Annotated in this window: 51 protein-coding genes and 2 pseudogenes (2 of these 53 cut by a window edge); 24 read left to right on the top strand and 29 right to left on the bottom strand. The window is 32.6% G+C overall.

The genetic code is table 11. The features are described 5' to 3' along the window. From ACN0WI_RS09135 to ACN0WI_RS09100, 8 genes are all read left to right on the top strand, one after another. On the top strand, positions 1 to 711 hold the 3' portion of the coding sequence (locus ACN0WI_RS09135; protein WP_417886410.1) for a hypothetical protein. 111 nt of this gene lie to the left of the window's left edge; only the last 711 of its 822 coding nucleotides appear in the window; the start codon falls outside the window, past its left edge; its stop codon occupies positions 709 to 711. Positions 712 to 827: 116 nt separating this feature from the next. Further along, positions 828 to 1,652 carry a hypothetical protein gene (locus tag ACN0WI_RS09130; protein WP_417886409.1) on the top strand — a complete coding sequence of 275 codons (825 nt, stop codon included), beginning with the start codon at positions 828 to 830 and terminating at the stop codon, positions 1,650 to 1,652. 4 nt (positions 1,653 to 1,656) lie between these two features. Then, complete coding sequence (locus ACN0WI_RS09125) at positions 1,657 to 2,403, top strand: hypothetical protein (protein ID WP_417886408.1); 747 nt, start codon at positions 1,657 to 1,659, stop codon at positions 2,401 to 2,403. A 136-nt stretch (positions 2,404 to 2,539) separates the two neighbouring features. After that, the gene (locus tag ACN0WI_RS09120; protein ID WP_417886407.1) at positions 2,540 to 3,214 is read left to right on the top strand and encodes a hypothetical protein; all 675 of its coding nucleotides are present in this window, start codon (positions 2,540 to 2,542) and stop codon (positions 3,212 to 3,214) included. 64 nt (positions 3,215 to 3,278) lie between these two features. Continuing rightward, complete coding sequence (locus ACN0WI_RS09115; protein ID WP_417886406.1) at positions 3,279 to 3,785, top strand: DUF6702 family protein; 507 nt, start codon at positions 3,279 to 3,281, stop codon at positions 3,783 to 3,785. A gap of 57 nt (positions 3,786 to 3,842) precedes the next feature. Continuing rightward, the gene (locus ACN0WI_RS09110; protein ID WP_417886405.1) at positions 3,843 to 6,143 is read left to right on the top strand and encodes a M1 family metallopeptidase; all 2,301 of its coding nucleotides are present in this window, start codon (positions 3,843 to 3,845) and stop codon (positions 6,141 to 6,143) included. 90 nt (positions 6,144 to 6,233) lie between these two features. Then, the gene (locus ACN0WI_RS09105; protein ID WP_417886403.1) at positions 6,234 to 6,521 is read left to right on the top strand and encodes a Sec-independent protein translocase subunit TatA/TatB; all 288 of its coding nucleotides are present in this window, start codon (positions 6,234 to 6,236) and stop codon (positions 6,519 to 6,521) included. Positions 6,522 to 6,526: 5 nt separating this feature from the next. Further along, positions 6,527 to 7,084: a phosphatase PAP2 family protein gene (locus ACN0WI_RS09100; protein ID WP_417886402.1), complete on the top strand. Its 558-nt coding sequence runs from the start codon at positions 6,527 to 6,529 to the stop codon at positions 7,082 to 7,084. Here ACN0WI_RS09100 and ACN0WI_RS09095 read toward each other — a convergent pair. Then, positions 7,081 to 7,725, bottom strand: a complete 645-nt coding sequence (locus ACN0WI_RS09095) for an O-methyltransferase (RefSeq protein ID WP_417886401.1) — start codon at positions 7,723 to 7,725, stop codon at positions 7,081 to 7,083. The genes ACN0WI_RS09100 and ACN0WI_RS09095 overlap by 4 nt on opposite strands. Before the next feature lie 126 nt (positions 7,726 to 7,851). Between ACN0WI_RS09095 and kynU the strand changes: the two genes are divergently transcribed. From kynU to ACN0WI_RS09065, 6 genes and pseudogenes are all read left to right on the top strand, one after another. Next, positions 7,852 to 9,126 carry a kynureninase gene (gene kynU / locus ACN0WI_RS09090; RefSeq protein ID WP_417886400.1) on the top strand — a complete coding sequence of 425 codons (1,275 nt, stop codon included), beginning with the start codon at positions 7,852 to 7,854 and terminating at the stop codon, positions 9,124 to 9,126. A gap of 18 nt (positions 9,127 to 9,144) precedes the next feature. Continuing rightward, positions 9,145 to 10,125 carry a leucine-rich repeat domain-containing protein gene (locus ACN0WI_RS09085; RefSeq protein ID WP_417886399.1) on the top strand — a complete coding sequence of 327 codons (981 nt, stop codon included), beginning with the start codon at positions 9,145 to 9,147 and terminating at the stop codon, positions 10,123 to 10,125. A gap of 360 nt (positions 10,126 to 10,485) precedes the next feature. Further along, the gene (locus tag ACN0WI_RS09080; RefSeq protein WP_417886398.1) at positions 10,486 to 13,365 is read left to right on the top strand and encodes an RHS repeat domain-containing protein; all 2,880 of its coding nucleotides are present in this window, start codon (positions 10,486 to 10,488) and stop codon (positions 13,363 to 13,365) included. A gap of 14 nt (positions 13,366 to 13,379) precedes the next feature. Beyond that, on the top strand, positions 13,380 to 17,567 hold the full coding sequence (locus tag ACN0WI_RS09075) for a DUF6443 domain-containing protein (protein ID WP_417886396.1): 4,188 nt from the start codon (positions 13,380 to 13,382) through the stop codon (positions 17,565 to 17,567). After that, positions 17,557 to 18,108 (top strand): hypothetical protein, encoded by a 552-nt coding sequence (locus tag ACN0WI_RS09070; RefSeq protein WP_417886395.1) that lies wholly within the window; start codon positions 17,557 to 17,559, stop codon positions 18,106 to 18,108. The genes ACN0WI_RS09075 and ACN0WI_RS09070 overlap by 11 nt, the downstream gene beginning before the upstream one ends. 123 nt (positions 18,109 to 18,231) lie before the next feature. Continuing rightward, positions 18,232 to 18,788: pseudogene (locus ACN0WI_RS09065) on the top strand (REP-associated tyrosine transposase). A 245-nt stretch (positions 18,789 to 19,033) separates the two neighbouring features. Here the strand turns inward: ACN0WI_RS09065 and ACN0WI_RS09060 are convergent. From ACN0WI_RS09060 to ACN0WI_RS09015, 10 genes and pseudogenes are all read right to left on the bottom strand, one after another. Then, on the bottom strand, positions 19,034 to 19,711 hold the full coding sequence (locus ACN0WI_RS09060) for a hypothetical protein (RefSeq protein ID WP_417886394.1): 678 nt from the start codon (positions 19,709 to 19,711) through the stop codon (positions 19,034 to 19,036). Between the two features lie 123 nt (positions 19,712 to 19,834). Beyond that, positions 19,835 to 19,990 carry a lmo0937 family membrane protein gene (locus tag ACN0WI_RS09055; RefSeq protein WP_417886393.1) on the bottom strand — a complete coding sequence of 52 codons (156 nt, stop codon included), beginning with the start codon at positions 19,988 to 19,990 and terminating at the stop codon, positions 19,835 to 19,837. A 136-nt stretch (positions 19,991 to 20,126) separates the two neighbouring features. Beyond that, complete coding sequence (locus ACN0WI_RS09050) at positions 20,127 to 21,674, bottom strand: cryptochrome/photolyase family protein (protein ID WP_417886392.1); 1,548 nt, start codon at positions 21,672 to 21,674, stop codon at positions 20,127 to 20,129. Between the two features lie 174 nt (positions 21,675 to 21,848). Continuing rightward, positions 21,849 to 21,981: pseudogene (locus ACN0WI_RS09045) on the bottom strand (DUF2256 domain-containing protein). Next, positions 21,978 to 22,634, bottom strand: a complete 657-nt coding sequence (locus ACN0WI_RS09040) for a flavin reductase family protein (protein WP_417886391.1) — start codon at positions 22,632 to 22,634, stop codon at positions 21,978 to 21,980. The pseudogene ACN0WI_RS09045 and the gene ACN0WI_RS09040 overlap by 4 nt, the downstream one beginning before the upstream one ends. Before the next feature lie 159 nt (positions 22,635 to 22,793). Beyond that, complete coding sequence (locus tag ACN0WI_RS09035; protein ID WP_417886390.1) at positions 22,794 to 24,284, bottom strand: potassium/proton antiporter; 1,491 nt, start codon at positions 24,282 to 24,284, stop codon at positions 22,794 to 22,796. Between the two features lie 107 nt (positions 24,285 to 24,391). After that, positions 24,392 to 25,054 (bottom strand): peptide-methionine (S)-S-oxide reductase MsrA, encoded by a 663-nt coding sequence (msrA, locus tag ACN0WI_RS09030; protein ID WP_417886389.1) that lies wholly within the window; start codon positions 25,052 to 25,054, stop codon positions 24,392 to 24,394. Position 25,055: 1 nt separating this feature from the next. Beyond that, complete coding sequence (locus ACN0WI_RS09025) at positions 25,056 to 25,634, bottom strand: hypothetical protein (protein WP_417886388.1); 579 nt, start codon at positions 25,632 to 25,634, stop codon at positions 25,056 to 25,058. A 160-nt stretch (positions 25,635 to 25,794) separates the two neighbouring features. Beyond that, complete coding sequence (locus ACN0WI_RS09020; protein WP_417886387.1) at positions 25,795 to 26,574, bottom strand: zinc ribbon domain-containing protein; 780 nt, start codon at positions 26,572 to 26,574, stop codon at positions 25,795 to 25,797. 2 nt (positions 26,575 to 26,576) lie between these two features. Beyond that, on the bottom strand, positions 26,577 to 27,671 hold the full coding sequence (locus tag ACN0WI_RS09015) for a Nif3-like dinuclear metal center hexameric protein (RefSeq protein ID WP_417886386.1): 1,095 nt from the start codon (positions 27,669 to 27,671) through the stop codon (positions 26,577 to 26,579). A gap of 67 nt (positions 27,672 to 27,738) precedes the next feature. Between ACN0WI_RS09015 and lpxK the strand changes: the two genes are divergently transcribed. Then, a complete protein-coding gene (lpxK, locus tag ACN0WI_RS09010) occupies positions 27,739 to 28,737 on the top strand; it encodes a tetraacyldisaccharide 4'-kinase (RefSeq protein WP_417886385.1) in 999 nt (332 codons plus the stop codon). 10 nt (positions 28,738 to 28,747) lie between these two features. Here lpxK and ACN0WI_RS09005 read toward each other — a convergent pair whose 3' ends face one another. The 9 genes from ACN0WI_RS09005 to ACN0WI_RS08965 all read right to left on the bottom strand — a co-directional run bounded on the left by ACN0WI_RS09005 (position 28,748) and on the right by ACN0WI_RS08965 (position 37,751). Beyond that, positions 28,748 to 30,964: an ATP-binding protein gene (locus ACN0WI_RS09005; RefSeq protein ID WP_417886384.1), complete on the bottom strand. Its 2,217-nt coding sequence runs from the start codon at positions 30,962 to 30,964 to the stop codon at positions 28,748 to 28,750. Positions 30,965 to 31,009: 45 nt separating this feature from the next. Then, positions 31,010 to 32,011, bottom strand: a complete 1,002-nt coding sequence (gene gap / locus ACN0WI_RS09000; protein ID WP_417886383.1) for a type I glyceraldehyde-3-phosphate dehydrogenase — start codon at positions 32,009 to 32,011, stop codon at positions 31,010 to 31,012. An 11-nt stretch (positions 32,012 to 32,022) separates the two neighbouring features. After that, positions 32,023 to 32,904: a lipoyl synthase gene (gene lipA, locus ACN0WI_RS08995; protein WP_417886382.1), complete on the bottom strand. Its 882-nt coding sequence runs from the start codon at positions 32,902 to 32,904 to the stop codon at positions 32,023 to 32,025. A 77-nt stretch (positions 32,905 to 32,981) separates the two neighbouring features. Then, the gene (locus ACN0WI_RS08990) at positions 32,982 to 33,551 is read right to left on the bottom strand and encodes an RNA polymerase sigma factor (protein WP_417886381.1); all 570 of its coding nucleotides are present in this window, start codon (positions 33,549 to 33,551) and stop codon (positions 32,982 to 32,984) included. Continuing rightward, positions 33,542 to 34,645, bottom strand: a complete 1,104-nt coding sequence (locus tag ACN0WI_RS08985) for a glycosyltransferase (RefSeq protein WP_417886380.1) — start codon at positions 34,643 to 34,645, stop codon at positions 33,542 to 33,544. Before ACN0WI_RS08985 ends, ACN0WI_RS08990 begins: the two co-directional genes overlap by 10 nt. 8 nt (positions 34,646 to 34,653) lie before the next feature. Then, positions 34,654 to 34,860: a membrane or secreted protein gene (locus ACN0WI_RS08980; protein ID WP_417886378.1), complete on the bottom strand. Its 207-nt coding sequence runs from the start codon at positions 34,858 to 34,860 to the stop codon at positions 34,654 to 34,656. A gap of 133 nt (positions 34,861 to 34,993) precedes the next feature. Next, a complete protein-coding gene (murB, locus tag ACN0WI_RS08975) occupies positions 34,994 to 36,001 on the bottom strand; it encodes a UDP-N-acetylmuramate dehydrogenase (protein WP_417886377.1) in 1,008 nt (335 codons plus the stop codon). Between the two features lie 5 nt (positions 36,002 to 36,006). Beyond that, a complete protein-coding gene (locus tag ACN0WI_RS08970; protein ID WP_417886376.1) occupies positions 36,007 to 37,200 on the bottom strand; it encodes a pyridoxal phosphate-dependent aminotransferase in 1,194 nt (397 codons plus the stop codon). 161 nt (positions 37,201 to 37,361) lie between these two features. Beyond that, positions 37,362 to 37,751, bottom strand: coding sequence for a DUF1573 domain-containing protein (locus ACN0WI_RS08965; RefSeq protein ID WP_417886375.1), 390 nt, complete (start codon positions 37,749 to 37,751; stop codon positions 37,362 to 37,364). Between the two features lie 137 nt (positions 37,752 to 37,888). On the opposite strand from ACN0WI_RS08965, the gene ACN0WI_RS08960 reads away from it, so the two are divergent. Next, on the top strand, positions 37,889 to 40,519 hold the full coding sequence (locus ACN0WI_RS08960) for a valine--tRNA ligase (protein WP_417886374.1): 2,631 nt from the start codon (positions 37,889 to 37,891) through the stop codon (positions 40,517 to 40,519). Positions 40,520 to 40,607: 88 nt separating this feature from the next. Here ACN0WI_RS08960 and ACN0WI_RS08955 read toward each other — a convergent pair whose 3' ends face one another. The 6 genes from ACN0WI_RS08955 to rsfS form a co-directional block, all read right to left on the bottom strand. After that, a complete protein-coding gene (locus ACN0WI_RS08955) occupies positions 40,608 to 40,883 on the bottom strand; it encodes an acyl-CoA-binding protein (protein ID WP_417886373.1) in 276 nt (91 codons plus the stop codon). Positions 40,884 to 40,896: 13 nt separating this feature from the next. Further along, positions 40,897 to 41,547: a phosphatidylserine decarboxylase family protein gene (locus ACN0WI_RS08950; protein ID WP_417886372.1), complete on the bottom strand. Its 651-nt coding sequence runs from the start codon at positions 41,545 to 41,547 to the stop codon at positions 40,897 to 40,899. Further along, positions 41,537 to 42,340 (bottom strand): phosphatidate cytidylyltransferase, encoded by an 804-nt coding sequence (locus ACN0WI_RS08945; RefSeq protein ID WP_417886371.1) that lies wholly within the window; start codon positions 42,338 to 42,340, stop codon positions 41,537 to 41,539. Before ACN0WI_RS08945 ends, ACN0WI_RS08950 begins: the two co-directional genes overlap by 11 nt. A gap of 6 nt (positions 42,341 to 42,346) precedes the next feature. Further along, positions 42,347 to 42,952, bottom strand: coding sequence for an LUD domain-containing protein (locus ACN0WI_RS08940; protein WP_417886370.1), 606 nt, complete (start codon positions 42,950 to 42,952; stop codon positions 42,347 to 42,349). A 106-nt stretch (positions 42,953 to 43,058) separates the two neighbouring features. After that, positions 43,059 to 45,098, bottom strand: coding sequence for an ATP-dependent zinc metalloprotease FtsH (gene ftsH, locus ACN0WI_RS08935; RefSeq protein WP_417886369.1), 2,040 nt, complete (start codon positions 45,096 to 45,098; stop codon positions 43,059 to 43,061). A 30-nt stretch (positions 45,099 to 45,128) separates the two neighbouring features. Continuing rightward, positions 45,129 to 45,500: a ribosome silencing factor gene (gene rsfS / locus ACN0WI_RS08930; protein ID WP_417886368.1), complete on the bottom strand. Its 372-nt coding sequence runs from the start codon at positions 45,498 to 45,500 to the stop codon at positions 45,129 to 45,131. Between the two features lie 81 nt (positions 45,501 to 45,581). On the opposite strand from rsfS, the gene ACN0WI_RS08925 reads away from it, so the two are divergent. Continuing rightward, entirely contained in the window at positions 45,582 to 46,313 is a 732-nt protein-coding gene (locus tag ACN0WI_RS08925) for a biotin--[acetyl-CoA-carboxylase] ligase (protein ID WP_417886367.1), read from the top strand. A 44-nt stretch (positions 46,314 to 46,357) separates the two neighbouring features. On the opposite strand, the gene ACN0WI_RS08920 is transcribed toward ACN0WI_RS08925, so the two are convergent. Both ACN0WI_RS08920 and pyrE read right to left on the bottom strand, forming a co-directional pair. Next, positions 46,358 to 46,747 (bottom strand): SRPBCC family protein, encoded by a 390-nt coding sequence (locus ACN0WI_RS08920; protein WP_417886366.1) that lies wholly within the window; start codon positions 46,745 to 46,747, stop codon positions 46,358 to 46,360. Between the two features lies 1 nt (position 46,748). Then, positions 46,749 to 47,393: an orotate phosphoribosyltransferase gene (gene pyrE, locus ACN0WI_RS08915; protein ID WP_417886365.1), complete on the bottom strand. Its 645-nt coding sequence runs from the start codon at positions 47,391 to 47,393 to the stop codon at positions 46,749 to 46,751. Between the two features lie 7 nt (positions 47,394 to 47,400). Here pyrE and ACN0WI_RS08910 point away from each other — a divergent pair, with 7 nt between their 5' ends. Continuing rightward, positions 47,401 to 47,994, top strand: a complete 594-nt coding sequence (locus tag ACN0WI_RS08910) for an NUDIX hydrolase (protein ID WP_417886364.1) — start codon at positions 47,401 to 47,403, stop codon at positions 47,992 to 47,994. On the opposite strand, the gene ACN0WI_RS08905 is transcribed toward ACN0WI_RS08910, so the two are convergent. Beyond that, entirely contained in the window at positions 47,991 to 49,742 is a 1,752-nt protein-coding gene (locus ACN0WI_RS08905) for a M14 family metallopeptidase (protein WP_417886362.1), read from the bottom strand. The two genes, ACN0WI_RS08910 and ACN0WI_RS08905, sit on opposite strands and share 4 nt — an antisense overlap. 207 nt (positions 49,743 to 49,949) lie before the next feature. Between ACN0WI_RS08905 and ACN0WI_RS08900 the strand changes: the two genes are divergently transcribed. The 6 genes from ACN0WI_RS08900 to ACN0WI_RS08875 form a co-directional block, all read left to right on the top strand. Beyond that, positions 49,950 to 51,266 carry a PQQ-dependent sugar dehydrogenase gene (locus ACN0WI_RS08900; RefSeq protein WP_417886361.1) on the top strand — a complete coding sequence of 439 codons (1,317 nt, stop codon included), beginning with the start codon at positions 49,950 to 49,952 and terminating at the stop codon, positions 51,264 to 51,266. Between the two features lie 5 nt (positions 51,267 to 51,271). After that, a complete protein-coding gene (locus ACN0WI_RS08895) occupies positions 51,272 to 53,560 on the top strand; it encodes a TonB-dependent receptor domain-containing protein (protein WP_417886360.1) in 2,289 nt (762 codons plus the stop codon). A gap of 16 nt (positions 53,561 to 53,576) precedes the next feature. Further along, positions 53,577 to 54,125: an HNH endonuclease gene (locus ACN0WI_RS08890; RefSeq protein WP_417886359.1), complete on the top strand. Its 549-nt coding sequence runs from the start codon at positions 53,577 to 53,579 to the stop codon at positions 54,123 to 54,125. A 272-nt stretch (positions 54,126 to 54,397) separates the two neighbouring features. Then, positions 54,398 to 54,811, top strand: a complete 414-nt coding sequence (locus tag ACN0WI_RS08885) for a hypothetical protein (RefSeq protein ID WP_417886358.1) — start codon at positions 54,398 to 54,400, stop codon at positions 54,809 to 54,811. Between the two features lie 151 nt (positions 54,812 to 54,962). Further along, positions 54,963 to 56,045 (top strand): efflux RND transporter periplasmic adaptor subunit, encoded by a 1,083-nt coding sequence (locus ACN0WI_RS08880; protein ID WP_417886509.1) that lies wholly within the window; start codon positions 54,963 to 54,965, stop codon positions 56,043 to 56,045. 24 nt (positions 56,046 to 56,069) lie between these two features. Next, on the top strand, positions 56,070 to 57,671 hold the 5' portion of the coding sequence (locus ACN0WI_RS08875; protein ID WP_417886356.1) for an efflux RND transporter permease subunit. Its footprint extends 1,563 nt past the window's final position; the window shows 1,602 of its 3,165 coding nt (coding positions 1-1,602); it begins with the start codon at positions 56,070 to 56,072; its stop codon lies off the right edge, out of view.

Here is a 57,671-nt window from a genome sequence, read left to right as displayed (position 1 = left end):
GATGATGCTTCAGGAATTACTGTATTTAACGAAGCAACACACCGCGGAACTATTTCTACTGAAGATGGAACTTTTAAAATAAAAGCTAGAATAAGCGACAGAATCGTTTTTTCTTCTGTTCAATTCGATCAATTTTCAGTATTAATTACAGAAAAAATAGCAAAAAGTAAGATTTTGAATGTAGATGTACATGTTGCTGTAAACAATCTGCCGGAAGTTACTGTTTCTCCAAACAAACTTTCCGGGAATATCGATGTTGATGTAAATAGAATTAAAATAACAAGTCCGGAATTACCTGATGCTAATACTAAAACATTACCGCAAAACCCACCAGAAGTAAAACCGGAATCAGTACCAATAAGAAATCAAGCACGATTATCTTCACAAACTTGGTTAGTAAATGGACTTAACTTGAAGAATATTTTTAAAGTAGCAACAGGTAATTTTGATAAAAAACACACCGATTTTCGTAATATTCCCTATGAAGAATTAGATGATGAATTGAAAAAAATGTATGCTACCGATTTTTTTAGCGAAAGCTTACATTTAAAACCTAATCAGGTTAACGATTTTATATTTTATGCGGCTGACAATGGGTTAGATGGAAAAATGCTTATCAAAAAAAATGAATTAGAAATTCTTCAGTTTTTAATGCAAAAGCGAAAAGATTACGAGCAGTTTTTAGACGAAGAGCCTGAAGCTCTAAATTAAAAATTTGGAATAATATGTAATTTTTCGATGTTTTTGAAGTTATTGTAAAAGGAAGTTTATGTAAGATTCAGGATTCAATGTAATTTTTGGTAAACTTCCGATAATTCATCAATCGTATGCATCGCCAATTTTTGATCTTAGGATTCTTATGCTTAATTTCTAGGTATACAAATGCTCAGGAAATTGTTGTAGAAGGTAAAATAGTTGCCAACTCTCTAAATGCCTCAAAAATAAATATTATAAATATTTCTACAGGAATTGGGACAACAAATACAAATTCCGGAGAATTTAGTATTAAAGTTTCTGCGCAGGATACCTTATTATTTTCCTCTGTTCAGTTCGAACGAAAATCTATTATAATTTCTTCTGAAATAATCGAAAATCGATATTTGGAAGTGGTTTTAAAACCTTTAATAAATCAATTAGAAGAGGTTGATATTTCTAAACTATCTGGTAATTTGTCCATAGACAGTAAATCGATTCCTATTTTTGATAAATATGCATTAAAAGCACCAATGTCTACCAAGACTCCACTTAGTAAAGAGGAAAAAATGTTGTATACAGCAACTACCGGGCCTGGTGGAACAAAATTTCATTGGTATTCAATACTCTCCTTGAACGTACCGGTGTTTCCTATATTAAATGCTATTAGTGGAAGAACTGCTAAACTTAAAAAAAGAGTGAAAATTTCTAAAGAAAAACAATTATTATGGGATGAGTTAAATTCTAGAAAGCAATTTTTTATAGAAACACTAAATCTTAGCGAAGATGAATTAGCATTGTTTCAAGAATTTTGTAACGCCAATCCTAGATATTTAGAGTTAGTAAAAACAAATAACAAATTAGAATTGATAGCATTTTATAAAAAACATTCTGTTCAGTTTTTGAAACTTTTAGAAGAATATGCAACCAATAAGGTAACAGATCCAATAAACTATTAATCTATTGAAACAGAAATTATTTGTAGGACTAGCTTGTTTTTTTCTTGTATATACTGCAATGTATGCGCAACAACAAACCAAACTTGAAGGCAAAATTATTGCCGATAGCCTAGATTATACATTTATAAATATTATTAACAAAACCTCGCATAGCGGAACCACAAATGCAGCTGATGGTAGTTTTAGTATTTTGGTGAAAGAAAATGACACGCTTAGTTTTTCTTCGGTACAATATCAAGATAAAGAAGTTGTTATTTCAAAATCGATATTTCAAACTGGTTTTTTAGAAGTAATTTTAGTAACTGGAGTTACTAGCTTAGAAGAAGTTTATTTATCCAATTCAAAACTTACTGGTAGCATTACAACAGATTTTAAAAATGTAAGTATGTACGATAAATATGCATTAGCAGCACCAATGCGTCGTTATGATATGGCACCATTAATCGATCAGAAAATTGCAGCAACTGGAGGAGATCCTTCAAATTTATTATTAAATACAATTTCAGGCGATCGGCAACGGCTTAAAAAAATAAAATCTAATATGGAATATGATAGCCGAATTGAAAAGGCTATTGATTTAGTTTCTGAATCGTATTTTAAAAATGATCTTGAAATCCCGGACGATAAAATAATGCTTTTTTTATACCATTGTGCTGACGATCCGCAATTTGAAAAATTAGTAATAAGTGAATCGTCAATTGAACTTATGCAATTTTTAAAAGAAAAATATCATCAATTTAAAAGCATGTAAAATTATCAACTCATTTACTTCATCGGTATCAATTAAAAATATAATTTTTATTATTTGTGTTTTTTGTTTTCATCAAGCAAAATCACAAGAAGAAAAAATTATTTCGGGTAGAATTACTAACGATTCGTTAGACCAGATGTTTATAAATATCGTAAATATTACCCAAGAGACAGGTAGAGTAAGTAAAGAAGACGGTTCATTTAAAATAAAAGCTTCACTGAATGATAGCATTTTATTTTCATCAGTTCAATTTCAGAAAAAGAAATTAAAAATTTCTGAAGAAATATTGGAAAGTGGCTATTTTGAAGTGTTTTTAGAAAAGGAAATTACAGATCTTGAAGAAGTATACTTAAGTAATAGTTCGTTATCCGGAAATTTAGAAAACGATATTAAAAATATTAAGGTAAAACCATTATTATTTTCTAAGCCTTATAGAAAAAAATTAACAATGATAGATCGGCAAATGTTGGCCTACAGAGGTGGTTTAGGCTTGTTAATTGGTTCTATTACAGGAGACTTAAAAATGCTTAAAAAGGCAAAAGCGAATGGAGAACTAAAAGGTAAAGCTTATCTATTTTACAATGCATTACCTAAAGATATTTTTACCGAAAATTTTGGATTGGAAGAGTGGGAAGTTATTAATTTTATGTATTACTGTGCGCGGCTTAACGATTCTAAGTTGGATAAATTAATAGAAGATAATCGTAAAATTGAATTGCTTGAATATTTTAAGAGCTTAATTCCGGAGTTTAAACAAAAAACTAGAGAAGGAGATGTTCCTGAACTAATAACTATTCCTGAATCTAATTAGATTATAGCCGGAATTGCTGGTTTTGGAGTAATATTTGTTACGTTTACAAAAATTATTAACACGTATGAGAAAAATTATTTTAGTATTGGTGGTTACTTTAGCTTGTACGGCATTTACCAGGCATGCTCATAAATTTTATTTAAGTGTTACCGAAATAGAATATAAACCAGAGAAAGAAGATCTTCAAATAGTTTCTCGTGTATTTATCAATGACTTTCAAGATGTTTTAGAAAAAAGGTACGGAACTGAAATCCGGCTGTCTAAAGAAAAAGAACAAGGTCCTGTAAAGCAATTAATTCAGAAATATTTAAATACTAAATTTCATATTTCGGTAGATGGTAAGCCTATCGATATTGAATATTTAGGAAAAAAATATGAAGACGATCAGTTAGTTTTATTTCTGGAAGGCACTCATTTAAAACCTTTTAAAAAAATAGCCGTAACTAATGCTATTTTAACGGATTTGTTTGATGAACAAAAAAACGTAATAAACGTGAAAATTAATGATGAAGTAAAAAGTATACTGCTTAGGAAAGAAGCAGATACTGATATGTTAAATTTTGGAAATTGATAGTAAACTAGCCGTTAAATTAGTTAATTTTAATCACTTTAAATCAATAAATTATATATGAAAACAGTTAAAACGCTATGTTCTGCGTTTTTGATGCTAATGATTTCTGGAGTAGTGTTTGCTCAAGATACCTCACAAAATCAAAAACAACAAGGGCATACTAACCAAAACAAATTTAGACAGTTATACCAGGAATTTAGGTCCCCAAATGCCTATAGAACAGCTTCTGGTGCTCCTGGTGAAATGTATTATCAAAATATGGCCGACTACAAAATGGACATTGTTTTAGATGATGAGAACACTAAATTATCCGGAGAAGAAACAATTACCTACCATAATAATTCTAAAAACAGATTAGAATATTTATGGTTACAGTTAGACCAGAATATCCGAAAAAAAGATGCTCCAGCTTTAGAGAAAGGCTCTACTGCTATGAGCCCTGTAACTACTCCTGAAAGATTAGCAGATGAGTTTTTAAAGGAGCCTTTCGATGGTGGTTTTAATATCGAAAAAGTAAGTGAAGACGGAAAAGACTTAAAATATACAATTAATAACACCATGATGCGTATTGATCTTCCTGAACCTTTGGAAGGTGGAGAAAGTGTTACATTCTCTGTAAAATGGTGGTATAATATCAATAATCACGTAACAAACCGAGCACGATCTGGTTACGAGCAATTTGATGATGGAAACCGTGCGTACGAAATTGCACAGTTTTTCCCAAGAATGGCTGTTTATAATGATGTAGAAGGTTGGCAAAATATGCAATTCTGGGGAAGCGGAGAGTTTGCATTACCGTTTGGAGATTATGAAGTAAACATTACTGTTCCTGAAGATCATGTAATGGAAGCTACTGGAACACTTCAAAATAGAGATAAAGTATACTCTAATGAGATGATGCAGCGTTACAAAAAAGCAAAAAAATCGTTTAAATCTCTTGTGATTGTTCGTTCAGAAGAAGATGCAATAGAAGCTTCTAAAAATGTTGCCAAGAAAACGAAAACTTGGAAGTATAAAGCAGAAATGGTTAGAGATTTTGCTTTTGCTACTTCAAGACGATTTATACTTGATATGATGGCTGTTAAAATGGCCGATGATAGTGAAGTAATGGCGGTTTCTTTATACCCAAAAGAAGGGAACCCACTTTGGGAAAAATGGTCTACTAGAGTGGTAGCTTCTACTTTACAAAGTTATTCCGATCATACATTTATTTATCCATATCATAAAGCGGTTTCTGTACATGCTAAAAATCAGGGGATGGAATACCCGATGATTTGTTGGAATTACGGACGTCCTGATGAAGATGGAGAATATAGTGATCGTGTGAAATTCGGAATGATGGGCGTAATTATTCATGAAGTAGGGCATAATTTCTTCCCTATGATCGTAAATAGTGATGAACGCCAATGGGGGTGGATGGATGAAGGTATTAATACTTTTGTGGAATATCTGGCTGAACAAGAATTAGGAGAACGCTATCCGGAAGCAATTGAAGGTTACGATCACTTCCCATCAAGACGAGGGGTTCCATCTAAAATTGTTCCTTACATGAGAGGTAATCAAGATTTTATTGCACCAATTATGGCAAATCCAGAAGAAGTTTATCAATTAGGTAATAACGCGTATGCTAAACCAGCTACAGCTTTAAATATTCTTAGAGAAACTGTAATGGGGCACAAATTATTTGATCATGCTTTCCATACCTACTCAAAAAGATGGATGTTTAAACACCCAACCCCTGAAGATTTCTTTAGAACTATGGAAGATGCTTCCGGTGTAGATTTGGATTGGTTCTGGAGAGGTTGGTTTTATACTACCGATTATAATGATATTGGGATAGAAAGCGTACAAAAATATTATGTTACTGATACTCAAACCGAAGAAGGTAAAGATATTTTGGAAAAATACGGCGCTAATCCGGATGAAGTAGATGGTATTTATGTTGTTAAAGAAGGAGATAAGGCTTTTAAAAAAGGAATGGAGGATAAAAATGTTCTTGAAAATTCAGAAAAGTTGAATGCTTATGTAATGGATAATTTTTCTTCCGAAGAAAGACAAAACATGAAAATACCTAAGTATTTTTATCAAGTAGTATTTAATAAGCCGGGAGGTTTAATAATGCCATTAATTGTAGAGTATACGTATGCAGATGGTACTACTGAAATGAAAAGATATCCGGTTCAGGTTTGGATGAAAAATGAAAACGAAGTTGTAAAAACTATAGCAACTGATAAAGAAATTACTAAAGTTGTGGTAGATCCGGATTTGGAAACTGCTGATGTTGATTTAAGTAACAATAGCTGGCCAAAACAGGAAACTCCAAACGAGTTCGAGCAATTTAAAAACAAAAAAGATTAGATTGTCAATATTTAGTTGATAACTTTTTAAGCCGACTTTAACGAGTCGGCTTTTTTAATGCAGATATTTGTAACTATATTTGTTTTTAATATGATAACTATTCTTCCATTTTTTATCAGTGGTGCAGAAATTGGATTCATCATTTTTATTTTGGTGATGGTTTTTGGTGCCGACAAAATCCCCGAAATAGCACGCGGATTGGGTAAAGGTATGCGTATGGTACGTAATGCTTCTGAAGATATTAAAGGTGAAATTATTAAAAGTGCCGATAAACAAGGTATCGATACTAAAAGTATTACCCAAGATGTTCAAGGAGAAATAGATAAAGTAAAGAACGATATCGAAGAAATTAGCGGATCTATAAAACGTAAATTTTAGTAGATATGTTCGATAAGCTAGTGCAATGGGATAGGGAACTATTTGTATATCTCAATGGATTAGGGATCGAAGATTACGATAATTTCTGGATTTGGTTTACTCAAATTAGGCATTGGATTCCTCTTTATATATTATTTTTTGTGCTTTTCTTTTTGGCATTCTCTAAAAAGAAAGCTGTATACGCATCTGTATTTTTATTAATTTCATGGACTATTACTTTTGCACTTACACTCTTAACAAAAAATATAGTAAATCGGATTCGTCCAAATAATAATCCGGACATTAATGAGATTATTAGAATTCTTCAAGAACCTACTAATTTTAGTTTTTTCTCAGGACACACATCTTCTGCATTTGTATTAGTTACTTTTGTAGTGCTAGTACTCCGGAAAACCTATAAATGGATTTGGGCGCTTTATATTTGGGCAATTATGCTTTCGTTAAGCAGAATATTTGTGGGTGTACATTATCCTAGCGATTTATTTGTTGGAGGTATTGTAGGCATATTAATGGCATGGATTTTCTATAAATTATTCCAAAAATACGAATATCGGTTTTATTAATTTTTAACGCGACTCAGGGTAAGACCATCACGAAACGGAAGAATAACCGTTTCCACACGTTCATCTTCAGCTAACATTTTATTATATTTTAGCAATGCTTTAGTAGAAGTGTCATTTCTTTTTACTTCTTCTAATACTTTACCACTCCACAAAACATTATCTGATAAAATTAATCCACCTGGATTCATTTTATCCATAATAATTTCGAAATATTTTGGATAATTTGGTTTGTCAGCATCAATAAAAACAAGATCAAAGTTGAGGTCTAACTCTGGAATTATTTTAGTAGCATCTCCCAAGTGTTGAATAATTTGATCTTTAAATGCTGATTCTTGAAAATATTTTTGCTGAAAGTCAAAGAGCTCTTCATTTATATCTATTGTATGTAATTTACCTCCTGGGTGTAGTCCTTCTGCTAAACAAAGTGCAGAGTAACCTGTATAAGTACCAATTTCCAAAATTTGCTTAGGATTTACCAATTTTGAGATTAGACTGAGGAGTCTGCCCTGATAGTGCCCACTTAACATTCGTGGTTGCAATACTTTTTGATGGGTTTCTCTATTTAGTTTTGCCAAAAATTCCGGTTCTTTTTCAGAATGATTTTCGCAATATTCAATAATACTTTCAGACAAAAACTCCATGGTTAATTTTTCAGCAAAAATACTAAAAATAACCCTCTTTAAAAGAAGTGATTTTCGATTATAGTTCTTTCTAAAACTTTACTACCTTAATTTCTTACATTGTAGTTTCGTAAAACAGCAAATAAGATGAAATTCGAAAATTCTCGAGAATATGCTCAGCAACTAGATAAAAAAGATCCTTTAGGGGTTTATCAGGAGCAATTTATTTTTCCTAAAATTAATGGTAAGAATGTAATTTATTTTACGGGTAATTCCTTGGGTTTACAACCAAAATCAGCTAAAAAATATGTAGATAAGATTATGACTGATTGGGCAAATTTAGCTGTAGAGGGGCATTTTAAAGGAGAAAACCCTTGGTGGGATTATCATCAACGTTTTGCTGAAAAGCTTTCTAAAGTAGTTGGAGCAAAATCTGCTGAGGTTACAGTAATGAATACACTTACTGTAAATCTCCATTTAATGATGGTTTCTTTTTATCGTCCCACAGCAAAACGATATAAGATTATTTGTGAGGAAAAAGCATTTCCTAGCGATCAATATATGATTTCTAGTCAGGTACGATTTCACGGTTATGATCCGTCTGATGCTATTGTAGAACTCAAAAAACGAGATGGCGAACATAATTTTAGAACTGAAGATATTCTGGCAAAGATCGAAGAAGTAGGTCAGGAGTGTGCGCTGATTCTTATTGGCGGAGTAAACTATTATACCGGGCAGGTTTTTGATATAAAAACCATTACTAAAGCTGGGCATAAAATTGGCGCTTTTGTAGGATGGGATTTAACACATGCGGCCGGCAATATCGAATTGAAATTGCATGAATGGGACGTCGATTTTGCTGCTTGGTGTAGTTATAAATATATGAATAGTGGTCCTGGGAATGCTTCTGGTTGTTTTGTGAATGAAAAATATCATAACAAAAAAGATATTCCGCGTTTTGAAGGTTGGTGGGGACATAACAAAGATCGCCGATTTTTGATGGAACCCGAATTTCAGCCAGAAGATGGAGCAAATGCATGGCAAATTAGCAATGCGCCGGTTTTGGCTTTGGCTCCCTATTTAGCCTCTTTACAAATGTTTGATGAGGTTGGAATGGATGCCTTAATTGAAAGGCGAAATAAAATTGTAGCTTATCTCGAATTCATTTTACATGAAATTGATAAAGAAGTTGACAGTTCTTTTGAAGTAATTACACCAGTTAATCAACAAGAACGAGGTGCGCAATTATCAGTTTTCTTGCATGGTGAAGGAAAAGAACTTTTTAATTATTTGATGAAAAATGGAGTGATTACCGATTGGCGTGAACCCAACGTAATTCGGTTAGCTCCGGCACCATTTTATTGTTCTTATGAAGATATGTTTGAATTTGGCCAGATTTTAAAAAGAGGGATTTTGGAATAATATTATAGAAGTAATAGAATGAAAGAATTAACAAAAATTAAGGATGAAAACCTTAGAGAAGTTATTGCTACTACTAAAGCTCAAGATTTAGAGTCTGTTATAGAACTAAACGCTAGAGATAAGGGGATTGAAAATTTGGATGGGATACAATATCTTCCAAATCTGCGTAAGGTACAGTTAGGTCGAAATAGTATTAAAGATATTTCTCCAATATCTGAATTATCAAATCTAACAGGAGTTTTCCTGGAAAGGAATTTAATAATGGACATAACACCGTTAAAAAAACTGGAGACTTTACCGGCATTAGACCTTAGTAATAATCAAATTTCAAATATAGATTGCTTTACAAATAACCACAAAATTACCTGGTTAGACTTAAGCAATAATTCTGTTGAAAAAGCTGATCATTTGTCTACGTGTAAGTTTCTTACTACGCTCAACTTAAGCGGGAATATTATTGAAGAAATAAATGAGTTTAAAGCTCATAAAAAACTTCGTCATTTTATTATTGCTGATAATAATATAAAAGGAACAATCAAGATCCATTCGATGCAGCGATTGAGAAGTTTGGATAGTTCGAAAAATAGAATATCAGGACTTCAATTTGAAGAGTTACATAGCAATTTGCAAAGCTTGGATGTTTCTACTAATCTTATAAGTGAATTACAATTTTTAGATCGAACTCCTAATCTCACTAGTTTTATTGCTTCAGATAATCCTTTAAATACTATAAATAAAATAGCTCAGTTAAGTCAACTTCGAATATTGTATTTGTGGCATACGGGAATCAAGAATGTAGAAGGAATTGAAAAGCTTAAGAATCTTGAGGAACTCGGAATTGCAGATAATGATATTGAAAGTGTTAGTAAAATTCAGGATTTAAAGAATTTAAAATTACTGCTAACCGGTGGAAATCATAAGATAAACAAGAAAGAAATTGAAGTCTTAAAGACTGCAGTACAAGAGGATTTTAGATCACCCAATTGGAAAGAATTATAAAAATATTAGCCGATACTATTAATAAAAAAAGCCAGCGATCCATTAGTTTTCATATGGATCTCTGGCTTTAGTATTTTATAAAATCTAATCTATTTTATGGAAATATCAGTAAAGTATAATTGAAAACTTCCATACTTAGATTTGTGCATTTTGGCTAATTATTCAATGACTTCCGAACATATGTCTTATTGGCTTCTCTGAGATAGTTTACTGATTTATAATTGATTATTTTCGGGTATGCTACTATATTTTAGCTATTTATTTTAATTGCAATATTGCCCAAAACCTTACTGATAGTAAGGTTTTGGATAAAGTCTAATTGAAAAGTTAAAATTATTTTTATAAAAATAATTAAAAATTATGAGTGTTCGAATTATAATAGTTGCCATTTTGTTTTGTGGAAATCTGCTATTTAGTCAAACTGAGCTTCCCGATATTATTCCTCCTTCTCCTCAATCGGCGGAAATGGTGAAATATTTAAATTTTCCTGCTAATTTATCTGTAGGCTTACCTTCTATAGATATTCCTATTTATACAATTAATTCGAGAGAACTTAGTTTTCCCATTTCTTTAACTTATGATGCATCAGGTTTAAAACCAAATAGTGATGAGAGTGGGTTTTTAGGTTTAAAATGGAGTTTGAATGCATTTGGTGTAGTTACAAGATCTATAATCGGAGAAGCAGATGAAAGGCATTGGGATGAACTGATCCCACTTGCTAATGATATAACTACAGACCCCCATTCTAATCAGAAAGATGAAGATGCTTCCCTACTTCGTCATTTTGCGCAAACAACAAATCCCAGAGAGGCATCACCAGATATTTTTTCTTTTAAATTACCTAATGGAGGCGGAGGGAAATTTGTTTTTCCAAGAAGTGAAAATCTATCAAACTTTTTAACACCTGTAACACTTCCATATAAACCAGTTAAAATAGCACCTCATTTAAATACTGATGATGAATTTGAATATTTCGATATAAGAGATGAACAAGGAGTACTTTACAGATTTGGTAAGGATATAAAATCAGGCCACGAAGTTTATGAAGAGGCTTTTCGTGTAGATAATTCTAATAATGGGATAGGAAAAACAAGTTGGCTTTTAACTGAAATGATTTCTGCTAATAAAAAGGATACAATCTATTTTGAATATGAAGATGTTTTTTATGATTGTGCGAACTGTAATATTAAACAGAAAACCAATGCTCCAAATCATTTTGCTTCCTTTGTAAGATATACTGAATATCCACAAGGTAATGGTAATTATAATCCTAAAAGAACACAATATACAGTATACCCCTCATATAAATATAGTCAAAAGAAACTTACCAGAATAAAATTTAATGCTGGTTATGTGGCATTTAATTACGTTCATCTTGATAATCAGGACTTCTTATCATCAATAAAGGTTTATAATGATTATTCGACAAATCCTATTCTCTCATACTCATTTAATAAGAGTAAATTTTCAGTTGGTTCTAACCGTCTTAATTGGTATAAATTAGATAAAATAGTTGTTAAAGATAAAACACAGGCTGAGGAATATGAATATAAGTTTGATTATATAACGGGAGATTTTCCCGTTCAAAACACGAATGTTTCCACGATATCCTGTGCTGTAGATCATTGGGGGTTTTATAATGGAAAGAATAGTAATAAGGGTATAATGCCTACTGACATACGTCTAGAGTGGACAAATCCTGGGGGTACTTTAACAGTGCCTACGGCATATAAAGGCGACAGATCTGCTAATGCAAGTTATGCAAAAATAGGAATGTTACAGAAGATTATTTTTCCAACAGGGGGACAGCGCTTTTTTGAGTATGAAGGTAATAAAGGTTCCTCAGGTGTAGTTGGAGGAATTAGAATTAAAAGTATTACTAATGATAATGTTAAGCATGAGTTTATGTATGGTAATGGTATTTCCAAATCGCTCTATCCTGAATTTTATACAAGTTATAAAATAGATATGGAGAGTACAGCTAATGGTTACTCATTAACTTCCTTTGAGTACGAAACCTATACTATAACATCTTCCTCCAATTTTGATATTACCCTAAATGGTATGCCTGTGCTATATGATAATGTTGAAGAATATATAGGGGATGTTGATTCAAACGCTGGTAAAATCAAACATATTTATAATACGTTGGTGCCTGGAATACAGGTAAACCCTAATATAGCTCATTTTATTTCACCTGTAGGATATCCATGGAACAATAGTAGTTCTTATAGTATATCGGTATTACCCCGATTATTATATTCAAACACCTCTTTTGGCGATTTACCTGAGAGCAAGACCATTTATTTTAATACACAAAACGATACGCTTAAGGTTATTGAAAAATTTTACAATAAACACTCTACGGTAGCATCACGTGGCTTTAAGGTTAATAGAATTATTAATAGTGATAGGTCTTATCCACATATAGCAGATAAGTCATACTTTTATTATTTTTTCAATTATTCGATTAATCAAGTTCGTCAAACTTTAGACAGTATAGTGACTACCGATTATAAGAATGGTATAGCAGCTATGTCAACAAAAGAATCATATGAGTATAACAATTATTTGTTTCCCTCTTCCCAAAAGTTTATTAAAAGTAATGGAAAAACGGTTTTAACCACATTTAAATATCCTCATGATTTTGCAGCTTCTAATAATGTCTACAAAAAAATGGAAATGGCAAATATCTTAAGCCCTGTAATAGAGGAGAAAATAAGAACCCAAAATACAGCAGTATCCACAACAAAAACGAATTATAAAGATTGGGGTGACGCTATTTACAAGCCAGAAACAATTCAAAGTTCTAAAGGGACAGGTACAAGTGCTTTGCACGATAGAATCGTTTTTAAAGATTATTATGCAAACGGAAACATTAAGGAAGTTAAAAAACCTGGTGGCTCCACAATAACTTATTTATGGGGCTATAAAGGTCAATATCCTATAGCGAAGATTGAGAATACGACCGAAGCAGCTTTAGAGGCTGTTCTTGGCGAACTTAAAAATATCAATGAAAGGAACTTATCGGCTATTAATAATTTGCGTTCCAATAGTTCCTTTAAAAATGTCATGATCACGACTTATGATTATGAACCTTTGGTAGGGATGACCGTTATGACCGATCCCCGTGGCAGGACAATAACCTATCACTATGATGATTTCGGTCGTTTAGAAATGGTTAAAGATCATGAAGGTAAGTTAGTAGAGGAATATGAGTATCATTATAAAGGGGAATAAACCTATATAGTATTATGAGAACTAATAATTTATTATGGGGATTTTCCCTAGGTTTCTGTCTATTTATTACCTGCTTAAGTAATGGACAGCAAATAAAGAAGGATAGTACGGAGGCTTCTTCAGCCGGAAATGTAATTATAATGAAAGAGCCGCCAATAGACCCTGGGGGTGGCGGGAACACTTATCCCTGGAACCGTGACCGTGATAGAGATGGCTATGGGGATCCTAATTTTCAGATCGAGCGATCTTCTAAACCTACAGGTTATGTGTCTAATAACCTGGATTGTGATGATACAAATCCTAATATAGGGCCAGGTACCTATTATTATTCGGATGCGGATAATGATGGTTTTGGGGATCCTAATAGTCGAAGGCTTGCCTGTAGCCGCCCTTCTGGTTATGTATCAAATAGTAAAGATAACTGCCCAAATACGTATGGATTATCCAATGGATGTCCAGATTTTAGTGATGAGAACTATGTGTATACACGCAGTTACCGTCAGCCTTACAGTAGTTCCTTAAGCCACAGCCAGGTCACCCCAGCCAAAGCGACTGAATCGATCACCTATTTTGATGGTCTTGGCCGCCCCATGCAACAGATAGGGATAAAGCAGTCGGGAGGAACAAAAGATATTATCACCCCTATCGGGTATGATGAGTACGGTCGCCAGGATAAGGAGTACCTCCCCTATGTTGAAGGTAATGGTAAGGCAGGAAGCTACCGTAGTAGTGGCGTACTGGTTGATCTGGAGAACTATTACCATTCGCGTTATGGGGAAGACTTTAATGGGATGACGAATAACACCAGTCAGGTGGACGGCCTACCGGTGTATTCGGAGAAGCACCTGGAATCCTCCCCGCTTAGCCGTGTATTGGAACAGGGGGCACCGGGCAAAAGCTGGCAGGTGAATAAAACCAGCGATAATGATCATACGATAAAATTCGATTACCAGATCAATACCGGTAGTGAGGTACGTTTATACAAAGTAACATTAAGCAGCAGTTATGAGCCGAGTCTATTACTCTCTGGGCATTATGATTCGGGCGAACTGTATAAGACCGTGGTCAAGGATGAGAATTGGACCAGCGGTAAGTTGCATACTACGGAAGAATTTAAAGATAAGCAGGGGCGTGTAGTATTAAAGCGCACCTATGGTCCTGCCGATAAAAATATGGATGGGAATATTGGCTCAGGAGAGAGTGTTGTTGCCCATGACACCTATTATGTATATGATGATTATGGGAATCTGACGTATGTACTTCCGCCAAAAGCAGCAGTACTAAGCCTAAATGACTTATTAGCAGGCGCTTCATCCGGAGGATCTACAACAGGAGGAGATGCGGTTTATTCCCAGGCAGTGGTAGGTAATGGGGAATCCCTTCATCTCACCTCGAGTGATGTTATTGTGTTGCAGCCGGGCTTTCACGCTAAATCGGGAAGTAACTTCAGTGCATCTATTGATGGGACTTCTACTGGTGGCTCCCAGAATAGTCTTTTGGATGAGCTGTGTTATCAGTACCGGTATGATGAACGCAACCGTCTTATCGAAAAGAAAATCCCTGGTAAAGGCCGGGAGTATATTGTGTATAACAAACTGGATCAACCTATCCTGACCCAGGATGCCCTTCAGAAAAGTAAGTCGACAAAGGAATGGTTGTTTACCAAGTATGATGCTTTTGGCCGGGTGGTCTATACGGGGCTTTATAAAAGTAACCTTAGCCGCTCTCAGCATCAGGATTATGCAGATGGCGAGAACGATCAGTATGAGAAACCACAGGAAAGTGCGTTAAGCTATGGCGGGGGGACGTTTTATTATACGGATAATGCGTATCCTGATTTGAGTAGTCACTCCTCAAGTGTGACCCTGTATACGGTAAACTATTATGATGATTACCGTTTTTATGGCAGCAACCTGCCACAAAGCGTGTACAATACCTCGGTACAAAACTATAATAATGCTTCCAGTACCAGGATAAATACCAAAGGATTGGCTACAGGTTCACGGGTACGGGTACTGACCACCAATAGCTGGATCACCACGGTTATGGGCTATGATAAGAAGGGCCGGATGATCTATAGTAAAACAGAGAATCCGTACCTGCAAAGTAGTGATGTGCTCAAGTCAAAGCTCGATTTTATTGGTCAGATGGAAGAAAGCACCACGGTCCATACCAAGAGCGGTCAACCCAGTATCACCACGGTCGATAAATTCGAATATGATGATTTGGGTAGACTCACCAAACAGACTCAGAAGATCAATAGCCAGGCAGAGGAACTGATTGCTTTCAATGAGTATGATGAACTGGGACAGCTCAAGAAGAAAAAAGTGGGTAATACAACCACCAGTCCACTTCAAACAGTAGATTATACCTATAACGTACGTGGCTGGCTTAAGCGGATTAATGATCCGAACAGTTTAGGAGATAAACTTTTTGCCTTTAAGCTGAATTACAATACTACCGAGATGGGGATTGACGGTGTCGATGCTTTATTTAACGGAAACATTAGTGAGACGATATGGAGAACAGCTAACACGGAGACGTACGGGAACCGAAAACGAGGATATGCTTACCAGTATGATGCCATGAATAGAATCAAGTCAGGAGCTTTCAGAAGGGCGGCAAGTAATGGAAGTTCTTTTACGGAGCAAGCTTCCAACTATAACCTCACAGGAATGGTGTATGATCTCAATGGGAATATCAGAAAGCTAAAGCGTTATGGTCCTACCTTATTTAATTCCCAGGGCGGGGTTGCCAATTATGGACTAATGGATAATCTTACTTACTCTTATGATGCTGGCAATAGCAGTAACAAATTAATGCAGGTTAGCGATGCCGGGAATAAGGATTATGGTTTTAAGGATGGGGCTACTAGCAGGGCGGAGTTTGGTTATGATGTCAATGGCAACCTGACATCCGATGCCAATAAGGGGATAACTTCCATAACCTATAATCACCTGAACCTGCCTGTAGATGTGGAGTTCAACAACTCGAGCAGCCAGGTCATAAAATATACCTATGATGCCATGGGGATGAAACTGAGAAAAGAGGTGCCGGGAAAGACCACTGACTACGCTGGGAATTTTGTTTATGAGAAGATTGGTGCGGGTGCAAATGAACTGCAGTTTTTCAGTACTTCGGAAGGTTATGTATCGTATGACAACGGCCAGCTCAATTATGTGTACAATTATGTTGACCACCTCGGAAATGTTCGTTTGAGCTATACCGATGCCAACCAGAACAACGGAAACCCCGTGGACCTTCAGATCGTCCAGGAGAAAAACTACTATCCTTTTGGGCTGACCCATCAGGGCTATAATGGTGGGGACAGTAGTTTAGGAAACGATGCCGCGAAACGCTATGGTTTTGGAGGCAAGGAACTCCAGGATGAAATCTTCTCAGGCGATGTTCTTGACTGGTATGACTTTGGTGCAAGAAACTATAATCCTGATCTAGGTAGGTGGATGAATATGGATCCATTGGCTGAAGTTTATTATGAACGTTCTCCATATAATTATACCCTAAATAACCCAATTCTATTTTTAGATCCAGATGGCAAAAGAGTAGATACATCCTTTATTTATGCAGAGGATGAAGAAGGGAATTATAAGAATCCAAATTTGGTTAAAGCGTTTGAAATATTTGCAAAATCTAAAGAGGGTATTGATTTTTTATCTAAATATGCAGAATCAAATCAAGTTATAGCTGGTCATAAATACAAATCTGATGGAGAATTTCATGGAAAAGGGATTGATCTAGGTTTTAATGATTTGAATAACGAAAATCCGAACGAAGATGGGACAACGAGCTCTAATATTTCTGATAATAAATTAGCTATTACCATAAATTTAGATAATCGTCTAAACGTAGATAGTTATATAGAAACTATTGGTCATGAAGGATTTATACATGCAAATAAATATGCAGAAGACTACTCTGATAATAAAATAATGGATTTTTCAAAAGGAATTGATAGAAGTATGCTTCCAGCTGCAGAGTTTGCGGTTAGAGCTTACAAGGATAGACCGACTACAGCACAAACACTAAAAGAAAGATATTTGCAGCATTGGCAGTCAAGACCGGAAAGAGATAATACAATGACTGTAAAAGTACTTCCTATTTTATTAAATTATTATAGGAATAAGGGAGTGAAAGTTTCTAAAGAAGAAATTAAAAAAGAAATCAATGGTTATGAAAATTGAGAAATATAGAGTTATAAGATATTCCTTTACTTTACTACTTTTTTTATTTATCAACTGTAAAGTTGATAAATCATATGATAATAATATTCAAATTGAATTTGAAGAGATAGAAATATTAGTCGATCAGCCTCATAAGCCTGTAAAAATTTTTCATGTGGATTCAAATGGAATGTTTTTAGAATTATTCAGTTCAAAAAAAAATAATGGAGTGTCAATTTTATCGATAAAACTCAATGAAAATGAATTAGATTCTATTAGTGGTTATATTGAAAATCTTAAAAGTTTTAAATTCAAGAATAAACCGAATAGCAGTTGTGCGGATGGTCTAATGTATGATATGACTATATCCATTGAGGGAAAACCTTATGATTTTAATAATGTAATTTGTAATGAAATTCAGTACCCAGATAAACTGATTAAGCTTTTGTTAGACTTATCAAAATCTAAATCAAAAGATTCGTTGTTTACTAAATACGAGGATTATATAGAAACACAAGCTCAAGTTGATTCTATTTTGAATCTAACTAATACCAACAGGTAATTATATATTAGTTAATTTTTTTCCCCCGATGGCGCTAGTATAATACGTAATTGCTAGTACCGTCAACAATAATAAGAAAAAGCTATGCTGAAAAAGTATAGCTTTTTGTATTTTAGTACTGCTATGAGTAGAAAATACAAGTTTCATAATAAGTCAGGTTTATATTTTGTAAGTTTTGCAACAGTAAATTGGATAGATATATTTACAAGACAAGTGTATTTTGATGTGTTAGCAGACAGTGTAAGTTATTGTCGTAAAGAAAAAGGAATGGAATTATATTGTTACTGTTTTATGCCAAGTCATATCCATTTTATCTTTAGAAGTGCTAACGAACAACATCAGAATTATTAAGAGATTTTAAACGTCATACCTCAAAGAAAACCATAGAAGCTATAGAAAACAACCCTCAAGAAAGTAGAAAAGAATGGTTGTTATGGATGTTTAAAAGAGCAGGAAAAAAGAATGCAACTACAAGCAAATATCAATTTTGGCAACATCACAATAAACCTATTGAATTGTGGAGCGAGAAGGTTATCAAACAGAAAGTAGATTATATACATAATAATCCAATAGCAAGCGGTTTTTTAATTTATGCTATTGATTGGAAATATTCAAGTGCTAGAAACTATCAAGAAGATAATACTGTTTTAGAGATTGATAGTATTGGTTTTTTTGATTGATTTTATTTTATGCTAACTGTTTTTGAATTTCTTTTTTAAAAACGAAAGTCTTTAACATTGCTTTTACGCTGGTAATGTTCTCATCACTCAATTGTTGAACTTTAGAAAATAATTGTAAAAGTTCTGTGTCATTCAGCTTGTTGTTTACTATTTGGACTTGCAAGAAAAATTCGGACAGTTTTTTTAAGACCTATGCTCCATTCGATAAGGTGTTTTATACCCCTAAAAAAAGTACCCTTTTACCCCTATTTTATTACAATATCAGTAAAGTATAATTGAAAACTTCCATCTTCAGATTTGTGCATGGTAGCAATAGAAATTCCTTTAAAATCCTTATAACCCTCCCAAGTTGTTGCCATTTGGCGATCACCATCTGCGGCTTTATAAATCCATTCTTTAATCATATAGTCGTTGCCATAAAAAACATCATATGTATCACCGGGAGTATAACCACCATTGGATCTATATGAAACTTCTAGTTTACTAAGTGTATCTTTACTAATTGGAGCAGCAGTCTTTTTTTCTTCGGTAAGTTTTGCATCGCTCCATACTAATTGATAAGGAAATAATAGCCAATACGAATCATTTATAAATTTTTGGTCTATGTCTTTTTTTTCTTCAGCGATAGTATCGTTTTTAGTGTAACTACGAGTTGTGTCACCTTCGGTTAAACTAATCTCGTTTGTTTTTTTATTCCATTTCCAATGTCGAGAACTTCTAAGTGAATCTTGTACTTTAACATTGAAAGTAAATTCAACAGTGGTGGCATCTTCAAATTTATCTAGACCATTTGCCATAGCGATGGTATTACCAATTCCGTTTTTTTCTTCTGAAGTCATTTGCGGCGAAGAATCAGAATTTTCCTTATTTTTACAAGCAAAGATGCTAAAAACAAATAAAAGTAGTAGAAGTGTCTTTTTCATTTTCTGATGGTTTAGAGATTAAAAATAAATATACAAAACAATTAAATACACTTAGAGTAAATACGATTTATAAAAAAACCTCTTGAAATTCAAGAGGTTTTTAAATTTTATACGGATAAAAAATTATAATCTTCGTCCTGTAAGTAATTTGTACAGAATTAGAATTACCGCAATAACAATTAGAATGTGTATAATACTTCCCAAATTAGGAAAGAAAGAATACCCTACAACCCATCCGATTATTAGTAAAACAATAATTAGCCAAATTAAATCTCTCATTGTATTAGTTTTTAGTGATTGGTTATTTGTTTATTTAATTAAGTAAGCTAAAAACTTTCTTAATCAGTTAGTTAAGGCGAATGTATATAATAGTAGGGCTTCAGAAAACTTATTTAACTCGTAATTAACTTGTTTGTTAAAAAAATGAAGGATTTTTAATAATTTGGGTTGCACGTTTTTTAATAGCTGCTAATTCATTAGTTTTTTTATTTTCTAGCAAACTCATCATCATATTCATACGTTGGTTGTTTTTAAAGTATTCTTTCTTGTCATCTAGAAAATTCCAATACAAACTATTGAATGGGCAAGCATCTTCTTCTATTTTTTTGCTTACTTTATAATGGCAACTTTTACAATAATTACTCATTTTATTAATGTAGCTACCGCTAGAAACATAGGGCTTGGTGGCAACTATTCCACCATCGGCAAACTGACTCATTCCGCGGGTATTGGTGATTTCTACCCATTCAATCGCATCGATATAAATCCCTAAATACCAAGCATCAACTTCATCAGGATGGCACTGCGTAAGCAACGCATAATTACCGGTAATCATTAAGCGCTGGATGTGATGCGCATACGCATTATCTAAACTTTGGGTAATAGCGTGATGCAAGCAATTCATTTTAGTATTCCCATTCCAATAAAAAGGAGGCAATTCATTTTGGTTATCGAGTTTGTTACTTCTGCGATATCCTGGCATTTTTAACCAATAAATACCACGCATATATTCGCGCCAACCTAAAATTTGGCGCACAAAACCTTCAACCTGAGAAATATCAATGTCATCTTTGTGATCGTAGTAATAACCCATCACAGAATTAATCACTTCTTTAGGACTTAGTATTTTCGTATTCATGCAGAAGGAAAGTCGGGAATGAAAAAGATAAGCTTTATCGGTATGCAACGCATCCTGAAAATCCCCAAAATGAATTAAAAGATTTTTACAGAAGTAGTTTAGAACAGAAAGACCATCTTCTCTAGACGTGGGCCAATTAAAACTTTTCTCGTCAATGTTGCCTATCGTTTTGATTCCGGCTTCTTCAATTTCTTTTACTAAAGCCGAAACATTTTTTCTAAAACCACGCTCATGCGGAATTTCAGGTTTTCCTGTCCATTTTTTTCGGTTCGATTTGTCAAAGTTCCATTTTCCACCTTCAGGATCGTTTTTGGTAGCCATCATAATATCGTATTTCTTTCGCATATCGCGGTAGAAATACTCCATAGTCATTTGCTTCTTGCCTGTATAAAATTTTTCAAGATCATCACGTTTAGTCAAAAAATGCTCGGTGTCGTAGGCTTCCGTTTCGATCGAAAGCGAATCACAAATCTTTTTTAATTGTTCGTCTAAACGATATTCATCGGGTAATTGATATTCGAACTTTTCAGTATCATTTTCAGTAATCAATTGTTTTATATTTTCGGTTAGATCTTGCTGATTGTTCTTATCGTTGATACGATAATAAATTACCTCATGATCACGCTCTTTTAAATGATCTGAAAAATTGCGCATCGCTAAAAAGAAACCTACTACTTTCTGGATATGATGCACCGTATAATCGCTTTCCTGGCGCATTTCCATAAAAATATAGGTGATGTTTTCCTGTTCTTCTTTAAACCAACTGTGTTGATGATTTAACTGATCGCCTAAAATTAATCGTAGTCTTTTTAGTGGTTTAGCCATTTATTCTGATATTTGTTGTTTGCTTTGTAACGATCTGAATTTTATGTCACGAGTATCGTTATCACGAACTATTGTACATCCAATGTTTCAAAATAAGCGGCTCTTACTCGCCAATCTTGTTTAAGTTCTTTTGCTTAATAACTATTTATATTTAACTACTACGATTACTCATTTTTACCATTCTTTATTTCTCCGACATTTTACGCTGCAATACTTTACATTATCCCAATTTTTTGCGCCAAGTAAACGGGCGTTTGCATACGAGACAAATTTTTTGTGGAAGATTTTCTTTACTTACATTCTTCAATCTTCAGTATTATTTTTATCAAAAAAGCTTTTGATTTCCTGCCCCGGTTTTGCGTAATGAAATCTGTCTAAAAGTGTTGGGAGAGCATAGCCGTCGAGACCATTTATAGCAACAGTTCCTGCATCTTCTAATCGTAGCCAACCATCTGGAGTTTGGATACCTTCATCAAAGTAGACATGCTTAATAGCACCAATAATTAAGGCAGTTCCGTTTTCTTCGATTTTATATTCGTTTACAAATTCGCAACCAATTTTTACCGTACATTGCTTTACATAAGGAGCGAAAAAATCATCTAAATACTCTTCTTCTAAGCCAGTTTTATGGAATTCAGAGACTTCTTCTTCGTATTTAGCAGCGGTTTGATGCGCCTCGGCAATCATGTCTTGATGGATCTGATTTACGGTAAAATACTTATTATCTCTAATATTTTTATACGTATTACGAGGAATCGTATCCGGACGTGTTATAAAACCTAATAATGCAGGGTTACTCCCAAGGTGTGTAACAGAACTAAATACGGCAACGTTCAAGCCTTTATTTTTAGATTTTGTAGCAATAAGATTAGCACTTTTATACCCTGTGATACTGTTAATTAAGTTTAATCGGAAGATTTTTTCCATCTTTTCTATCTCAATATCATCTATATGTATCATTTTACTATTTTTATAAGTAAATTACTAATCACTAATTGTTTTTAGTGTTAATAGACTTTTAAATTGCTAATCGATATATGGAAAAGAGTATTATTTTAATTTTTGAAAACGAAGTTTTATAAAAATAAGTGATAAATAGAATGAAAGATTTAATGAATTTTAATGATGCTCTTCTGTAGTTTTTTCTTCTTTAATTTCTAAGGCTTGGTAAACTTCAGAAATGGTTTCTTTTGTTTCTCCTAAAACTATAAGCACATCATTTTCTTTTAGTTGAGTAGACCCTTTTGGTGTAATAAATTGATTATTTCTAGAAATCATGGCGATAATAGCCTTTTTCGGAAATTTTAAATCGACTACTCTTTTTCCTACTGGGAGAGAATCTGGAGGAATACTAATTTCATGTATAGCAGATTTGGCTTCATTAGAAAGGAAATTTTCTACTTGGCTTTTTGGTTTTATTCGTTGTGGTAATGCTACATGAAGCCATTCGGCTACTACTGATAGTGAAGTCCCTTGAATAATAACGGAACTCAACGAAACAAAAAATACGATATTAAATATGAAATTTGCTTTATCAATTCCGGCCAAAAGCGGATACGTAGCAAAAACTATAGGAACGGCACCACGTAAGCCCACCCAACTAACATACCAACGGCGGCGCATTTTCATTTTAAAAAAGGAAAGGCTTAATAATACTCCTATAGGCCGAGCAATAAAAATCATAAATATAGAAATTAATAAACCAATCCCTATAACTGGAATAATTTGACTTGGATATACTAATAAACCTAAGGTTAAGAATAAAACGATTTGCATAAGCCAAGCTAAGCCGTCGAACATTTGCATAATTGTTTTCTTCCGGATAAGGTTTTGATTCCCCAAATAAACCGCACAAAGATAAACGGCTAAAAACCCGTTTCCTCCCATAAAATTAGTAATAGAAAATACAATAAACATGATGGCAATCGATAGCACAGGGTAAAGACCATCAAAATCTAAACGGATTTTATTGATAACTATTTTACTAACTTTACCTAAGATGAAACCTAAAACAGTCCCAATTAAAATTTGCTGAACAAATAGTGGGAATATATTCCATATGTCTTTTTCTGGATTAGTTACTAATCCTAAAAAGGCTATGGTTAAGAAATACGCCATAGGATCGTTACTACCACTTTCCAACTCTAGAGTAGGGCGTAGGCGTGTTTTTAATGCTAAATTTTTAGATCGTAAAATTGAAAATACAGCTGCAGCATCGGTAGAAGATACAATAGCTCCTAATAAAAGGCCTTCGTAAATAGTAAAATCGGTTATAGCCCAAACAAATAGCCCGACTCCTACAGCAGTTACTAAAACACCGATTGTAGATAATGAAATACCTTGCCAAACAACAGGTTTTATACTTTTCCAATTAGTATCTAACCCACCTGAAAAAAGAATAAAGTTTAACGAAACAATACCAATGAATTGAGCAATTTCTGGATCGTTAAAATAAATACCTCCAATACCTTCGCTTCCTGCTAAAATACCAATAGATAAAAATAGTATTAATGTAGGAACCCCGAAACGGTAAGAGGTTTTACCAACCAAAATGCTAATAAATAGCAATATGGAGCCGATTAAAAGAATATTTTCTATGGTAATGCTCATGATGGAGGTAAATGGGGGGCTAAAATACAGTTTTAAAAGAAAAGCTATAAAGAAAAATGGCTATTGTTTAAAAGCAATAGCCATTTTTGAAATAAAATATAATACTATTAATGAGCATTCTCTTTTAATAATTCCGGAAATTTTTCTTTGAATCTATTAATACGAGGAATTGATATTTTTTGAATGTAGGGATTATTAGGATGGTTTTTTTCATAATCCTGATGATAAGCTTCAGCTTTCCAAAATTTTTGAAATGGTAAAATTTCAGCAGCAATTAGTTTATCGTATTCTTTTGCTACTTCGGTTTTTACTTTTTCTATTATTTGTTTCTGTTTTTCATTTTGATAAAAAATTATAGAACGATATTGAGAGCCGTGGTCTGGACCTTGGCCATTAACTTGAGTTGGGTTTTGCGAACCAAAATATACTTTAACTAAGGTTTTAAAGCTTACTTTATTGGGATCATAAATTACTTCTACACTTTCTGCATGACCTGTTTTTCCAGTATTACTTTGTTCGTAAGTAGGGTTTTTTGTATGTCCGCCAGAATATCCGGAAACCGCTTCTTTTACGCCTTTTACACTTTCGTAAACAGCTTCTACACACCAAAAGCAGCCGCTTGAAAAATAAGCATGTTCTAGTCCGTTTTCTGCGGGAACTTGAATAGGATCTGCATTTGCAATTTCAGGCTTAGTAGTATTGCTGTTTTGTGCTTTATTACCACAAGCAAACAATAACAAACAAATTGTAGGTAAAAAATATAGTTTCATTTTAATCAATTTTAATAAAATTACCTTCTAAAGTTTTCTTTCCGTAAATCGCATAATCGATAGCGATTTCATCATTAATGGTAAATCCTAACCAATCAAGTTTTAGACCATTTTTAGTGGCATTAATACTTGCAATGGGATTGGTCGTTGAAAATTTTCTCCAAGGAAGTTTAGAATTTTTGTTTTTAGAAGAAGGCGAAACATAAAAAGCGGAATAGTTATTTTCTCCTTTTGCTTTTTTGAAACGTATGTTAATATAGATTTCGTCTTCTTTAAGGCAAAATTCTGAATTTTCAGTTAGATTTATTTTAATGCAGTAGCAATTACAGCTGGAATCTTCTGTTTCAACTTTTTTGTAGTTGCCAGTAATTGAATTCGGTGTGTTTGTTGATAACGAATCTTTAGTGACAGAAGTTAAATTATCAACATTGTCATAAGGGTTTATTTTGTCTTGTGTAGTATCGTTACTTTCTGCTGGAGTTACTTTAGAATTTTTGGGAGATTCGGTAGTATTATCTGTGCGCTTTTTACAACCAAAAGCCATGCATAATATTGCGATTATGAGTAGTTTGTGTTTCATTTTTTTAAATACAGGTTTGTATTTAAAGGTACATATTTAAGGAAGTATTACTGTGAAACTCTTGTTAATCAACATCTTTTTAAGAAAATGAGGTATAAAAAAACTGCTTAAAAACTATAATTGTTAATAAGCAGCTTTTGGAATTTTTAAAACCTAAGCTTTATAAGCTTTTGAATAAGCTTTCCATTTTTTCTTGTTCTTCTTTAGCTAAATCTTCATCAACTAAAATTCTACCACTGTGCTCATCAGTAATAACTTTTCGTCTACCAGCAATTTCCATAATTACTTGTGGAGGAATTGTAAAATACGATCCGCCTGAAGCTCCACGTTCTACAGGAACAATGGCTAAACCATTTTTTACATTATTTCGAATACGTTTGTAAGCTTTAACTAATCGATCATCAATTTCAGTTTCAAACTGTTCTGATTTTTCGATAAGGCTTCTTTCTTCTTTTTCAGTTTCAGCTAAAATAGCATCTAGTTCACCTTTTTTGTGATCTAAATGTGCTTGGCGATCTTTTAAACGTTCTTTTGTTTGTTCGATCACTTGTTTCTTTTGCTCAATCTTAGCCTTATATTCTTTAATATGCTTATCGGCAAGTTCGATCTCTAATTCTTGAAATTCAACTTCTTTAGTTAAAGCATTAAACTCTCGGTTGTTACGAACATTCTTTTGTTGCTCAGAATATTTCTTGATAGTCGTTTTAGATTCATCAATAAGATTTTTCTTGTTCTTGATATCGTTATTGATTACCTCGATGTCTCCGTTTAACTTTTCTAAACGTTTATTCAATCCGGCTACTTCATCTTCAAGATCTTCAACTTCTAAAGGAAGTTCACCACGAACGTTTCGAATTTCATCGATTCTGGAATCTACCAACTGAAGATCGTATAAAGCTCTTAACTTCTCTTCTACAGTAAGATCATTTTTCTTTGCCATACTTATATATACTTGATAGGATTGCTATTTGTCTCTGCTAAAATAAGTGCAAAATTACTAAATTTTTTCGTTAAAAAAGAATATAGTAAATTATTTGTAAATTGTTCGCTTTCAAAGTGTCCAATATCTGCCAATATGAGTTCATTTTCAGCTTTAAAAAAGTCATGATATTTTAAATCTGCTGTTATATAAATATCGGCTCCAGCTTGTTTTGCATTTTCGATAGCAAAGCTACCACTACCTCCTAAAACCGCTACTTTTTTTATGGGTTTATTGAGTAGTTGAGAATGGCGAACACAACCTGTTTTGAAAATCGATTTTATAGCTTTTAAGAAGTTTTTTTCATCTTGAACTTCTTCTAATTCTCCCATCATTCCCATTCCGAGATGCTGATTTTCATTTTCTAAACTAGAAATTTCGTAAGCTACTTCTTCGTAAGGATGTGAATTGAATAAAGCTGATAAAACTTTTGATTGCATATGTGAAGAAAAAGTAACACCAATTTGTACTTCTTGTTCAAAATGTAATTTTCCTCGTTCTCCAATAACCGGATTTGAATCTTCATTTCCTTTAAAACTTCCTTCTCCAAAAACGCTAAAACTGCAATTGTCGTAATTACCAATGTTTCCGGCGCCAGCACCAAATAAAGCTTTTCTAACCTTTTCAGCATCTTCTTTAGGAATAAAGGTCACTAGCTTCTTTATACTATCTTTTCGAGGAATTAAAATTTTACGATTTTTAAGTCCGATCTTTTCACAAATCATATCATTAACTCCTTTGTGCTGATTATCTAGAGCAGTATGAATGGCATAAATGGCAATATCGTTTTTAATAGCTTTAAGAACTGCTCGCTCTACATAATTAGCTCCAGTTAACTTTTTTAAGCCGGAAAAAATTATAGGATGAAAACTAATAATTAAATTACATTTTTTAGCAATAGCTTCTTCCACTGTTGCTTCTAAAGTATCTAAAGTTATAAGCGCGCCCGTAATTTCAGCATTTCGATTTCCGACCAAGAGTCCTACATTATCAAAACTCTCTGCATATTTTAAAGGAGCAAATTGTTCGATTTCTTTTATGACATCTTGAATAATCATATTTTTACTTTTTGAAATTTGGCTTTCGGTATGAGGAGCCAAAGATAATTATTATACCCGGCTCACTATGAAATTGCTACGAAAAATATTATTTCCATTTTCAATATTGTATAGATTGATTGTCTCTATCAGAAATAAACTTTTTGATATTAACATTTTAAAAAGTAAATCGTACAACTTCCCGGTAATCTGTATTGGAAATTTAAGTGCAGGAGGAACCGGAAAAACGCCGATGGTGGAATTATTACTTCGAAATTTAAATTTTACTAATGTAGCTGTTTTAAGCAGAGGTTATAAACGATCCTCTAAAGGGTTTTTAGAATTAAAAGGATCTGAAACCGCTGAAGAAGTAGGGGATGAGCCGCTTCAATTTAAAACGAAATTTCCAGAATCAATTATTGCTGTTGATGCTAACCGCCAAGAAGGGATAGATAAGTTAAGAAATAAAAATGCAGAAATTATATTGCTTGATGATGCATTCCAGCACCGTAAAGTAAAAGCAGGCTTAAATATTTTATTAACCGCTTTTAATGATTTATATACGAACGATTTTATGTTGCCTACCGGAAATTTACGAGAGTCCGTTTCTGGAGCAAAACGTGCTCAAATAGTTATAGTTACTAAATGTCCGCCAAATATCACTTTAGAAGAAAGAGAGCATATTCGGTTTTTACTTCGTTTGGAAAGTTATCAACACTTGTATTTTACCACTATAGCGTACGCAGAAAAGTTAATAGGGCCAAAATCTGAAGTTGATTTTGAGGAGTTATCAACAAATTTTACGGTAGTAACCGGTATTGCCAAACCCGCGCCTTTTATTGCTTACTTAAAAGAAAAAAAATTAGATTTTGAACATTTGGCGTTTGCAGATCACCATTCGTTTAGTGATTCTGAAATTGAAGAATTAAATAGAAAATCTTGTATTCTCACTACAGAAAAAGATTATATGCGTTTGCAAGGAAAATTATCGACTAGGCTTTTTTACCTACCTATTGAAACTAAATTTATAGAAAATGAAGCTGATTTTTTAGAAAGAGTAGCTAATTTTATAACTGAGTTTAAATAAACTATCGATTTTATTTTTGTTTCCCAATGTGTTTATTAATTTTTTGAAAAAACTCATCGGTTTTATAAGGTTTAGGAATAATATCGTTGAAACCATTTAAATAAAATTCATCTAAATTATCTTCTAGAGTTACCGCAGTAAGTGCTATAATTGGTACATTAGAGTTAAATTTTCGAATTTCTTTGGTAGCTTCTATACCAGAGATTCCAGGCATATGAATATCCATTAAAATTAAATCGAAATCTTGCTCTTTAACCATTTTGATAGCCTTCTTACCGTTATCGGAAACCGAAGTTTTCGCACCTTTCTTTTCAATGATTTTCTTGGTAATCATTTGGTTTATTTTGTTGTCTTCAACAACTAAAATTGATTTTCCGGAAATTAAATTTATACTTTCTTGATCGATAGTAATTCCTGTATTAGCTGGAACTGTATTTACAATATCGAAATCTAATGTGAAAGAAAATCGAGATCCTTTATTGAGTTCACTTTCTAGTTCTATATCGCTTCCCAATAAATTTAGTAGATTCTTTACGATAGGAAGTCCAAGTCCGGTTCCGCCGAATTTCCGATTAATTTCTGAAGAGGCTTGGGTGAAATTTTCAAAAATATTTTTCTGATGCTCTTTGGAGATACCTTTTCCGTTGTCCTTTATTTCAAAAAATATAGTGGCTTTTTCTTTATTTTGACTTGTATTTTTTACAGAAACCCAAATTTTTCCTTTTTTAGTAAATTTTATAGAATTACCTATTAAGTTAATTAAAATTTGAGATATTTTTAATGGATCTCCTTTTAATTTTTCTGGAATTGTTTCATCAAAATCTAAATCTATAGTCGTTTTTTTATTATCTGCTGAATTTTTAAGAGAAATTATAACATCTGAAATGCTTTTTTTTAAGTTAAATTCAGTGTAATTGATTTCTACTTTATTAGCCTCTAACTTGTTTAAATCTAGTATATTATTAATAAGGCTTAATAAATATTCTCCTGAAAATTTTAAAGACTTTAAATGCTCTTTTTGGCTTGGTTTAGGATCTTCCTCTAGCAATAGATGTGTTAACCCAGTTACTGCATAAAGAGGTGTCCGAAGTTCGTGGGTAATTGTACTTAAAAATTGCGCTTTAGCAGAGCTTGCTCTTTCAGCATTTTCTTTAGCGACTGTTAGTTCTTTGTTTTTTTTATATAATAAATTATTAGCTCGCGCTCTTAAGTTATTATTTTTATACAGCGAAAGTGTTAGCAAAGATAGAATAGTAATTAGAGCAACACTTAAAATGGTAGTGAGTTTATTTACTTTAAGAGAGCGTTCTTGTTCTTGCATTTGTTCGGTTAGCTCTTGGATGTTACTTTGTAAAACATTATTTCCTTCTTTGCTGTTTAAATTATCAACTAAAGTTTTCTTGTTAATTTTAATGATGTTTTCTAATTCAGCATAAGAAAGATTTAAATAATAAAGTGATTTTGAGATATCATTTTTATCTTGATAAGCAGTACTAAGTAGCTTATAGGCATTTCGGATAACTCCATTAAAATCGTATTTTATTCCAGATTTAAGCGATAATTCTAAAAAAATAATTGCTTTATCGGTATGTTTTTGTAGTAACTCACATTTTCCATAGTAATAATATAGCCTAGCAAATTCATAAGGATAATTATTTATATCTATATATTTAGAAGCCTCTTGTAGCCATTTAGAAGCCTGTGCTAAATTTTTATTATCGTAAATATTAATTACAGCTTTTTGAACACTAACTGCTGCTAGTTTTTCTTTAGAATCGGAGCCACCATATTTTTTATAATATATTTCTGCTAAACTAAGATATTCTTTAGCCTGAGATCGTTTAGCATCTGCTGTATATATTTTTGCAAGACTAAGATAACTATAGGCTAACCCGAGATGATCTTTAATTTCTCTTTGAATAGCTATAGCACGCTCTAACTCAGTTTTAGCCTTTTTATAATCGTGGCGTATATAATAAAGTTTAGAAAATATACCACTGGTTAAAGCAATATATCTTTTATGATTAATTTGCTTTGCAAATTGTAAAGAAGTATTTAGTTTTTTTATAGCATTATCAAACTGATAAGAGTTTACAGAAGTTTCAGCTTGAACTAATAGTTCTTTTATTTTATGTATAGTTTCTTTTTTATCTTGTAAATTTTGTGCATTTAAAGAAAATACAAAGCACGAAAAAAGGATAAGAAATTTTAACCTTAAATAATTCATTTGGCTAGCATGCTTAAAGTAGCAAATAAATATAGTTATTTTAAACTAGAATTTAGAAATTAAATCAATTAGTCTGTTAGAATATCCTATCTCGTTGTCATACCATCCAATAAGCTTTATTAGCTTCCCATCTATTACCGATGTCATTTCTGAATCAAAAATACAAGAATGTGAATTTCCTGAAATATCTGTAGAAACTATAGGATCTTCAGTATAGCTTAAAATACCTTTATAGCTTCCTACAGCAGCTTCTTTAAAAATTGAATTTACAGATGCTATAGAGGCTGTTTTTTTGACATTAATCGTCATATCTGTTAAAGATCCATTTGGCACAGGAACCCGAATACCACAACCACCTATTACATGGTTTAAATCTGGAAAAATTTTAGTTAATGCTTTTGCGGCTCCAGTAGTAGTAGGAATTATAGATTGTGTGGCAGCACGGCTTCTTCGTAAATCTGCATGAGGTTGGTCATGTAAATTTTGATCGGAAGTAAAACTATGAACAGTTGTTATGTAAGCTTGCTCCACACCAAAATTTTCATGAATTAATTGTAGCATAGGAGCTGCATTGTTAGTAGTACATGATGCGTTTGAAATAATATTCTCTGTACCGTCTAAAATATGGTTGTTCACACCTAGCACAATCATTTTTATAGAATCGTCTTGTGGAGGAACTGCAAGAATAACTTTCTTAATCCCTTTTTTAAAATGCTGTTCTAAAGGTTTTCTGGTTTTAAATTTTCCAGTGGCCTCTACCACGATATCTACATTTGCCTTATTCCACGGAATATTAGCAGGATGATTTTCATGAAAAAAATGAATCGTTTTATTATTTACTATAAGTGTGTGTTCATTTTTAACTTCTATTGTTCCTGGAAAAATACCATGAATACTATCGTATTTTAATAAATGGGCTAAAGTGGAAGTAGCCGCTAAATCATTAACGGCTACACTATCTATTTTTGGGTTTTCTACTAAAAGTTTAAACAAATTTCGGCCGATACGTCCAAAGCCGTTTATTCCAACTCGTATGTTATTAGACATGCTTTTTTAAGCTAGTTGATGTGTTTTTGTGCTTTGTAAGAAGATCTTACTAAGGCGCTACTTTCTACATGTTTAAAACCAAGATCTAAACCAATGGTTTCGTATTTTTTGAACTGATCGGGAGTTATAAATTGCTGAACAGGTAAATGTTTTTTACTAGGCTGTAGGTATTGCCCAATAGTTACAATATCTACTTTAGCATTTTTAAGGTCGTGTAATGTTTCAATTACTTCATTTTCAGTTTCTCCTAAACCTAGCATGATACCAGATTTTGTTCGATTTACTCCTTGATCTTTTAAATATTTTAAAACAGCTAAACTTCTATCGTATTTTGCTTGTATACGCACTTCACGAGTAAGTCTTTTTACTGTTTCCATGTTATGCGAAACTACCTCAGGAAGAACTTCAACGATACGGTCGATGTTTCTCTCGTTCCCTTGAAAATCAGGAATTAAAGTTTCCAGCGTAGTTTCAGGATTCATTCTTCGGATAGCCTTTACTGTCTCCCCCCAAATGATTGATCCCATATCTTTTAAATCATCACGATCTACACTGGTAATAACTGCATGTTTAATTTTCATTAATTTAATAGAACGGGCTACTTTTTCTGGCTCATCCCAATCTACAGTTTCGGGTCTTCCGGTTTTTACACCACAAAATCCACAAGATCGTGTACAAATATTCCCCAAAATCATAAAAGTAGCTGTTCCTTCGCTCCAGCACTCACCCATATTTGGGCAACTACCAGAAGTACAAATGGTATGTAAATCGTACCGATCTACTAAATTTCGTAGTTCTGTATATTTTTTTCCGGTAGGTAATTTAACTCGAAGCCATTTAGGTTTCCCTTTAGCTACAGTTTTTTTTTCAGGAGCAATAGTTTGTGTACTCATAGCAATTATCTCTATTAATTCAAAGATACAATAATCTGCCTAATTGCATAATTGGGCATCTTTTCTTTAAAATTCAATTACGGTTTTCGATTTTCGATTATTTCAGCCAATAATTTTTTAGCTCTCAGTAATTTAACCTTTACATTGCTCATTGGTTCATCAAGATTTTCTGCGATTTCTTTATATGATTTTTCTTGAAAGAAACGCAAATTCAAAATTTCTTGATAATGAGGTTTTAGTTTTTTTATATCGTATAAAAGTTGAGCTAAATTCTGTTCAGTAATAAGTTTATCTTCTATTGAAGGACTTTCGTCTACAATAGTATTTACTGTTTCGGTAGACTCAGAAAGGGTGTTAATTCGTAACTGGCTATTTTTTTTTCTAAGAATATCTACTTGAATATTTTTTGAAATAGCAATAAGCCATGTGCTAAACGAATAGTTCTCATCGAAAGTATCTAACTTTTTAAAGGCTTTGGAGAATGTTTGAATAGTAATGTCTTCTGCCTCATACTCGTTTTGATTCTTTTTTAATTGAAATCCATAAACAATATTCCAAAAATTATCTAACAGAAAATTGAAGGCAGATTGGCTACCCTTCTTTGCATCTTGGATGTTTTGTAATAAAAGCTCCTGATTTATTTCCAATGTGTTGGTTTTGAAATAAGGTTAGCAAAAAATATACCCAATTGCAGGATTAATAAAATAGGTTCTAGAACAGGAAAAACCCAAGCAATATCTTTCTCATCTAATTTTTTAGCAGCAGAAAAATAAACTATAGCTTCTATTATCCACGTAAAACCAAGCACTAATAAAACAAACTCCCAATGGATTTGTAATACCAATAAAGCAATAAGTAAAATCCAGAAGAATAGTCGTGAACTATAGAATAATCCTAATAAAAACTGATTCTTTTTTTTATAATATTTGGCAACTGAAGTATGTCTTCTTTTTTGAGCAATCCAAGTTGAAAAGCTAGGTTTAGGGATGCTTCTAGTAATGGAAGCAGGATTATCGCAAATAGCAATATTTTGTTTGGTGGCAGCTTCACTTACAAATAAATCGTCGTCACCAGAGCGAATTTTTAAATGAGAAGCAAAACCATTTACTTCGTAAAACCGTTTTGCAGTATAGGCTAAATTTCTACCAACTCCCATATATGGGTTTCCTAATTTAGCATAGGAAAAATATTGAATAGCAGTTAATAAGGTTTCAAACCGAATTAACTTGTTAATAAACGATTTCTTATTTTTGAAATAGCCACCGTAACCAAGTACAATTTTTTTATCGTTGGAAAAAGAAGCAGATATATTTGTAAGCCAATTTTTTGATTGAGGAGCACAATCTGCATCTGTAAAAATTAAATATTCGTTTCTTGCTTTTTTTATACCTAGAGTAAGAGCGTATTTTTTATTTGCCCAAAAACGTTCGTTATTTTCTACATTTACGATTTTAATTCTTGGATCTATAGATTGAAACTTTTCAATTACATCTAAGGTTTCGTCTACAGAGGCATCGTTAATAAGAATAATCTCAAACTCCGGATAATCTTGTTCTAATATAGAAGGAAGGAAGTTTTTAAGGTTTTCAGCTTCATTTTTAGCACAAATTATTACAGAAACCGGTTTGCGAGTAGGCGTAACCGCTTTTGGTTTGGCTTGTGAAAAACTAAAAAAAGCTAAAAAATATCCAATATTAATAATGGCAAAACAGATAAATAAAGCAAAAAGTATTGTTGCCATTCAAGGAATTAGTTCGTTGTCTGTTGCTTAGGAGATTTACATTTTTCGTCAGGTCCTTTTCCACAGAAACTACAAGCCTCTCCTTCTTTATTTAAAAAAGGACTTTGGCTAGCACAAGTACCAGCAAATTCTCCATCTTTTTTTGCCCAAATTTTAATGGCAATTCCGGCAAAAGCCAATCCTAACAAAACGGCTGTGATAATAAATAATTCCATAATTATAACTTCTAGTGCAAAAATAAAAATAATTACTTCTCTACGGAAATTTGTCGCCTGTTTAGTTTAGAGATTACAGAATTTAACGAAGTTTTACCAGTACCTAAACTATAAAAAAGAATTTTAGAATCGGCTATATAATATTTACTTCGGTTTCTAAATCAATTCCGAATTTTTCTTTAACAATATTTCGAATTTTAATAGATAATTTTAAAATATCGCTACCACTTGCTGTTCCGTAATTAACTAAAACAAGAGCTTGTTTTTTATGAATACCGGCATCTCCATCACGATAGCCTTTTAGCCCGGCATTATCTATTAACCAACCAGCGGGTACTTTAATTTCATTATCATTTAATTGATAACCGTGAATTTCAGGATATTTTTTCTTAAGCTCGGAAAAAAAATCTACTGTAATAATTGGGTTTTTGAAGAAGCTTCCTGAGTTTCCTATTTCTGCTGGGTTAGGTAGCTTGTTTTGCCGAATATTAACTATCGCTTTCGAAATATCTTGTATAGTAGGAGAGGAGATGTTCTGCAATTCAGTTTTAATGGCTCCATAATCCATTTTTAACTGATGATTTTTAGTAGTAAGTTCAAAATTTACACTGGTAATAATATATTGATCTTTTAACTGATTTTTGAAAATAGAATTTCGATAATCAAATTCACAATCTGCTAGTGTAAAAGTTTCAATTTCTAAAGTTTGAATATTTATAGCTTCACAGGATATAAAAACATCTTTTAATTCTACTCCATAAGCTCCAATATTCTGAATTGGCGAAGTACCAACATTACCGGGGATTAAAGAAAGATTTTCGAGTCCACCAAAATTTTGTTTTAGCGTCCATAATACAAACTCATGCCAGTTTTCGCCGGCATGAGCTTTAATTATTACTTTATCATTAATTTCTTCAAGAACTTCTTTTCCTTTAATATTAATTCTAAGAACGGTTTTTTCAATATCTTGAGTTAGAAGCATATTGCTACCTCCTCCCAAAATGAAAAGTTCTTCGGAATAGGTTTTCCGTAATATCTTTTTAAGATCTTCAACAGTTGAAACTTCTATAAATTTTTTAGCGCGAACATCGATGCCAAAAGTGTTGTATTCTTTTAAAGATTGATTATGGATTACCTGCATATCAATTATTTAGTAAGATATTCTTTTAAAGCAATTTCTAATATTTCTAAAGCACGTTCTAAATTTTCTTTCTTAAGAACATAAGCAATTCTCACTTGGTTAAGCCCGGTGTTTGGTGTTGAGTAAAAACCTGCAGCTGGAGCTACCATTATTGTTTCTCCTTCGTATTCGAAATCTTCTAATAACCATTTTGCAAATTCATCTGCACTTTCAATCGGTAATTCAGCAATACAGTAGAATGCACCTTTTGGTCTGGCTACTTTTACACCTTCGATTTTTTCTAAACCTTCTACTAAAATATTACGGCGTAATGTATATTCTCTATTAACTTCTTCAAAATACTCCAAAGGAGTGTCTAAAGCAGCTTCGCTGGCGATTTGAGCCAAAGTTGGTGGGCTTAGTCTTGCTTGTGCAAATTTCATTGCAGTCGTAATTACTTCTTTGTTTTTAGAAACTAGACAACCAATACGAGCACCGCACATACTAAAACGCTTAGAAACTGAATCTACCATAATAGCATTATTCGTCAATTCAGGTATACTCATAATGCTGTTATGTTTTACGCCATCATAAGTGAATTCTCGATATACTTCATCTGCAACAACAAAAAGATCGTGTTTTAGAGCAAGGTCTGCAATTTGTTGTACTTCTTCTCTAGTGTATAAATATCCGGTTGGATTTCCAGGGTTACACAAAAGAATAGCTTTTGTATTTTTAGTAATTAGCTTTTCGAATTCAGAAATAGGAGGTAAGGCAAAATTTGTTTCAATAGAAGATTTAATCGGAACTATTGTTACCCCAGATGAGGTTGCAAAACCATTGTAATTTGCATAAAAAGGTTCTGGAATAATAACTTCGTCTCCCGGATCGGTAATTGTGCCCATAGCAAATAGTAATGCTTCAGAACCACCAGTAGTTACAATAATATCTTCTGAATGAACATGAATATCATTTCTTTCGTAATAGGAAGCTAGTTTTTCTCTATAAGAAGCAAAACCTGCAGAATGGCTGTAAGATAATACTTTAATATCGTTATTTCTAACAGCTTCTAAAGCAGCTTTTGGTGTTTCGATATCGGGTTGTCCGATATTTAACTGATATATTTTTTTACCTTTTTTTGCAGCTGCTTCTGCAAAAGGTACTAATTTCCTAATTGGGGATTCGGGCATTTGCAACCCTTTTTTAGAAATTGAAGGCATGTGCTATTTTTTATATTTTATAGTGCAAAAATGCGAAATTAAAGTAAGAACAGAAGCCAGAATCCGTGAAATTTGAAAGCTCTTTTGGTTAAAGAATATAAAAAAACTCCCAAATTTGGGAGTTTCCTATTTTGTTACTAATAATCTGTATTATAGCGTTTTTATTTATTCGGAGCTTCAGTATCTAAAACTCTACCTTTAATTTTCAAAGCTTTAGTAGGCTCATCGGAATTAGAATATACCGTTACTGTTTTTCGGATAGGACCTACTCTATTTGTATCGTATTTAACTTCAATTTCCCCTGTTTTTCCTGGTTTAATCGGATCTTTAGGTTTTTTAGGTATAGTGCATCCGCAGCTAGATGTTACTTCTTTTATAATAAGATCTATATCTCCGGTATTTTTAAATTCAAATACTCGAGTACCGTCACTACCTTTTTTTATTTCTCCAAAATCTAAAGTTTCGGTTTTAAATTCCATTTTGGCCGTTTGTGCTATGGCTGAGTTAAATCCTATAAAAGCCAATACGGTAATAATTAAGAAATTTTTCATAAGTTAAATTTTATCGGAATAGTAAATATACACTCAATTGTTTTGGAAACAAAAATTTTAATCAATTCAACTGCTTTTAATTTCCTCTACTTATAAGTACTTTTGCTATTATTTATTTTTCAAAAATTAGACCAAATATGGCGATTGCTTCTCAATATAGCGCAAAAAGTGTAGAAGATAAGTGGTATTCGTACTGGATGGAAAACAAGTATTTCCATTCCGAAGTAGACGAAAGAGAACCTTATACTATTGTAATTCCTCCACCAAATGTAACAGGAGTCTTACATATGGGGCACATGTTAAATAACACCATTCAAGATGTTTTAGTGCGAAGGGCACGTTTAAAAGGATTTAATGCGTGTTGGGTGCCGGGTACCGATCATGCTTCTATTGCCACAGAAGCTAAAGTGGTAGCAAAATTGAAGAATGAAGGAATCAATAAAAATGATTTAACTCGTGATGAATTTTTGGAGCATGCTTGGGAATGGACGCATAAGCATGGTGGTATTATTCTGGATCAGCTTAAAAAACTAGGTGCTTCTTGTGATTGGGATCGTACTAAATTTACCATGGACGAGAATATGTCAGCATCGGTAACTAAAGTTTTTGTAGACCTTTATGAAAAAGGACTTATTTATCGAGGGTTTAGAATGATAAATTGGGATCCTGAAGCTAAAACAACACTTTCGGACGAAGAAGTAATATACCAAGAAAAGCAAGGCTATTTATACTATTTAAATTATAAAATAGAAGGTTGTGATGAGGTATTAACAATAGCTACAACACGTCCTGAAACTATTCTTGGAGATACTGCCATTTGTATTAATCCTAACGATGAGCGTTTCACACATCTAAAAGGAAAGAAAGCAATTGTCCCTATTTGCGGAAGAGTAATTCCAATTATCGAAGATGAATATGTAGATCTTGAATTTGGTACTGGTTGCTTAAAAGTAACTCCGGCTCACGACGAGAACGATAAGATGCTTGGTGATAAGCACAATCTTGAGATTATCGATATTTTTAATGATGATGCTACGCTTAACGATTTAGGAATGCACTATGCAGGTAAAGATCGTTTTGTAGTACGAAAAGAGATTGTTAAAGAATTAGAAGCTTCTGGAGTTTTAATAAAAACAGAAGACTATACCAATAAAGTAGGAACTAGCGAGCGTACAGGTGCGGTTATCGAGCCAAAACTTAGCGACCAATGGTTCTTAAAAATGAAAGATCTTGCACAACCTGCTATTGATGCGGTTATAGGTGATGATATTAATTTAGTGCCGGAGAAGTTTTTAAGCACTTACCGACACTGGATGGAAAATGTACGGGATTGGAATATTTCTCGTCAGCTTTGGTGGGGGCACCAAATCCCTGCCTATTATTATGGTGATGGAGCCGAAGATTTTGTAGTTGCTGAATCTATTGAAGATGCTGTAAAAAAAGCACAAGAAAAAACAGGAAATTCAAATTTAATAGCTGAAGATCTTTCGCAAGATAAAGATGCTTTAGATACCTGGTTTTCTTCTTGGTTATGGCCAATGAGTGTTTTTAATGGTGTTTTAGAGCCAGAAAATAAAGAAATAAACTATTATTATCCTACTAACGATTTAGTTACTGCACCAGAGATTTTATTTTTCTGGGTAGCCAGAATGATTATTGCAGGATATGAATATCGAGGAGAACGTCCATTTAAAAACGTTTATCTAACCGGGATTGTACGTGATAAGCAACGACGTAAGATGTCTAAATCTTTAGGGAATTCGCCAGACCCACTAGGATTGATTGAACAATATGGAGCCGATGGTGTTCGTGTGGGAATGTTGCTTAGTTCTCCTGCAGGTAACGATTTAATGTTCGACGAAGATCTTTGTAAACAAGGTAGTGCTTTTACCAATAAAATTTGGAATGCTTTCCGTTTGGTAATGGGATGGGAAGTTTCTTCTGAAATTGAGCAGCCGGAAACCTCTAAGATTGCTATCGATTGGTACAAAGCAAAATTTCAAAAAAGTTTATCGGAAATTGAAGATCATTATTCTAAATACCGAATTAGTGATGCTTTAATGGGAACTTATAAATTAATTTGGGACGATTACTGTAGTTGGTTTCTAGAAATGGTTAAACCTGCTTATGGTCAACCAATTGATAAAGTGACTTTTGATGCTATATTGGGAATTTTAGAGGATAACTTAAAGATTCTTCATCCGTTTATGCCGTTTGTAACTGAAGAAATTTGGCAAACAATTAGCAAAAGAACAACTGAAGAGGCCTTAATTATAGCAAAGTGGCCAGCGAAAATTAACTTTGATGAAAAAATAATTAATGAATTTGTTTTTGCTTCAGAAGTAATTTCCGGAGTCAGAAAAATCCGTAAGGATAAAAATATTGCATTTAAAAACGAGATTGATTTAAAGGTTCAGAATAACGAAAATATTTCAGAATCTTTCGATAAAGTTATTGCTAAAATGGGCAATATCGCTAATCTTGAATATGTAAACGAACAGGTTGAAGGTGCTTTATCTTTCCGTGTGAAATCTAACGATTATTTTATTCCTGTAGTTGGAGCGATTGATGTAGAAGCTGAAATTGCAAAATTAGAAGAAGAATTAAAATATACTGAAGGTTTTCTTAATTCAGTAAATAAGAAACTTTCAAATGAACGTTTTGTAAATAATGCACCGGCTAAAGTAGTTGAAGTTGAAAAGACTAAAAAAGCAGATGCAGAAGCTAAAATTGAAGCTTTAAAGACTAGTTTAGCAAGTTTAAAATAGGTGGCTAATCTATAAAATACTTAAAAAGCTCATATTTCGTAAGGAATGTGAGCTTTTTTATGTGTTAAATAGAAAAAATGATTTATAGTTACTCAGGGACTTTTTCAATATATTTTTCTACGAGTTCTATATATCGTTGTTGAGCTTCCGTTTTGCTTAAATTTTTTACTTGGAGTAAAGCGTTCATTTTAAAAGCACTTCGTAAATCTATATTTTCGTTTACCGGAATATAAAATCCATTTCTTTCAGTAGCTTTTTTATAATGAGCATAAAATTGAAGCAGCACATCTGGAGCAAATTTTTTCTTTGTATTGCTAGCTATTTGGTAAGCTTTATCAAAGCGTTCCTCTGTTTCTTTAGACATAATTGATAATGAATTAAACTTCAGCAATTACGGTAATACCGCCTTTTACTTTTTCGTTTAAAGAGACTTTTACGGGTGTGTTCAGTGGAAGAAAAACATCAACACGAGAGCCAAATTTTATAAATCCACTATCGCTTCCCTGTACAACTTGTTTACCTTCTTCAGCATAGTTTACAATACGTTTTGCCATAGCACCAGCAATTTGTCGGTAAAGTATTTTTCCGCAATTATCGTTTTCTACTACTACTGTAGTTCTTTCATTTTCTTCACTTGATTTAGGATGCCAAGCAACTAAAAATTTACCAGGATGATATTTACTGTATTTTACAATTCCACCTATCGGATGTCTAGTGACATGTACGTTGAGCGGAGACATGAAAATACTTATTTGTAATCTTTTTTCTTTAAAATATTCTTTTTCGTACACTTCTTCTATAACTACTACTTTTCCATCTACCGGAGCAACTACATTATTATCATTTAAAACAGTACTCCGTGTTGGGTTTCTAAAAAACTGAACGATTAAAATAAATAATACAATAGATATTAAAAGGATTCCAAACTTAATCCAATACATATTAATAAGCGTATAGGAGCCAATATTAATCACCAGTAAGCTTATGGCTGCAATAGCCATTATTTTATATCCTTCTTTATGAAACATAGTCTAATAAATATAAGTAACCATATACAAATGGAGCAGCAAAAATAATACTATCTAGCCTATCAAACAAGCCGCCGTGTCCGGGCATTAAATTTCCGCTATCTTTTACGCCTGCCTGTCTTTTAAATTTAGATTGGATTAGATCGCCCAGGGTTCCAAATATACTTAGAATGATAGCTAAACCGAACCAAACAGGAGCCGTTAGAAAATCTGTGTAAGAAGCAATAAAATAACTTGCTATACAGCTAAAAATTACGCCGCCAATAAAACCTTCTATCGTTTTATTAGGTGAAATACGTTCAAATAATTTACGCTTACCAAAATTTTTACCTATAATATATGCAAAAGTATCGTTAGTCCAAATTAATACAAAAATACCAACAATTAGTTTGGGGATAAAAACACCTGCAATAGTTGGAATAAGGGTTAGAAATATAACGGAAGAGATTAAATAAAATATAATTATGATATATTTTTTCTTTTCAAATACCGGTATTTTTCTAATAACAATTAAATCTTTAACTAAAAATAAGTTTACAAATATAGTTGTTATAAGCAGTAGAATTGTCGCATTTTGATCAAATTTTAGAATACTGAAAAGATAAAAAAGCAGTGCTTGTACTACATAAAGCGCATAACTTTTAAGATGCAATAGTTTTTGCATCTCAATTAAACATATGAGGCCAAGTAAGTAGAAAAGCCCAATAAAAACTAATTCAGAAGAAAGAATTGAAGCTACAAGTATAGCTACATACAATAATCCCGAAACAGTTCTTATAATTCCTTCTTTCATATAATATTATAAATCTTCAAGAAGAAGCAAATATAAATCTTTACTACTGCTACCGTAGCTCATAAAGTCGCTTTCTTTTTGTGGTTCAAAATTTTTAATGGTGGTAATATTAGAAGGAATATTGTTTTTATTTTTAAACTTGATTCCTCGAAGTCCTTCTCCTATATTGTCTATCAATTGGCTAGTAGAAGAAAGGATTACAAAGCTATTAGGTAATTCTATAAGCTTGCGCTCTTTAATTTGGTTACTACAAATTAATATAGATCCATCGTTACCAATTAAGTATTCGCAGGTAGATAAATAGAATGCAGCATTTTCAGAATAATTAAAATGCAAGTTGAAATTGCCGAATTTGCTTTTTAGGTTTTCATCAAAACAACAGCAATCTTTTTCATACCAATCATTCTCTAAAAGAATATTATCAAAAGCTTCTAAAACTTCATTTTCATCTTCACAATAGATAAATTTACCGCCATTGTTTTTAAAATTCAGCATAAAACGCTCATCCGTGGGTAATTTAACCTCCGGCATATATTTTCCACGCTCTTCTTTATCAGAAGAATCCTGAATGTTATCAGATTTTGGATTAAGGAATCTTTTAAATAGATTCATAGTAATATTTAGATGTGATTCTAATGTCGTTTGCTCCAAAGGTAAAAAATCTTAATTTAACGATTAATTAAATTAAGATTTTTTAATAAAACCTTCGGAAAGATACTTAATTATCTACAATAGAATTGTCTTCTGTATTACCGGTATTTTTGGTTTTTTCTGAAGTTATATTGTTTGTAGAAGGAGCTGTTTCTTCGCTCTCTCTAATCTCATTCCTATGTTTTTCTTTTCCTTTATCGAAAGGGCGTTCTCCAAAAATTCGTAGTAAGTCATCTTTAAATATAACTTCTTTGTCTAATAGAATTTCAGCAAGCTGAGCAAGCTTGTCTTTATTTTCTGTAAGAAGATTTAAAGCTCTTTGATACTGACTTTCGATTAAGTTTGAAATTTCTTTATCGATAAGTTCAGACGTTTTTTCACTATATGGCTTTGTGAAATTATATTCACTTTGTCCTGAAGAATCGTAATAGGTAAGGTTTCCTACTTTTTCATTAAGTCCGTAGATAGTAACCATTGCTTTTGCTTGTTTGGTTACTTTTTCTAAATCGCTTAACGCACCAGTAGAAATTTTATCGAAAACAACTTTTTCAGCAGCACGACCACCAAGTGCAGCACACATTTCGTCTAACATTTGTTCTGGGCGAACAATTAAACGCTCTTCTGGTAAATACCAAGCCGCTCCTAACGATTGCCCTCTAGGCACTATAGTAACTTTTACTAGTGGTGCTGCATGCTCTAGCATCCAACTTACCGTAGCGTGACCAGCTTCGTGAAATGCAATTGCTTTTTTCTCGTCTGGAGTTATAATTTTATTTTTCTTTTCTAAACCACCAACAATCCTGTCAACAGCATCTAAAAAGTCTTGTTTTCCAACAGCTTTATTGCCTTTTCTTGCAGCAATTAATGCAGCTTCATTACAAACATTTGCTATATCTGCACCTGAGAACCCTGGAGTTTGTTTGGCTAAAAATTCAGTATCAAGTTCATCTGCAACTCTTTTAAGAGGTTTTAAATGGACTTCGAAAATTTCGTGTCTTTCATTTAGATCAGGAAGATCAACATAAATTTGTCTATCAAAACGTCCTGCTCGCATTAAAGCTTTATCCAACACATCGGCACGGTTAGTAGCAGCAATAACTATTACATTAGTATTAGTGCCAAAACCATCCATTTCTGTTAATAACTGGTTTAATGTATTTTCTCGCTCATCATTAGAACCTGAAAAATTATTTTTTCCTCTAGCTCTACCGATAGCATCAATCTCATCAATAAATATTATAGCAGGAGATTTTTCTTTAGCTTGTTTAAACAAATCTCTTACTCGCGAAGCCCCAACACCAACAAACATTTCAACAAAATCGGAACCAGATAATGAAAAGAAAGGAACTTTAGCTTCTCCTGCAACAGCCTTAGCTAATAAGGTTTTACCTGTTCCGGGAGGTCCAACTAATAGTGCTCCTTTTGGTATTTTACCACCCAAAGAAGTGTATTTTCCAGGCTGTTTTAAAAAGTCTACAATTTCTTGAACTTCTTCTTTAGCGCCTTCTAAACCAGCAACATCTTTAAAAGATGTTTTAACATCAGTATTTTGATCGAAAAGTTTTGCTTTTGATTTGCCAATATTAAAAATTTGTCCTCCAGGGCCTCCGCCTCCGCCAGAACTCATTTTACGCATTATAAAAATCCAGATACCTATGATAAGAACAAATGGTAATATAGATATAATAATATCACCTAAATAATTATGATCTTCATCGAAAGATAAATTAGCACTTACATTGTCTGCTTTTTGAATCTCATCAATATCTTCTTGAAATTTTTCTAAACTACCAATGTTAAAAGTATAATCAGGTCCCCCAGAACTTAGAAAATCATCTTTTTGAGTAGATTTATGAGTTGCTTTTTCTTTAGCTTTATCTGTTAAATAAACTCTTGCCTTGTTTTTGTTGATTACAAGTGTCTTTTTGATATCCCCATTTTTGAGATACGTCATATAATCAGACGGAGTAATTGTTTTTGCTTCTCCAAAAGCACTACTGCCAAAGTAATTTAATCCTAAAAAAAGAATAATGATAACAGCGTAAATCCAGTATGCACTAAACTTAGGCTTTTTAGGGTCTATTTTTTTATTTGGTTTTTTAGCCATTCTTAATTTTGTCTTTCTGTGAAAAAATGATTAATATTTTGTTTCTATAGAAGTTATGTTCGCATCTCCCCAAAGGCTTTCAATATCGTAATATTCCCGTATGTGTTTTTGGAAAACATGTACAACTACATTTACATAGTCCATTAAAACCCATTCCGCATTTTCACCACCTTCTACGTGCCAAGGTTTATCTCTTAAAGATTTACTTACAATTTTTTGGATGGAATTAACTATAGCGTTTACTTGTGTATTTGAAGTACCGTTGCAGATAACAAAATAATCACAAACTGTATTCTCAATTTCTCTTAAATCAAGGATGTCAATATCATTTCCTTTAACTTCTTCAATTCCTTTTATTATATGAGCAATAAGTTGATCGCTGTTTGTTTCTTTATTCGTCATTAAATTTATTTATTTACGCAAAGTTATATTTTTTAGCCATTTGTACCTAACTTAATAAAACATTTAGTACCACAAATTATTATGAACATAATCAAAGTTAATGCCATCCCTTCTACAAACGATTTTGTAAAAGAATATTATACCGGTAATTCTAAATTTGAGCCAGTTTGTGTAAGGGCATTAGAGCAAACTGCCGGAAGAGGGCAACGGGGAGCAATTTGGAATACAAAACCGGGTGAAAATCTAACATTTAGTATTTTGTATCCTAAAATTGATGTCCAATTAAATCGGCAATTTTTATTAAGTGCTTCAGTTTCATTAGTGGTTTTAGAGGTTTTGAAAAATTTAGGAGTTCCTAAGCTTTCAGTAAAATGGCCTAACGACATATTGTCAGGGAATCAGAAAATTTGTGGAATCTTAATTGAAAATCTATTAAAAAGAAATGAAATCTCTGCGTCGGTAATTGGAATAGGTTTAAATGTGAATCAAACAGATTTTGGAGATTTAAATCAAGCAGCTTCGCTAAAGATTATTACAGGGGAAACCTTTAATATCGATGAAATCCTAAAAAAGCTTATTTTAGAATTAGAAAATCGATTAAGCAAATTATCTATTAATACAGAGCGAACTTTTTTAGAAGAATATGCTTCTAAGATGTTTAAAAAAGACATTGTGTCCACTTTTCAAGAAAAGGATGGGAAGTATTTTAACGGAATTATTCGTGGAGTAACCACACAAGGGCTTCTAAATGTAGAAGTTGAAGAGGGTGTTTTTAGGACGTTTGATTTAAAAGAGGTGAAATTAATGTATTAAAAAAAGCTGTTTTAAAACAGCTTTTTTAATACATCGTTTCGAAATTAAAGTTTCGAAATATTTTCACTTAAATGATTAATAAATTTTTGTAATGGACCTTTTACCATCATAGCCATCATCGCATTAAATTCACCATTAAAAAATAATTGAACATTGCTATCAGTGCCGTTTTTATCAATATGTATAGTCAAGGTAAACGGAAACTTATCGGAGCCAGAACCTAAAACTACTAAATTAGGTTCTTTAGTGTCTATAATTTTTAATGCAATTTCCGGCATTCCTTTTAGCTGGAATAAAAATTTATCGGAAGAAACTACTTCAAATTTTTCTTTACTACTTGGCATTATTTGCTCGTAATTAGCAACATCAGTCAAAAACGTAAACATTTTTTGCTGATTTTTGCTTGCTGATACTTTTGGGCTTTCTAACTTCATATTATTTCGGGCTCCATTTTGCCGGGTTTACTCTCCAGCTTTTTAAAATTTCAACTTCAGATTCTTTTATGTAATTACTCTTTTGTGCGGTTTCAATTAAGTATTCATAGTTACTCAAGGTACGCACATCAAGATTAGCATTTTCTATATTTTCTTTGGCAACATCAAAGCCATAAGAGAAAATAGCAAACATACCTTTTACGTTGGCGCCGTGATCTCGCAATGCTTTTACTGCATTTAAACTGCTACCACCTGTGCTAATTAAATCCTCAATAACCACAACATTTTGTCCAGATTCTAATCTGCCTTCAATTTGATTTTTGCGCCCGTGCGATTTTGCTTCTGGTCTAACATACACAAAAGGTAGGCTTAAATATTCGGCAACTAACATTCCAATGCCAATAGCACCAGTTGCTACAGCAGCTATAACATCGGGTTTGCCGTAAATTTCTTCTATATGTTTGGCAAAGTTTTCTCGAATAAAATTACGGATAGTTGGATAGGATAATACAATACGGTTATCGCAATATATAGGAGACTTCCAACCGCTAGCCCAGATAAAAGGTTCTTGTAGTTCTAATTTAATTGCTTTAATTTGCAAAAGAACTTCGGCTGTTTTTTTGGCTGTTTCTTTATTTAAAATCATACTGCAAATGTATAAAGTTTTTGTTAATGATACTCCGATAATACTTTCAACGAAAAAAGATTTAGGGGCTGAATATACTACATATCATTTAAAAAAAGTAAAGCTTAAAAAACTAATTAAGAAAATTGCTAAAGGAAAGATTAAGAAAGTTAACCTTTACCATCGTAATGAAGAAAAGCTGCTAAAACATTTTAAGAAAAAAATTAAAGTTATTGCAGCCGGAGGCGGAAAGGTATATAATGCTAACAACGAAGTCTTGTTTATTTACCGTAATAAAAAGTGGGACTTACCTAAAGGGAAAGCTGAAAAAGGCGAAACCATTGAGCAAACGGCTATTCGAGAGGTTGAAGAAGAAACTGCTATCGAAAATTTAAAAATTATCGATTTTCTTAAAACTACCTATCATATTTTTAAGCGCAAAGGAAAATATTGTCTTAAAGAGACCTATTGGTTTACGATGGAAAGCGATTTTAAAGCAGAATTAATTCCGCAAGAAAAAGAAGGAATTGAAATTGCTACTTGGAAAAATGAAGCTGAGATTCAAGAAGCATTACAAAATTCTTATGCGAATATAAAAATGCTTTTTTTAGAAAAAAACTAACGGAGAACACGAGCTATAGGGTATTCTAAATGTGCTTTTTCGTAATATTTAGAATGTTTGTGTAACCAATCTAACTGGCTATACCAATTTTTAGCAAATTCTGAATCTGATTTTTTCTTGTTTTCAAATTTCTCTTTTAAATCTTTATTATTAGCTAAGATTTTTTTGGCAACATCTTCAAAAACATAGGGAGAAAAATGTTCTTTCTGTTGAAGAACTGTGTCGAAAAAGTTCCAGTTAAAAAAGGAATCTTCAGTTGTTGGCTCTAAAGTTTCTAATAAATAGCGTGTTCCTCTTTGAAAGGTGCTAATATAGAAGTCTCCTTTTCGAAATTGAATGGAGTCCATTTTGGCTACAACTTTAGTTTTAGAATGTTTATAATGTCCTTCGTAGGCATCTTTGGTAGTTTTATAATCTTTTATTCGGTAATGCTGAACATATAAAGTGGTATCATTTTCAAATGGTTTCATTTTTATTTGATTCATCTTTAAAAGATCTATTACCGGCCACCAACCTTGTGGTATTATATAAGCTCTAGGAATTTCTATTTTATCTTCAACTACAAAATTGTTATAGTATTCAATTTCTTTAGTAAAGGGCTTTTTTCGGTCGTATTTTAAGCGTTCACCTCCAGTAACTTCACTAGCAATAGTTTTACCTTCATATCCTTTAAAATCACGAATACTAGGATTGTTTTTATCTACTTTAAATTGTGTAGGATACCAACGTTTAGTAAGATATTTTTTATTTTCAGCTTTGCGTAATTTTCTAATCGTGTCTGTTTGGTTATTGGTGAAGTTAAGCATAGATTCCATTAATTGATAGGTACCTAAAACTCTCTTTTTATAAGGTTTTAGCATATGCGTTTCTACCATCATTCCCAAAGTATTCCATAAAGTTGTGTAACCGGTAGAATATCTTGGATAATCCATAAATTGAGAAAATCCTTTTTCCGGTACATCATTAAATACATTTACATAAGGAGTAATAGCTAGTTTTTTAGCTGCAAGCGAATCTTCTAAAGCAGGCATCATTGTTTTATCTAGATATTTCCCGATATCGCCTCCTAATTTATTATGTTGAGTAAATAAATGAGTTAAAGTATATTGGTAGTCAGCTCCATTACTAACATGATTGTCTATAAAAACATCGGGATCTAAATAATGAAAAATTTCATAAAATGCTTTGGCATTTTTAGTATCGGCTTTTATAAAATCTCGGTTTAAATCGTAATTACGTGCATTACCTCTAAACCCATATGCTTTAGGTCCGTTTTGATTAGTTCTTGAAAAAGAATTTCGGTTTAATGCTCCACCAATATTATAAACAGGAATAGTTGCTAACACTACATTTTTAGGAGTTTTAATAGAATCTTTTGCTAAGTCTCTAAAAAGCATCATTGTGGCATCAATACCATCGCTTTCTCCCGGATGTATTCCGTTTAAAACAAGTAAAATACTCTTGGTTTCTTTTATTTTATCAATATTAAATTGTGCATCAGGATTGTATATTGCTAAATGTAATGGTTCGCCACTATCAGTAGTATCGAATGTTTTTAGCTGTATACTGGGAAATTTTTCAGCTAGATCTTCATAAAATTTAATAACTTCTGGATAAGTAGCAGTTTCTTTTCCTTTACTAGCTTCAAAATGTGTTGTAAAATCATAGTCCTCTTTTAATTGATATTTTGAAAAATCACAAGAGGTTATACCAAGTAATAATATGCCGAAGAAAATATATTTTCTCATAAAAACAGTAATCAATAAACAAGGGGCGTAAACTTAGGTAAAAACTTTATAAGTAGCCAATTATATAAGATTGATTATAATCTAGGAAATATAAATTTTGTTATAAAATTTCACTATTTCGTTTTCGTTTAGTTAAAATACACATAATTTATCATATGAATTTTTATAGGCTAGTAAATCGTTTTTATTTTAAAATAAAAATTGTCTATGAAAACGAAATATTTAGTAATGTGTGGATTATCGGTTGCAATTGCACTTCCCGGTTTTGCACAAATTGAACAAAAATTAAGTGATCGTAAAAAAGAGGAATTAGCTTCTCGTCCTTCTGTAACAATAAAAACTGCAGTATGTCCTTTAGAGTTACCTTCACCCTATACCACGGAATCTGCAGAAAAAATAAGCAAGATAATTCCGTGGCCTGAAAATGGGCAGCCTAATGCACCAGAAGGATTTACAGTAACTAAGTTTGCCGATAATTTAGAACACCCGAGACGAACATATATTTCTCCAAATGGGCAAAATATTTTTGTAGTTGAAAGTGATGATGCTAGAAAAAGTGCTAATAGAATTATACTTTTTAGAGATAGCAACAAAGATGGTGAACCTGAAGAGCATTTTGTTTTTGCTGAAAATTTAAGCCAGCCATATGGGATGTTGATTATGGATGGCTATTTTTATGTAGCTAATGTAGATGCTATAAAACGTTGGAAATACAAACCGGGAATGACTTCTTTAAAAGGAGACGGAGAGTTAGTTAAAGAATTACCGGCAGGAGGCTATAACCACCATTGGACGCGAAATCTTATTGCTAGTAAAGATGGAAAAAAATTATTGGTAACGGTAGGTTCTTCTAGTAATGTAGGAGAACACGGAATGGAAAAAGAAGCACGAAGAGCGAATATTTTAATTATGAATCCCGATGGTTCTAACGAAAAAGTATTTGCATCTGGTTTAAGAAATCCTGTCGGAGTCGATTACAATCCCATTACAGGAGAACTTTGGGCAGCTGTTAACGAGCGTGATAAATTAGGAGATAATTTAGTGCCAGATTATGTAACCAGTGTAAAGGAAAATGGATGGTATGGTTGGCCATTTTCATATTACGGAACTATTAGAGATCCAAGATGGTATAAAGATCCACATGAAAAGATGGTTCAAAAAGCTATTATTCCCGATGTTCCGGTAGGTGCACATACCGCTTCTTTAGGTTTGGCTTTTTACGATAAAAACGAATTTCCTAAAAAGTATAAAAATGGTGCTTTTGTTGGGCAACATGGCTCTTGGAATCGTTCAAATTTTGCCGGATATAAGGTTATTTTTATTCCGTTTGATGAAAAAGGAAAACCTCAGCAGCCAGAAGATTTTTTAACAGGTTTTATTGCTAGTGAAGATGGTAGTAAAGTATATGGACGCCCAGTAGGAATTAGTGTGTTGCCTAACGGAGATTTATTAGTAAACGATGATAATGGTGGTGTTGTTTGGAAAGTTTCAGTAAAAAAAAGCAGTATCAATAAGAAAAATTAATACTATTGAAAACCTTAATTTTCACGCTATTTTTTTTAATAGGTGTACAGCATACTTTTAGTCAAGATTTAACAGGAAAAATTATAAATTCAACCACTTCTGAAGGTCTAGAGAATGTAACCATTTTAACAGCTTCAGAAGTGGTTGCTGTATCTGATGAAAATGGTTATTTCTCAATCGAAAATGTACAGTTTCCTGTTCGATTACAGTTTCGAGCTTTAGGTTTTGTAACTATAACGAGAGTTTTTAAGAATCAACCTTCATCAATTTCCGTTCTCTTACAACCTTCTGCAGAAAACCTTTCTGAAGTAACCATTAGGAGCACATTAATCGATACTAAACTTCAAAACATTCCTGCCGCAATAAGTGTGCTTTCCAAAGAAGATTTAAAACGAACGGATGCTGTAAACTTTGTAGATAATTTGAATTATGCATCGGGTGTTTATGTAAATCAAGGCGCCTTGAATACTAATAAAATTACAATTCGAGGTATTGGCTCACGAGCGCAATATGCAACCAACCGAATTCAAGCTTATTTTGATGGAATTCCATTAGCTACAGCAGAAGGATCTTTAATTTTACATGATATAGATCAAGAATCGTTAGAACAAGTCGAAATTATTAAGGGGCCAACTAGTAGTAATTATGGAGCAGGTTTGGGAGGTTTTATTAATTTATATTCAGTAAATCCGGGTAAAAACCAGAGTAAAGCAGGAGTGAAAGTTCAAGGAGGAAGTTATAATACTTGGAAAAAATCTAATGTAGTCTCTATAAATGGAAAAAATACAGCTGTTTTTGCTATGTATAATCATGTAAAGAGCGATGGTTGGCGAGAAAATAGCTCGTACGATAGAAAATCTGGATTAGTAAATACAAAATTGATTACTTCAGAAAAAAATACCTTATCATTTTTAGCAAATTTTGTGAAACTAAAAGCGTATATTCCAAGTTCGATAAATGAAGATGATTTTTTAAATAGTCCTGAAAAAGCAGCATACACTTGGAGGTCAGCAAAAGGTTATGAAAGCTACGATCGTGGTTTACTTGGCGTTTCCTACAATCATCATTTTAATCCTAAATTTAAAAATGAAACGAGTGTTTTTGTAAGTTTTAGGAATGGGTATGAGCCACGGCCATTCGATATTTTAAAAGAAGAACGCCTGTCGGCTGGCACGCGAACTAATTTCAATTTACGATTTAATGTATTTAAATTGCCATCAACTTTAAGTTTTGGCGCGCAATATTACCAAGAATGGTACGAAACAGGAACCTTTGAAAATCTATATAAAGATTTTGATGATAGCGGAAGTGTGAGAGGAAAGCGATTAAGCAATAACGAGCAGGATAGACATTATGTTAATTTTTTTGCGCAACTAAATATTGATGTAACAGAAAAGTTAGTTTTAGAAGCTGGTGCTAATTTTAATACGACAGCGTACTCGTTAGACGATTTTTATGTTGAAGATGAAGTAGATCAAACAGGTAGTTACAACTTTGATGCTGTTTTCTCGCCTAGAGTTGGGTTGAGTTACGAAGTATCTAAAAATAAAAATCTATATACCTCGGTAAGTCATGGTTTTTCAACACCTACAGTTGCTGAAACATTAACTCCCGAAGGTCGAATTAATACCGATTTAAAAGTAGAAACTGGTATTAACTATGAAATTGGTTTTAAAGGAAATTGGTTAAATAATCAACTATATACCGAAGTTTCTATTTATAATATTCAAGTGAAAAATTTACTAGTAGCACAACGAGTAGCTGGAGATCAATATGTAGGTATTAATGCGGGAAAAACAGATCACAACGGTATCGAATTTTTTGGAAAATATAATATAGATTTAGCTGAAAACTGGAAAATAAGTCCGTTTGTAAATGTAGCAATTAATTTTTTTGAATTCGATCAGTTTATAAACGAAGAGGTAGATTATTCTGGCAATAAATTACCAGGAGTACCGAAACATACACTTAATTCTGGAATAGATATAACAAGCGATTTTGGATTTAATTTTAATGCGGTTTACCGAAATATAGGCGAAATTCCGTTAAATGATGCAAATAAATTAAAAACCAGTTCTTACAATCTGGTAAATTTAAAAACTTCCTATGCTTTCAATATTATTCCAGATTTTCAGATAAACATTTATGCAGGAATAAACAATGTATTCGATGAAGATTATGCAGCAAGTGTACTGCCTAATGCAGTAGGTTTTGGAGGAGCTGCACCACGTTATTATTACCCGGGTTATCCAAGAAATTATTTTGGAGGAACCGGTTTAAATTATTATTTCTGAATTAAAAATCCCTATTATGATTAGAAGTTATTGGAATGAAGAGTGGAAAGTTGTGACGTTTGATGAAAATGTTTCTGAAAAAGAAAACTATAAAATTTCAACTTTAGGAAGAGTTATTAAATGTACAGCTGAAGGAGAATTTTTGCAAGATGAAAAGTTCTCTAATGGTTATCAAATGATACGAACTAAGCTTAAATCTGGAGTTTGGAGTTGCAGATACGTACATAAATTAATAGCAGAACATTTTCTAGAACGTAAAGACAACCAGAAATATGTAATTCATTTAAATTATAAAAAAGCAGACAATCGTCTCGAAAACTTAAAATGGGCTACTAAACGAGAAAAAGAAATTCATCAATTTAGTAATCCTGATAATGTTAATATTAAACGTAAATTACCTAGTCATGCCAAATTAACAGAGACGAAGGTGAAATTTATTAAGCGTAAAATTAACGATCCAAATAGGAGAACTCGCTTAAAAATGATAGCAAAACAATTTGGTATTTCAGAAATGCAACTTTATAGAATAAAAACCGGAGAAAATTGGGGATATGTTACCGAATAAAAAAATAAAATTATATTTTCAGTATAATAAGTTGTTACATTTTTAGTTAAAATAAAAACCAAATTAAGTGCTGATATTTTATGTTTTTTAACATAAAAAAACATTAATCGTAAGGATTTTAAATATATATAGTAAAAAATTTGTTTCTAGTTGCTACTTTTTTTTGTGTTTTAAGTATTTCATTTTTAGTTTTTTAATTTTTTTAATTTAAAGAATTTAATATTCTTTTTGGAAGAGGTTTAAAGTTTATATAGTTTTGAGACGAAATGAAAATGTTTCTTAAATACATATCATTTTTTATTCTTTTTGTGAACGGATATGGGCAATTAAATGCTTATAATGCACTATCCGATCGCAACGATACATTGTGTGAAAATACTTCAGTCAATTCAGAAAATAGAGCATTTGATGCTGATACTTTAGGCAGTGATGCTTCAATTGGAAAAAAGACGGATTCTCACCGTGAATCAAAATTTTATGAATCAGAAGAAGCTGAAATTGAAGAAGCTCAAAACGAATCTGATTCACCCGAATTTTTGAGCGGAAACTTAGCTAATTTATTTTATTCTTATTTAACGCTTTGTCATCCTTCTTTTCAAACAAAAGAAATACCATTTCATTCTAATAAGTATATACGCTCATCTTACCCTTCCTTTTTGGTGAGATTTTGTGTATTCCGTATTTGATATTTCCTTGGATTAATCTCTTTAATCCCATTTACTACAATTTATAACTAATTAATAGTAAGTGTTGCCATTAGATCTATTGGCATGCGCTTTTACAGTTTATTTTTTTTTCTTAAATCCCTAATTTTTATCATTTAACAGTAAAAACATGATGAATAAAGTTCTCATGCTTATAAGTTTGTGCGTTGTAGTATTAAGCACAAGTTGTAAGTCTAAAACAAAAGAAGAGCACGAAAAAGCCAAATATGTAGTAACCTCACCAATCAGGAAAGATACTTTGGTTACCAATGAATATGTTGCTCAAATTCAGTCAATACGAAATATCGAGTTGCGAACTTTAGAGGAAGGATATCTTCAAAATATATATGTAGATGAAGGTCAATCCGTAAAAAAAGGACAGCTTTTATTTAGAATTATGCCTAAATTATATGAAGCTGAACTTCAAAAAGCGCAAGCAGAAGCTAATTTTGCCAATATCGAATACAAAAACACCAAACAATTAGCCGATAGTAATGTAGTGGCACCTAACGAATTGGCAATGTCTAAAGCGAAATATCAAAAAGCAAAAGCAGAACTAGCGTTAGCACAAGTTCACCTTGGCTTTACTCAAATTCGTGCTCCATTCGACGGAATTATTGATAGATTTCACTTAAAGTTAGGAAGCTTAGTGGAAGAAGGAGAATTGCTAAGTAGCCTGTCAGATAATAGTAAGATGTGGGTGTATTACAATGTGCCTGAAGCTGAATATTTAGATTACGAGCAGAAGCTAAAAAATAATGATTCTACTAAAGTACAGTTATTAATGGCCAATAATAAACTCTATAAATACAATGGTGTTATAGAAACTATAGAAGGAGAGTTTAATAATGAAACCGGAAATATTGCTTTTAGAGCAACTTTCCCAAATCCAAATGGATTATTGAGACACGGTGAAACCGGAAGTATTTTAACTAAAATACCTTACAATAATGCATTGCTAATTCCTCAAAAAGCAACTTTTGAAATTTTAAGTAAGCATTACGTGTATGTGGTTAATAAAGACAATAAAGTAGAATCTAGAGAAATATCAATTTTAGGAGAATTGCCTCACATCTATATTGTAAAAGATGGATTATCGGAAGATGATCATATTCTTTTAGAAGGACTTCGAAAAGTACGTGAAGGAGATGAAATTGAATATGAATTTGAAGAACCTGAAGCGGTAATCGATAATTTAGAATTGACTGCTGAGTAATCCCAATCCTAAAATTTAAAAACTATGTTTAAACGATTTATACATAGACCTGTATTTGCAATAGTTGTTTCTATAATTATTGTTTTTATGGGGTCTTTGGCAATAAAAAAGTTACCGATATCTCAGTTTCCTAAAATTGCCCCCACTACGGTAAATATATTTATAGCCTACCCTGGTGCAAGTGCTGATGTATTGGTTAAATCAACACTTATTACATTAGAGAATTCTATTAACGGTGTACAAGGAATGCGTTATATAGCTACTGATGCAACTAGTGCAGGTGAAGCTACATTACGTATAATTTTTGAACCGGGAACAGATCCTAATGAAGCTGTAGTCCGTGTAAAAACTCGGGTAGACCGTGTTATGCCACTGTTACCTGAATTGGTACAACGGGAAGGCGTAACTATAACGCCAGTTCAACCTAGCATGCTTATGTATGTAAATCTATATTCAAAAAATAAGAATATGGATGAGAAGTTCTTGTATAACTATGCGAACGTAAAAATGATCCCTGAAATTAATAGAATTAAAGGGATAGCTCGTTCAAAAATATTGGGAAGTAGAAAATATGCAATGCGTGTTTGGTTAAATCCTGATAGAATGCGGGCTTATGATGTTTCTGTAGATGAAGTTATGGAAGCCATGCAAGAACAAAGTATTGTAGGTAGACCTGGTAGATTAGGTAGAAGCTCCGGTAAAAAAGCACAGTCTTTAGAATATGTATTAACTTATAAAGGCCGCTATAACGATCCGGAACAATACGAAAATATTATAATTAGAGCCAACCCTGAAGGAGAAAGTTTACGCTTAAAAGATGTTGGTAAAGTAGAATTAGGAAGTGAATTTTTCGATATTTATTCGAATCTCGATGGTCATCCATCTGCAGCAATTGTATTAAAGCAAAGTTATGGAAGTAATGCAAGTGATGTAATTGATGAGGTTAAGGATAAGTTGGAAGATATGAAAAAAGATTTTCCTCCTGGAATGGATTATAAATTAAGCTACGATGTATCGCAATTTTTAGATGCATCTATAGAGCAAGTAGTCCATACGTTACGAGATGCTTTTATTCTTGTTGCGATAGTAGTATTTATATTTTTAGGAGATTGGCGTTCTACGTTAATTCCAATTTTAGCAGTTCCAGTATCATTAGTAGGAGCATTCTTTGTAATTCAATTTTTCGGAATTTCTATCAACTTAGTTACTTTATTTGCTTTAGTACTAGCCATAGGTATTGTGGTCGATGATGCTATTGTGGTGGTGGAAGCCGTCCATGCGAAGTTTGAAGAGCATCCGGATATTTCTCCCTATTTAGCTGTAAAACAAGTTTTAGGAGAAATAGGAGGGGCAATTGTAGCAATTACAGCTGTAATGGTTTCTGTATTCTTGCCAATTTCATTTATGTCTGGTCCAGTTGGTACTTTCTATAGACAGTTCTCAATTACAATGGCAAGTTCTATTGTTATTTCAGCCATAATCGCACTTACACTTACACCAGTTTTATGTGCGATGTTGCTTAAAAACAATCATGGAAAAGAAAAGAAACAAAACTTCTTAACAAAAGGATTAGATAAATTTAATTCAGGTTTCGATAAACTTACCGGTAAATACGTAGGTTTACTA

The organism is Zunongwangia sp., from assembly GCF_048269745.1.
Taxonomy (GTDB): domain Bacteria; phylum Bacteroidota; class Bacteroidia; order Flavobacteriales; family Flavobacteriaceae; genus Zunongwangia.
The sequence above is the reverse complement of the archived record's forward strand: the minus strand, read 5'-3'. Positions and strand labels throughout refer to the sequence as shown.

Excerpts from the sequence above, each read along its gene's own strand:
- ACN0WI_RS08950 (WP_417886372.1), bottom strand. The coding sequence starts at position 41,547 with ATGTTTCATAAAGAAGGATATAAAATAATGGCTATTGCAGCCATAAGC.
- ACN0WI_RS09110 (WP_417886405.1), top strand. The coding sequence starts at position 3,843 with ATGAAAACAGTTAAAACGCTATGTTCTGCGTTTTTGATGCTAATGATT.
- ACN0WI_RS08955 (WP_417886373.1), bottom strand. The coding sequence starts at position 40,883 with ATGTCTAAAGAAACAGAGGAACGCTTTGATAAAGCTTACCAAATAGCT.
- ACN0WI_RS09025 (WP_417886388.1), bottom strand. The coding sequence starts at position 25,634 with ATGAAACACAAACTACTCATAATCGCAATATTATGCATGGCTTTTGGT.
- ACN0WI_RS09055 (WP_417886393.1), bottom strand. The coding sequence starts at position 19,990 with ATGAGAGATTTAATTTGGCTAATTATTGTTTTACTAATAATCGGATGG.
- lipA (WP_417886382.1), bottom strand. The coding sequence starts at position 32,904 with ATGAGTACACAAACTATTGCTCCTGAAAAAAAAACTGTAGCTAAAGGG.
- ACN0WI_RS09060 (WP_417886394.1), bottom strand. The coding sequence starts at position 19,711 with ATGAAAAAGACACTTCTACTACTTTTATTTGTTTTTAGCATCTTTGCT.
- ACN0WI_RS08880 (WP_417886509.1), top strand. The coding sequence starts at position 54,963 with ATGAATAAAGTTCTCATGCTTATAAGTTTGTGCGTTGTAGTATTAAGC.
- ACN0WI_RS08910 (WP_417886364.1), top strand. The coding sequence starts at position 47,401 with ATGTATAAAGTTTTTGTTAATGATACTCCGATAATACTTTCAACGAAA.
- ACN0WI_RS08900 (WP_417886361.1), top strand. The coding sequence starts at position 49,950 with ATGAAAACGAAATATTTAGTAATGTGTGGATTATCGGTTGCAATTGCA.
- ACN0WI_RS09080 (WP_417886398.1), top strand. The coding sequence starts at position 10,486 with ATGAGTGTTCGAATTATAATAGTTGCCATTTTGTTTTGTGGAAATCTG.
- ACN0WI_RS08985 (WP_417886380.1), bottom strand. The coding sequence starts at position 34,645 with ATGGCAACAATACTTTTTGCTTTATTTATCTGTTTTGCCATTATTAAT.
- ftsH (WP_417886369.1), bottom strand. The coding sequence starts at position 45,098 with ATGGCTAAAAAACCAAATAAAAAAATAGACCCTAAAAAGCCTAAGTTT.
- ACN0WI_RS09035 (WP_417886390.1), bottom strand. The coding sequence starts at position 24,284 with ATGAGCATTACCATAGAAAATATTCTTTTAATCGGCTCCATATTGCTA.
- kynU (WP_417886400.1), top strand. The coding sequence starts at position 7,852 with ATGAAATTCGAAAATTCTCGAGAATATGCTCAGCAACTAGATAAAAAA.
- ACN0WI_RS09120 (WP_417886407.1), top strand. The coding sequence starts at position 2,540 with ATGTTTATAAATATCGTAAATATTACCCAAGAGACAGGTAGAGTAAGT.
- lpxK (WP_417886385.1), top strand. The coding sequence starts at position 27,739 with ATGAAATTGCTACGAAAAATATTATTTCCATTTTCAATATTGTATAGA.
- ACN0WI_RS08970 (WP_417886376.1), bottom strand. The coding sequence starts at position 37,200 with ATGCCTTCAATTTCTAAAAAAGGGTTGCAAATGCCCGAATCCCCAATT.
- ACN0WI_RS08925 (WP_417886367.1), top strand. The coding sequence starts at position 45,582 with ATGAACATAATCAAAGTTAATGCCATCCCTTCTACAAACGATTTTGTA.
- ACN0WI_RS08945 (WP_417886371.1), bottom strand. The coding sequence starts at position 42,340 with ATGAAAGAAGGAATTATAAGAACTGTTTCGGGATTATTGTATGTAGCT.
- ACN0WI_RS08965 (WP_417886375.1), bottom strand. The coding sequence starts at position 37,751 with ATGAAAAATTTCTTAATTATTACCGTATTGGCTTTTATAGGATTTAAC.
- ACN0WI_RS09050 (WP_417886392.1), bottom strand. The coding sequence starts at position 21,674 with ATGGCTAAACCACTAAAAAGACTACGATTAATTTTAGGCGATCAGTTA.
- ACN0WI_RS09015 (WP_417886386.1), bottom strand. The coding sequence starts at position 27,671 with ATGATTATTCAAGATGTCATAAAAGAAATCGAACAATTTGCTCCTTTA.
- ACN0WI_RS09085 (WP_417886399.1), top strand. The coding sequence starts at position 9,145 with ATGAAAGAATTAACAAAAATTAAGGATGAAAACCTTAGAGAAGTTATT.
- msrA (WP_417886389.1), bottom strand. The coding sequence starts at position 25,054 with ATGAAACTATATTTTTTACCTACAATTTGTTTGTTATTGTTTGCTTGT.
- ACN0WI_RS09005 (WP_417886384.1), bottom strand. The coding sequence starts at position 30,964 with ATGAATTATTTAAGGTTAAAATTTCTTATCCTTTTTTCGTGCTTTGTA.
- ACN0WI_RS09040 (WP_417886391.1), bottom strand. The coding sequence starts at position 22,634 with ATGATACATATAGATGATATTGAGATAGAAAAGATGGAAAAAATCTTC.
- ACN0WI_RS09020 (WP_417886387.1), bottom strand. The coding sequence starts at position 26,574 with ATGGCAAAGAAAAATGATCTTACTGTAGAAGAGAAGTTAAGAGCTTTA.
- pyrE (WP_417886365.1), bottom strand. The coding sequence starts at position 47,393 with ATGATTTTAAATAAAGAAACAGCCAAAAAAACAGCCGAAGTTCTTTTG.
- ACN0WI_RS09070 (WP_417886395.1), top strand. The coding sequence starts at position 17,557 with ATGAAAATTGAGAAATATAGAGTTATAAGATATTCCTTTACTTTACTA.
- ACN0WI_RS09130 (WP_417886409.1), top strand. The coding sequence starts at position 828 with ATGCATCGCCAATTTTTGATCTTAGGATTCTTATGCTTAATTTCTAGG.
- ACN0WI_RS08980 (WP_417886378.1), bottom strand. The coding sequence starts at position 34,860 with ATGGAATTATTTATTATCACAGCCGTTTTGTTAGGATTGGCTTTTGCC.
- ACN0WI_RS09105 (WP_417886403.1), top strand. The coding sequence starts at position 6,234 with ATGATAACTATTCTTCCATTTTTTATCAGTGGTGCAGAAATTGGATTC.
- ACN0WI_RS09100 (WP_417886402.1), top strand. The coding sequence starts at position 6,527 with ATGTTCGATAAGCTAGTGCAATGGGATAGGGAACTATTTGTATATCTC.
- ACN0WI_RS08885 (WP_417886358.1), top strand. The coding sequence starts at position 54,398 with ATGTTTCTTAAATACATATCATTTTTTATTCTTTTTGTGAACGGATAT.
- ACN0WI_RS08960 (WP_417886374.1), top strand. The coding sequence starts at position 37,889 with ATGGCGATTGCTTCTCAATATAGCGCAAAAAGTGTAGAAGATAAGTGG.
- ACN0WI_RS08940 (WP_417886370.1), bottom strand. The coding sequence starts at position 42,952 with ATGAATCTATTTAAAAGATTCCTTAATCCAAAATCTGATAACATTCAG.
- murB (WP_417886377.1), bottom strand. The coding sequence starts at position 36,001 with ATGCAGGTAATCCATAATCAATCTTTAAAAGAATACAACACTTTTGGC.
- gap (WP_417886383.1), bottom strand. The coding sequence starts at position 32,011 with ATGTCTAATAACATACGAGTTGGAATAAACGGCTTTGGACGTATCGGC.
- ACN0WI_RS09115 (WP_417886406.1), top strand. The coding sequence starts at position 3,279 with ATGAGAAAAATTATTTTAGTATTGGTGGTTACTTTAGCTTGTACGGCA.
- ACN0WI_RS09075 (WP_417886396.1), top strand. The coding sequence starts at position 13,380 with ATGAGAACTAATAATTTATTATGGGGATTTTCCCTAGGTTTCTGTCTA.
- ACN0WI_RS09095 (WP_417886401.1), bottom strand. The coding sequence starts at position 7,725 with ATGGAGTTTTTGTCTGAAAGTATTATTGAATATTGCGAAAATCATTCT.
- ACN0WI_RS08905 (WP_417886362.1), bottom strand. The coding sequence starts at position 49,742 with ATGAGAAAATATATTTTCTTCGGCATATTATTACTTGGTATAACCTCT.
- ACN0WI_RS08920 (WP_417886366.1), bottom strand. The coding sequence starts at position 46,747 with ATGAAGTTAGAAAGCCCAAAAGTATCAGCAAGCAAAAATCAGCAAAAA.
- rsfS (WP_417886368.1), bottom strand. The coding sequence starts at position 45,500 with ATGACGAATAAAGAAACAAACAGCGATCAACTTATTGCTCATATAATA.
- ACN0WI_RS08890 (WP_417886359.1), top strand. The coding sequence starts at position 53,577 with ATGATTAGAAGTTATTGGAATGAAGAGTGGAAAGTTGTGACGTTTGAT.